The following is a 57,671-nucleotide window of genomic DNA, read 5'->3' on the forward strand; positions in this document are numbered from 1 at the left end:
GACCTTACTTCCCCTGCAACCAATGTGACCGTAACCACCGTGACGAACAAGGCGGGTGTATACCGCTTTGACGGTGTTCTGGTTGGCGATTACAACGTCTCTGTGGAAGCACAGGGATTTGCGAAGACCCTCGCGCCCTTAACGGTCAACGTTGGCGCCCTGGTCGGCCGTGACTTCCAACTGGCAGCAGGAAGCAGTACATCGGTGGAAGTCACAGTGAATCCGCCGGATATTCAGACGGAAGATTCAGTGCGCAGCCAGGTCATTCCTGCTGAGCAACTGGCTGAGTTGCCGATTGCCGGCCAGAATTCACTCAATCTGATCCTTACCGCACCGGGCGTTGTGCCGTCGAAGACGGGCAGCAATTCGGATGGCGGTATTGGCGCGGTGAACGGAGCCCGTTCGCGTTCCAATAACTTTCTTCTTGACGGCATCAACAACAATGACATTTCGGTTACGGGACCGCAGTTCATCTTCTATAACAATGACGCCCTGGCGCAGGTTTCTTACCAGACGTCGAACTTCACGCCCGAATTTGGCCGCGCTGGTGGCGCTGTCGTCAGCCAGATCACGAAGTCGGGTACCAACCAGATTCACGGAACCGTGGCGTGGGTGTATCGCACCTCGCTGTTCAACGCTTCGACACAGACGCAGCGAAATAACTGGCGCAGCGGCGGTATGACATCCAACCTAGTACCGAAATATGTGGAGCACATTCCGGCGTTTACTGTGGGGGGACCTGTTCGTCTGCCGTTCTATGATGGCCGCGATAAGACCTTCTTCTTCGGTGCCGGTCAGTGGGACCGCTACTCTTCGGGTGGTACACAGTCGACTTTCACCATTCCTACGGCGTCTGGCTATTCCGTACTCAACTCGCTGGCGAGTGCCTGCCCCAATGTGGCTCGTTACCTGGGCCTGCTGGGTAGTCTCCGCGGCGCCAGCGGTGCCGTTGGATCATCCAACATTCCGATTAACGTTCAGGCCAATCTGGCCAATACCACTTGCAACGGCACAGCCCGTACCGGCCAACAGGTTGAGGTTGGACCGTATGTCCGCACCGTTCCGGAACTGAGCAAGGACAACAACCACCTGGTGCGTATTGACCATGTGGTTTCTCCAAAGCAGCAGTTGATGTTCCGCTGGCTCTATGACAAAAACTCGGACAACGTTGGTGGCGTGATCGGTATGACGCCAGACTACGATGTTCCGTTCAAGGCGCAGTATATGGCCGGTAACTTCAACGATACGTATACCTTCTCGCCGCGTGTGGTCAACGAGTTCCGTTTTGGCTTCTCGCGCAACAACTATGGCTGGTTCCTGTCCGGGGGGGGAATTGGTACAACCCTGGAAGCAATCACAATTGCAGGTGGTCCCTCGGTACCGAATATCAGCAGCACCTTCCCACAGGGGCGTGTTTCTAACACCTGGCAGTACAACGACACGGTGACTCTGCTGAAGGGACGCCATGCCTTCAAGTTCGGCGCTGAAATTCTGCGTCAGCTTGCTGTGCAGGATGCACCTTACAACTACCGTGGAACGGTCGGCTATGCAGCCAGCACGCAGAATACATTCGTCACCACTGCCATCTCTGGTCTGGCGAATTACATTGACAACTACGCAGGTCCAAGTGGAACGGTTGGGAAATCGTTTGGCACCGGACACTACCGCCCGAATCTGTTCTCGATGGCCTTCTTCTTCCAGGACATCTTCAAAGTGAACTCTGACCTGACGCTCACCTATGGCGTGCGTTATGAGAACTTTGGGCAGCCGGGAAATATCTTCCGCTACCCCGTTGTCACGACCGGACTCGACCTGGATAACACGCAACGCGTCAACCAGGACAACAACAACTTCGGACCTGCCTTCGGATTTTCGTACAGCCCGTCCTTTGTCAGCAGCCGCCACTCGTTTGTACTTCGCGGCGGCTATAACATCACGTACGACACGTGGTTCAATAACATGCTGTCGAATATGACGGCGGGTGTGCCGAATACCCAGTCCAGCCAGCCCATCGTTACAACCTCCAACGCAACAACGCCGCGTGGATTGAATGGTGTGTCGGGTATTTTGCCGACGCTCGCTGCGGTGCCGTTGAATCCCTATCTCAATTTCACCAGCCAATACAAGAAGAACATGGCGAACCCTTACTATCATCACTTCGCGTTCGGTATCCAGCAGGATATTGCGAGCAAGTTTGTGGTGGATCTGGCGTATGTTGGATCGTTGGGACGTCAGCTCTTCTTTACTAACAATGTCAACCCGACTCAGCCCAATGCAACCTTCAGTGGTGCTGACCAGATCAGCACGGCCTATGGCACGCAAAGCCGCCGTCTGTACTCCACTCGCGGCCTGATTCAGCCTCGCGAGAGTGGTATGACGTCGAGCTATCACTCCCTGCAGTTGCAACTTCGCCGCCGCCAGATGAACACCTTTGCGGGTAAGGTGAGCTTCAACTCGTCCTACACCTGGTCCAAAGCCATGGATAACGGTTCGGATGTCTTCGCGACCTATGCCACCGGCTCGCTGGGCAGCAAATCGATCTCGCAGTGGGGACCTGCCGCGAACTTCGACCACGGTCCGATGGACACGGATCGCCGTCATACTTCGTCGACGGTTATTGCCATGGACTTCAGAGGTGTAAGCAACCACCTGCTAAACGAGTTTGTGGGTGGATGGAGTGTGGCTCCGATCCTGAATGTGTTGAGCGGTGCACCGTTCACCATCTTCAACGGAACGGACCGCGACCTGGATGGTACGGCGAGTAATGATCGCCCGAATATCGGCAATCCGAATGCGCCCGTGAATACCCGTGCGGTCATCGTTGGAACCGCAACCTGTGCCTCTGGCTACTATGATCCGAATCGTCGCACCACCAGTGCGATTCCGATTTCGGCGGCCTGCGTCAACCCGACGGATGTTCGCTGGGTACAGGCACCCACCTATCAACCCACCAGCCCGGTAATGGCGAGTCGCAATTCGATGTACACCACGCGTTACCTGGGCCTGGATATGAATGTGCTGAAGAAGTTCACCATCTCGGACCATCTGAAGGCGGAACTGCGCGGCGAGTTCTTCAACATCACCAATAACCAGAACTTCGATACGCCCAACCAGCCGGCGACGGTATCTTCGACGGCAAATACCTTTATGGACTTCACCACGATCAGTGGCGGAGCTCGCAACTTCCGCATCGGTGCCAAGATTCTGTTCTAAGCAGAGACTGGCGCTTCAACCAGAAACCCCGCCTTAGGGCGGGGTTTCTGTATTTTGGGCGGGCTAAAACGGCTCGTGGATCAGGCGTTGTGATGTGAGTTTGCCGTTGGGGGCGTAGTGCAGTTCGATGACCCAGTCGAAGACCTCATCAGGCCAGTGGTCGCCGTTGAGGAGTTGTTTAGGGTTGGCTCCGAGTTTGGTGAGCAGTTCGGGAATGCCGCCGTGGCGCCAGGAGATGAGGACGACGTGGCCGTGCGGCTTTGCCGTCAGTTCCGAGACGAAGTCGTCGTTCTTTTTCTCGATGTAGTGGGTATCGATGGGTTTGCCGAGGGCTTTGCTCAGGGGCTCGACGGTCAGGCGGGGCCGCAGGCTGTTTTTGCTGTCTGTGGCGGCGAAGATGGTGTCGATGGAAAGCTTCTGGCCGTCCGGATCGGTGAAGGGAGCAAAGTACGTGGCGTAATGCTGCGCACGAGCCTCGCCGGCCGGGGTCAGGTGGTCGCCCACCAGCGGCTTTTCAGCATGGCGGATGATCAGCAGAGTGGTGTCGCGCAGACCCTCCTGCGCGAGGCAGGCAGAGGCGGGTACGAAGCAGAGGACAGCAGGCAGAAGCCAGCGGCGCAGGAGCATGGCCTGATGGTGCCGTACGAAGCTTAAGGCAGGATGAAATTAGTCGGAGAGCGATGTCTTATGGGGCTCGCCGGGGAGGGCGAAATCCAGTTCCGAGGGGTGCGAGTCGCGGTTGACCAGCGGAAGCTGCGGCAGGTTGGCGGTGTGGCCAGCCTCGCGGACGACCGTATCGACATGCTCCAGAACTTCGGCTGTCGACATGGTGTACATCTCGCGGCCGTTGTCGTAGCCGGTCTCAATGATGGACTTCAGGTAATGTCCCGCGGCCTGGGCGGCCAGGTAGTCGGTAATGACGTGGCCGTTCTTGGCCTTCTGCTGTACCCATGCTTCATTCGGCATGGCGATCCACACGGGGCGGCCATTGACGGCAAAGCGGATGTCCGTGGCGTCAGCGTGACGGGTTGCGATGGCAACCACGGTGCCCTTCCAGGTGCAGTGCAGCTCTTCGCCAGTAAAACGGTCTTGTGCGCGGAAATCCTCGTACATACCTATGAGCGTAAATGACGTCCGTGGCCGGGGCAAGATATCCCTACCAGCCGGCGATGGAGAGATTGGAAAGAGAGTTGGGGTCGCTGTAGGCGCCGGGGCCCATGTAGGAGTTCCATCCGGAGAGGAAACCGGCGGTGGAGACCTGGCTGATATCTGGCCGGTAGACGCTGGTGATGAAGGAGAAATCGGTGACATTCCCCCCGACCATGCACGGCGAATAGGCGCGGTGCTTCAGGTCTTCGGCAACGTAACCCTGTGTCAGGGTATCGGCGCGGGAGAGCACCTGGACGGTATCCGGCTTGCCGTTGCGATCCACATGGACGTAGACCTGCAGGCGAGGCGTCTGCGACTGTGGCAGGCCGACGGGCTGGTAGCCGCCCTGGTCACAACTGGCGAGTTCGGCGCTGTGGGCCGGGTGCAGGTGACTGGCGGGCAACGGATCGAGTGGATGCTCGAGCGGTTCCAGAGTGGTGATGGCCAGTTCGGCGATCTTGCCCTCCTCGCCCAGAATGGCAATGCGGCCGGGGACGCGGTAGCCGAACAGGGTGGTCCAGCCGAGGATGGCGGTGACGATGCCGTTGCGTTTGACGGCGCGGAGTTCGCCGGTTGTGGCCTGGAAGCAGGTGGTAGGGGCATCGACCAGCGAGACGGCGTACATGCCGGACTCGTCTGTACGCTGGGTGCCGAAGCAGGCAAGATTGCCGCGACCGGGAGCATGTTCGGCCAGAAAGCGGTCGTGCGGAAGCACCTCCGGTACGCCGGTGTCGCCAAAACCTTCCAGCGCCAGCAGGAGCGCTGGCGCAAGGGAAGCGTTGCGGGTGTCTGTGAAGGCGCTGCCGGAGGAGGTGTAGACGGTGAAGTGCTGCCGGGTGGAGTTCACGATTCGCCGCTGGCTGGCGGGGGATTCGTAGAGGTCTTCCACGGTGCCGGACTGCGAAGGGCGGCCCTGCCGGTCAAAAAGCTGAAAGCTGAGGATGCGGTGCCAGGGCTGCTGGTAAGCCTGATGCACGCTTTCGCGCTGGGAGCGGAGCATCTCCGCAGGCTTCCAGGCTTGTCCTGTGAGCAGGGCCGGGGTGGTGAACACGCAAAGCGCTATCAGCAGCTTCCGCATCATGCGGACGATGATAGCCCCGGCCTGCGGGGTGTGTGCGGTTTATTTCACCACGAGCAGAGCAATCATCAGGGCGATGGAGACAAGCGCCAGGGCCAGCAGCATCCAGAACCAGTTCTGGTAGCTGTGGAGCTGCCGTTCCAGCAGGTCGATCTGACGGCTGGCGGCGTCCTGGTGAGAGCGAAGCTCTTCAGACAGGTGGTCCATGCGCTGGGTGAGTTCGTGATGGCTCTCAAAGATCTGCTTGCTGAGAGAGGCGTGCGAACGTGCAACCTGACTCAGCTCAGTCTTCAGGGCCTCGGTTGCATCGTGCAGCGGCGCCAGGTCGAGCTCCAACGGAGCAGCGGGCGCGGCGACGAACCGGCTGGCCACCAGGTTTTCCAGAAGGGGGATGAGGCGGACGAGCTTCGGAAGGTGTTCGGTGAGTTGGAGAAGAAGCTTTGGCCACATAGGTTTAGGGTGCAGCTTTACGTCCGGAATCGCAACCCCCGGGCTTTGTTTCTATCAAAAGCCGGTCGCACTTTCGAGCGATACCCCACCCTTCGCGAAACGCTGTGAAGAATATGCAACGAGGGCCCGTCGCTAGCGGCGGTTCAGGCTGGCGACGAGTTTGGGCAGGATCAAATCCAGTTTCTTTTGCCGGGAGCGGAAGCTGGAGGCAAGCTGTTTGCGGACCAGGGCATGGGCGAAGGCCGGACGTGGGGTGAATTCGATCGCGTCGGTGACCAGGGTGCCGTGAATAAGAACTCCGGCCTGGTTGGTGCGGGTCTGCTCTTCCACGCTATGGGTGTGCTTCCAGAACTGGAAAGGGCCGCGCAGTTGGATGTCCGTAAAGTGATGATTCCACTGAAATTCTGTGATCTCCGCTTCCCATGGAACGCGGAAGTTGATCAATGGCAGCGGAAGGATGCAGGCGGAGACTATGAACCGGCTGCCGGCACCCGCTGCGATGCTTTTGAGGCGAAGCGCCGGGTCCGCAGCAACGGGACGCGGTGGAGGAGGAGCCAGCGCGGCCTCTTCAATGCGCACCTTCAGAAATTTGGGCATGAGAAGAGGCAGGTTGTAGGGATTCGCGAAGAAAGCGAAGACCAGTTCGACGGGATAGGGGACCCATTGCTCGGTATGAAAGATAGCCGGCATCGCTTCTTCAGGGTACTCCGGCCGATAAGCGACCGAAACAGTCGGAAATTTTTCCGGATATGCGACTCGAACGGTCGTCTTTGCGGTATGCTGCGTATATCGGACTGAAGAAGTCTTGTATCTGGGCGCACGGTGTAACCCATCCTGCGTCCTTTGGAAATGTTGTTGCGCCAGGCGAGGTTGAGGGACCGAGCAAGGAAAAAGAGCGAACTCCACGGTATTGGGGGTATCGCACTAAATCTCGGAGAGACACCAATGAAATTGCAGGGACTTTTGATCAACTGGAAGACGCGCCTTGTGGCCGCCGGAACGCTGGCTTCGTTTGCGGTATCGACCGATGCCTTTGCTGAGGTAAAACCGGCTGCCGAGGATACAAACGGCAAAGTAGAGCGGGTAGGCGAAAGCCCGGCCGACGAGCAGGCCAAGTCGGCACAGGTTGTCCATGACTATCGCATCCCGGAGGGCACCATCCGCGAGGTACTGGATGCGATCGCGACGGTGAACGGTTTTACGGTCCATATCCCGTCTGACCGCGTGGGCGATGTGCAATCGCCGGGTGTGAAGGGTGTGCTGAATCTGCAGGAAGCTCTGGAAGCCGCTCTGAAGGGCACCGGTATTGCCGCGACGATTGATTCTTCTGACTCGGTGACGCTGAAGCTGAAGTCGGCCGACCAGACGGTGACGGTTGTGGCGGACGGTCCGCAGTCGATCAAGTACACGGCTCCTCTGCGGGATCTGCCGCAGACGATTACCGTGATTCCACAGGAGGTGCTGCAAACGACGGCTTCGACGAGCCTGGTCGAGGCACTGCGCACGGTTCCAGGCATCACGTTTGGCGCGGGTGAGGGTGGTAATCCGATTGGCGACCGCCCGTACATTCGCGGCGTGGACTCGCAGTCCAGCACCTTTGTCGACGGTATGCGCGATATCGGTTCGCAGTCGCGCGAGGTGTTCAACCTGGAGTCAATCGAAGTTTCGAAGGGACCGAGCGGCACCTTTGCTGGCCGCGGAGCTTCAGGCGGCAGCCTGAACCTGAATAACAAGATGGCCCGCAAGGAGAAGTTTGTAGGCGGCAGCTTCAGCCCCGGTAATGGCAGCTTCTACCGTGGGACGGTCGACGGCAACATGAAGTTCAACGACTACGTTTCAGGCCGTCTGAATGGCCTGTGGCACTCGGCCGGCGTGGCTGGACGCGATGTGACGAAGAGTGACCGCTGGGGCGTAGCGCCGGCGACGACCTTCAACATCAACAAGCGGACGACGCTGAACCTGAACTACTACCACCTGATGTCGAACGACATTCCTGATCCGGGTATGCCGTACAACAACCCGACCTTCTTCCAGCGCACGGCTGACAATCGCCCGCGCGTTTTGCAGGCCGGTGACGGTTCTCCGCTGGTGGTAAACCGGAAGGCGTTTTACGGCAATACCAACCGCGACTTCCGCGTGGAGAAGGTGAAGACCGGGCTTGCCCGTATTCAGGTGAGCTTGTGGGAAGGCGCTGTCCTGCGGAATACCTACCGCTATGGCAAGTCCAACCAGGACTACATCTACTCGCAGGCGGATGACAGCCAGGGCAACATCTATTACGGCCTGGTTTTTCTGCGGAACCTGAACCGCAACACCCGTGTGGATACGTCGATTGACCAGACTGACCTGGCCGGAAGCGGCAAGACCGGTTCTGTTCGCCACACCTACGCTACGGGTATGGAGTTCTCGCGTGAGCGTGGCTGGAACTCGAGCTATGGCATTACGCTGCCCGCTACGACAGTCAATGGGGTGAGCATTGCGGCCAGCCGCTGCCCGGGCGGCGCTGGAGCGGCGGGTAATTACAACTGCGTGGACCTGTTCAATCCCGCACCGGAGTATAACGATCCGTGGCGTTCGGTGAACACGATCAACAGGGCTAACCTGGCGTTCCCGACGAATGCACGCACCACGACCCGCTCGCTGTACGGATTCGATACGATGCAGCTTCATCCGAAGCTGATGGCGACGGTTGGCATTCGTTATGACCACTACAACTCGCGGTACCGCTCGGCGTTGAATGCGACTCCGTCGGTCTCGACAAGTCAGCGGACGGACGATCTGGTGAACTACCAGGCTGCGTTGAACTTCAAGCCGCAGACGAAGATCAGCATTTATGGTTCGGTGAGCTCTTCGTCCGTGCCGGTCGGCAATGCGCTGCTGCAGGGCAGCGACCCGAATGCTCTATCCACCACCAGCAATCAGAACCTGGCACCGGAGAAGACGCGGTCGGTCGAAGCCGGTGTGAAATATGAGTTGTTTGGCGGACGTGCGCTGGCAACGGCAGCCTTTTTCCAGCAGAACGTCGACAATGCCCGCGTAACGGCCGATGCTTCGGGATCGATCCAGATGGCTGGCAAGAAGCGCAATCGCGGTATCGATGTGGGTATCTCCGGCAACGTGACGCGGAAGCTGCAGGTCTTCGGTGGCTACACGTTCATGAACGCCATCCTGGTCGATAACGGTGTTGTGGTGACGAATGGTGTGGCGAGTCCCAGCCCGCTGAACGGACGCCGCTTCCCGAATACTCCGGAGCACAGCTTCAGCGTGACCAGCTATTACCAGGCGACGCGTGCGCTGAAGGTGGGTGGCGGTATCTACGGTGCGGGCAAGGTGTTTGGAGCCGATAACCCGACGAGCGCGTACACGATGAAGTGGGTTCCGTCGTACACCCGTGTCGACCTGTTCGGATCGTACCGCTTCACCAAACACTATGATCTGCAGGCCAACCTGCTGAATGTTGGTGACAAGGTTTACTTCCTGCAGGCCTACACCACGCACTATGCACAGATGGCTCCCGGACGTACCTTCCGCGCCACCTTCAACGTATCGTTCTAAATGCAGGAACAGGATCCCAACTCGCTGGAACTCGTCCGCGCCGCGGCTCTTCGCGGCGTGGCCGAGGCCCAGGTCATCTATGGCCAGATGCTGCTCGACGGCAAAGTCGTCGAGCGCAATGCCCTTTCTGCCTTCTCGTTCTTTGAGAGGGCGGCGAAGGGTGGCAACGTGATGGCCATCAACATGGTGGGCCGCTGCCTTGACCAGGGATGGGGTGTGGCCGCAAGTCCTCACCTGGCCGCTCCATGGTTTTTGAAGGCTGCGGAACGCGGGCTGGACTGGGGGATGTACAACTACGCGACCCTGTTGATTCTTGGCCGCGGAGTTCCTGAAGACAGATCGGTTGGCCTGTACTGGTTGCGCAAAGCGGCTGAGCTGGGCCACGCCAAGTCGATCAACCTGATCGGCGGATTTTACGAAGATGGCTGGGAGGTGGAGCAGAATCGCGCCGAGGCGCGCGAGTGCTATCGCCTGGCTGCTGTTGGCGGAGACTTCCGCGGGCAGTTCAACTTCGCACGTTTTCTAGCGCAAGAGGGCGAGACCCAGCGCGCTTTTTACTGGCTTCGGCAGGTCCCGAAGACAGCTACGCCGGCCTTCCTGGAGAAGATGAGGAAGTTCCTGGCCGAGTCACCGATTGATGCTCTGCGACACTTTGCCGCATCGCTTGACCAGGACGCCGACGATGCGGTGCCTGCTATTTCTCCTGAGTTTGAGGTAGTGCAATGTTAGTTCCGATTCCCGATATCCTGACCGTTGACGAGGTCAAAGAGTTCCGCCAAAAGCTGGACGCCACCGAGTGGGTGGATGGCCGTGTGACCGCTGGCTACCAGTCCGCGCGTGTGAAGGACAACTCGCAGCTGCCGGAGAACAACCCTGTTGCGATTGAGTTGGGTGATCGCATTCTGAGTGCGATTCAGAAGTCTCCGCTTTTTGTGGCGGCTGCTTTGCCGCTGCGTATCTTTCCGCCACTGTTCAACCGCTATGCGGGCGGGCAGAGCTTTGGCAACCACGTGGATAATTCCGTGCGCCGCATGCAGAGCGGGCAATATGTCCGTACCGATCTTTCCGTCACGCTTTTTCTGAGTGAGCCGGAGGAGTACGAGGGCGGCGAGCTGATGATTGAGGACGTCTACGGAACACAGAGTGTGAAGCTGCCGGCCGGGCACCTGGTTCTGTATCCCTCGACCAGTCTGCATCATGTACGTCCGGTGACTTCCGGAGCGCGTGTGTGCAGCTTCTTCTGGCTTCAGAGCATGATCCGCTCCGATGAGCAGCGCTCGCTGCTGCTGAACCTGGATATGAGCATTCAACGGCTGTCGCAGGATGTGCCCGATCACCCTTCTTCCGTGGAGCTGACGGGGGTGTATCACAACCTGCTGCGGCAGTGGGCTGAGCTATAGCGCGTTGCAAAAGATGGGTGTGCCGCTTTGCCTCGGAACAAGGCTGGCGCGCCCGCAGGGGTCCGAAGCAAACACACACGGTGCTTCGGGCAAACACAACAGGTGGAACAGGCTGCCCTCACAGTCCTGTTCCACCTGTTTGTGCGTTCAGGCTAGTTGGGCATTACGACGGTGTCGATGACGTGAATGACTCCGTTCTTCTGGAAGACATCGGCGGTGGTGACGGTGGCCATGCCGCCCTTTTCATCGGTCAGAACGACCTTGCCACCCTCCAGCGAGGCGGTCAGAGTTCCGCCCTGCACGGTCTTCATGGCGTATTTGCCACCGCTCTTCTTGATCATGGCGACGAGTTGTTTTGAGCTGATTCTGCCAGGAACGACGTGGTAGGTCAGGATCTTGACCAGGGTGGCCTTGTTCTCCGGCTTGACCAGGGTGTCGACCGTACCCGCGGGCAGCTTGCCGAAGGCGTCATCGGTAGGAGCGAAGACGGTGAAGGGGCCGGTGCTGTTGAGCGTATCGACAAGACCGGCGGCCTTGACGGCTGCCACGAGGGTCTTATGAATGGGTGAGTTGACCGCGTTCTCAACGATGGTTTTGGTGGGATACATCGGCGCTCCGCCAACATCGGGGTCCTTCATCTGCGCCTGAGCGGTGAGCGTAAGTGCTGCGAGCGTGGTTGCGAAACAAACAGCCAGAAACTTCTTCATGCGGGTCTATCCTTCCGGGGAAGCGGCCTTTATGGCGCGTCCATGCGAAGGACGAGATGAGGTGGGGATGCGGATTGCTGCTGTGCCCTTTCCGGTTGCACCACGTGAACAGAATCGGCCTATCTTTGCGTGATAGTTCCATGTACAGCGTTCTGAATTGGGCCCTCTGGTTTCCCGTGTCGTAAGTGCGCGGCTCAACTCCGTTACCTTCGTGCCGATAGAAGGAGTGACCTGCGGATTTCTCCACACGGCGGAGCCATGAAACTACAGACGAAGATCATATCCATCTCACTTGGCGGCGTCCTCTTGACGACCGTCGGCGGTATTTTTGTCCAGATGTCGATCATCCGGCAGCAGGGAATTACCATGCTGCGCGACTCGATGCGGGCCACGATTCTTGGCGCTGAGAACACGCGCCAGTCGGTTTCGAACATGCGGCGGGAGCATATGTTCGATGACAAGTCGCTGAAGGAAGAGGCACTTACCGCGACGGATTACCGGCAGACGCGACTTTACCAAACGGTGCCGGTGGTGGCGGCATGGACTGCTCTGCGGGAGGTCGCCACCAAGGAGGGGCTGAAGTTCCGTGTGCCGGCCAGCCATCCGCGCAACCCGAAGAATGCCGCGGATGAGACCGAGCAGCGCATTCTGGCAGCGGTGGAGTCTGGCGAGCAGCCCGAATTTTTCGAGGTGGATGAAAAGAACAACGAAGCCATTTATGCGCGGCCGATCACGCTGACGCAGGATTGCCTGTTCTGCCACGGCAGCCCGGCTACAAGCCCTTCCGGCAATGGCAAGGACATGCTGGGCTTCCCGATGGAGGGATGGAAGGCAGGAGACCGTCACGGCGCGTTTGTGCTGCGGTCAAACCTTGCCGGCGTGGATACGCTGGCGCACGACAGCATTCTGAAGACGCTGATGTGGATCGTTCCGCTGGCCAGCCTGGTGGGTGTTGCGATCTATCTGATTCTTGCGCGGGTGAGCTATCGGCTGCGGGAGATGGTGCAGGAACTGACGACAGGCTCGGAACAGGTAAGTACGGCGGTACAGCAGATTGCGCAATCCAACCAGTCGCTGGCGCAGGGAACCACGATGCAGGCTTCGTCGCTGGAAGACACTTCGCGGGCGGCTTCGTCGGTGAGCGCGGCTGCGGATGGAGCGTGCCGGAACTCGGAGCAGGCGGCCGAGGAGATGCAGGGCGTCGATGAGAAGGTCCGTCAGGGAAGCAACGCGCTCAAGGAGATGGAAGCCTCCATGACCGACATCCAGAGCTCGAGCGAGAAGATCCAGACGACGATCCGGGTGATTGATGAGATCGCCTTCCAGACACACATTCTGGCCCTGAATGCTGCCGTAGAGGCCGCGCGTGCAGGAGAGACGGGTGTGGGCTTCGCCGTGGTGGCCGAGGAGGTGCGGAACCTGGCTGAGCGCTCGGCGCAGGCGGCGCGCGATACGGCTCCCCTGATCCGGGAGTCGATTGCACGCAGCAACGATGGCAGCGCCCGGATGCAGCAGATGATCTCAGTCATCGGGGGCATTACCGAGAGCTCAGCCCGGGCCCGTACCCTGGTGGAGGAGGTAAGCTCCGGCAGTCGCCAGCAGGCGGGAGAGATGGTGCAGATCACCCGGGCGATCCAGGGAATGCAGGATGTGACCCAGGGCAATGCCGCCTTCTCCGAGCAGACGGCAGCTGCAAGTGAAGAGCTTTCGGCACAGGCGGAGGCGATGAACGCCGTCGCTCACCGGTTGGCAAAGATCGTGGAAGGTTGAACCAGAGGGCCAAACAGGCACGCGCTCACCAGACGGGGTGAACGCGTGTCTGTTAAGCAATACAGTTTGACAGTTCGGCGGCCTTGCCTCGAAGCTGTGAAGACAGGCCATCCCATACGAATGAACGCCGCGCAGTCCAATCCTTCCAAAAAACACCACGACTCGGGTCTGCTGCTGATTGGCATTATCCGGGTGCTGGAGGCGGCGCTTTCGGTGGCCGTTGGCCTCGGGGTCCTGCATTTCCTGAATAAAGACCTGAACGACGAGCTGACCAGCCTGGTCCATTACCTTCATTTGAATGAAGACGGCCACCTGGTTTCCGTTCTGTTCGACAAGATCGACCTGATTGACAATCACCGGCTGAAGCAGATCGGCGCCTCGGCGTTTGCCTATGGCGCGCTGAAGCTGATTGAGGGCGTCGGCCTGGTGAAGGAACAGGTTTGGGCTGAGTATCTTACCGTCATTGCCAGCCTGATCTTCCTGCCCTGGGAGATCTATGAGCTGCTGCGCCACCCCAACATCTGGAGGCTGGGTATCCTGCTGGGGAACCTGCTGATTGTGGCGTACCTGCTATGGACGCTGGCGCGGATGCGGCGGCGGAAGCAGCAGGATTAGGTGAAAAACAGCGACTTTCGCCTAATTTTCGCCTACTACAGAATTCCTCTGATGCGCCACCCCCTGAACCGGTTTTCTAAACACTACATATAGGGGGATACCTTTTGATTACCCCCACAGCGTGAGTTTTCCACAGGCCGTGGCAGAAGACCCTCTGTTTTCCGCAATTTAGGGACTTGTATTCAGGCAACTTCTAAGCGATTCTGTGGCTCGAAGTGGTAAGAAGTGGAGCAAAAGGGATTCAGGTTGTAAGGATGGCTTGATTCTATCTCCCAAGTGGAAGCGAACGGCAAGATTCGCACCGTAACCAACTTGGGGCCCACCGGTTTTGCTGGGGTACAGGTCGCATGTTTCGTGGAAATCATCCAGCTCGCGTGGACGAGAAGGGGAGGCTGAAGCTTCCCGCTGAGTTCATGCGCCGCGCGAAGGATGTGTACGGCGACCAGTTCTACATCACCAGCAAAGATGGCAAGCGGGCGGAGATTTACCCGCTGAAGGAGTGGGAAAAGATTGAGGAGAAGCTTGCGGGCATCCCCTCCATGAATCCCGCGAAGAAGAAGTTTCTGGACGTGACGAACTATTACGGCCAGATGGCGCAGATGGACGAGCAGGGACGTGTGTTGATCCCCGCCATTCTGCGGACGGCAGCGAATGTGAAGGGTGAGGTTGTGGTTCTTGGATCGCAGACCTACCTGGAGCTGGTGAACCACGACGCCTTCAAGGCGGAACTGGAAGCCCAGCCGCTCACGATGGAAGACCAGGCTGCCCTGGCGGATCTCGGGCTCTAGATGGACGCTCCTAAGGGAGCCGCATGGAGGGTGGAATGATCGCATCGCTTCATGTGCCCGTTCTTTTTGAAGAGGTTTTGAACTACCTGAATGTGCGGCGCGGCGGAACGTACGCTGACGCAACGCTGGGGCTGGCAGGGCATACGAGCGGCATCGCTCGCAGGCTGGGGCCGAATGGGACGCTGCATTGCTTTGACCGCGACCCGGACGCCATGAAGCTGGCCAAGGAGCGGCTGGAGCATGTAGCCGCCGAGTTGAAGGCAACGATGCCGAAGGTCGTGTTTCATGCACGGGCCTTCAGCGAGGCAGCCCAGGCGATTGAGCCGGGAACGCTCGATGGCATCCTGGCTGACTTTGGCGTCAGCAGCCTGCAGCTGGATACAGCGCACAGAGGATTCAGTTTCCGGCACGATGGTCCGCTCGACATGCGGATGAACCCCACGGTTGGGGTGAGTGCCGAACAAGTGGTAAATCAGATCGACGAAAACGAGCTTGCCGATCTGATTTACGAATTCGGAGAGGAAAGGAGTTCGCGGAGAATCGCCAGAGCCATTGTGCGGGCCCGGCCGATTACAACCACGGGGGAATTAGCCCGGGTGATATCGGCCGCGGCCCGATCAATGAAAGGCGAAAAGATTCATCCCGCGACGAAGACCTTTCAAGCGCTTCGAATTTACGTGAATGACGAGCTGGGAGAGATCAGGACGCTGCTTGAGAGCGCGCCATCTCTTCTGAAGCCCGGAGGCCGGCTGGCGGTGATCAGTTTTCACTCGCTGGAGGACCGGCTGGTGAAGGATGACTTCCGCGAGCGGTCGCGGAAGGGGCAGTACGAGGTGCTCACCAAAAAGCCGGTAACGGCAGGTGAGGAAGAAATGGAACGCAATCCGCGGGCACGCAGTGCGAAGCTGCGGGTGGCGGAAAAGAAGTAGGAGGAACACGACGATGGCGGCAATGGCGCAGACAATCGAAGCAGTGGGACGGCGGAAGTGCCGTACCGAGTCGCCGGCAGAGCGCAACCGTCGCGTGTATGAGGCGCAGCGGGCATCGCGTCGCGGACCGACGCCAGAGGTCCTGTTCCACAAGTATCTTGATAATTCCCGCATTGTGAAGGCCGATGACCCGGTCCGCAAGCGCGAGATGCGTACCTTCGGCGCCGCCTGCGCCGTGTTGTTTGCACTGATGATGGTTTACGTATGGCAGCACTTCGGCGCCATTGAGACCGGCTACAAGCTGGAAGCGACCAAGCAGCAGGTGGAGCAGTTGCGCGAGCAGAACCGCCAGCTTCGTCTGCAGGAGGCGCAGTTGACCGATCCTGAGCGCATCCACACGATGGCTGCGCAGCTTGGCCTGTCGGCTCCGCTGCCGGGGCAGGTGGTGCGTCCTGACGGCCTGACGGATACGAATGCGCCGGTAGTGGCGCAGGTGACCGCTCACTAAAAGATTCTGAAGTTATTTTGTTGTTCTGGATGCTGAGGTTGAAGTAGATGCACAGTGATTCGCCGCCACGGCAGACGTTAACGGCACCGATCAAGCGTGTCCGTTTCGTCTATGTGGCGGCGTTTTTCCTTTTCTGGACGGTGGTGATTGCCGGCCGGCTGGTGTGGCTGCAACTGATCCGGCATGAGCATTATGTGGAGAAGGCTGCGAGCCAGCAGGAGCGCAGCGTCACGGTGGCCCCGAGGCGCGGGTTGCTGTATGACCGCAACCTGAAGGAACTGGCGATGACAGTCTCTGTGGATTCAGTCTTTGCCGTGCCGAAGGAACTGAGCAATCCTGCCGATGTTGCGTCGCTGCTGGCACACGTGGTGCATGACGATCCTGAGGATCGCTTTACCTCCGAGCACAGCATCCTGGCGCGTCTGAGCGCCTCCCGCAACTTTGCCTGGGTGGCGCACCGTGTAACGCCGGAGATTGCCCAGCGCGTGAAGGACCTGAACCTGAAGGGCGTCTACTTTCAGAAGGAGTTCAAGCGCTTTTATCCGAACAATGACCTGGCCTCGCAGGTGCTGGGGTATGTGGGCGCGGATGATATTGGTCTGGGCGGGCTGGAGCGCGCGTTCGAAGAAGACATGCACGGCACGCCGGGAAAGGTTCGTACTGCTCTGGATGCCCGCCGCAAGGCGCTGGGCAGCAATGAGCAGGAGCCGCTGCCGGGCGAGAACCTGGTGCTGAGCATTGACGCCAATATCCAGCACATTGCCGAGCGTGCGCTGGATGAGCAGGTGGAGAAGACCAAGGCGCTGCATGGCGTGGCGGTGGTGCAGGATCCGCACACGGGGCAGATCCTGGCGCTGGCGGTGTCGCCGCGCTTCAATCCGAATGAGACGCGTCACCTGGACCCGAAGGCGCTGTCGAATCTTGCTGTCAGCGATGTGTATGAGCCGGGCTCGACCTTCAAGCTGGTGTCCTATGCAGCGGCGCTGGATGGCGCGGGCGTGCAGCCGGAGGACCTGGTGGACTGCCAGGGCGGAGCGATTACTCTGTTTGGCCGCGTGATCCACGACGATATCTCGGACCGTGGCATGCATGTGGTGACGGTGCAGAAGGCGCTGGAGAAGTCGTCGGATGTGGGCGCGATCAAGATGGCGCTGAAACTGGGCAACGAGCGCTTCTACAAGTACATTCGCGACTTCGGTTTTGGCGACCGTTCGGGCATTGAGCTGCCGAGCGAGACGCGCGGCCTGCTGCGCCCGGTGCGCAAGTGGGATCCGGCTTCGATTGGGTCGCTGGCCATTGGGCAGGAGGTCGGCGTGACGCCGATCCAGCTGGTGACCATGGTGTCGACCATTGCCAATGGCGGCATGTATCTGCCGCCGCACATTATTCTGAGCGAAACCGAGAAGATGAAGGGCGATGTGGAGCTGAAGCCCATGCCTTTCCGCGTGATGAATGAGCTTCCGAAGAAGCTTCCGGATGGATCGCACCGCGTGATCAGCGAGATGACTTCGGCCAAGATGCGCCGCATGATGGCCGGCATTGTGACCGAGGGAACCGGATCTCTGGCCGCGTTGAATGGTTATTCGAGTGGCGGCAAGACCGGGACGGCGCAGAAGATTGATACGGCGACGCACACGTATTCGAAGACCAAGCACGTAGCCAGCTTCGCGGGGATTGCTCCTGTGAGCTCGCCGGCGATTGCTGTCGCCGTGGTGATCGATACGCCGACGGCGGGGCCTTCGTACTACGGCGGAGCGGTTTCGGCGCCGGTGTTTGCCGATATTGCGCAGCAAGTGCTGGAGTACATGGGGGTTCCGCATGACCAGCCGTTGACGCCGAAGAAGAATGTAGCTCAGTTGCAGCGTGTCGCTATGGAGCATGATGACCATCCGGAGGACAGCAGCGCGGATTTGAATGCGATGTTTGCCGAGGCGAATGCGCTGCCGGACGACGATCCGCTCAAGGCCACGGCCAGCGCCGGACCGGCGAAGCTTGATCCGGAGCCAGTGCCGCCGCCTTCGAAGCGTGCCTCGGTGCTGAACCTGCTGCCGGAGAAGGTGCTGGCGGCGTTCCGTGCTAATGGCGGGGCGAATACCTTTGCCGAGACGGCGGAGAATAAGCCGCTGGCCGCGCCGAAGATTGCTCCACTGGCGCAGCGCAAGGAAGATGGCGGAATCGTTGTTGACGCCACCCGGCGCGTGGCGGTGCCGTCGTTTACGGGGTCTGCCCTGCGCCAGGTGGTTCAGCAGGCAAATGCCGTGGGACTGCGGGTGCAGCCGGTTGGAAGCGGCCTGGCGCGGGAGCAGGTGCCTGCGGCAGGTACCATGGTTCCAGTGGGAACGCAGGTTGTGGTGCGGTTCCTGCGCTAACTCTTATGCTTTTTTCTGAAATTGTTGAAGGTATTGAACTCGAAGAGCAGACCCATGGCTCATGCGAGATTACGAGCGTCGAGTATGACTCGCGGCGCGTGCACGAAGGATCGTTGTTTGTTGCCATGCGTGGCAGCACGACGGACGGCAACACGTACATCAAGCAGGCGATGGGGAAAGGTGCTGCCGGAGTTCTGACGGACTCGCGCGAGGTGTTTTCGAATGCGCTGTCGCGCTGGCCGCATCTTTGCATTGGCCTGGCGCAGCATGGGCGCAGGTCACTGGCTATTGCCAGCGCCAACTTCTATCAGCATCCCGAACGCACGCTGAAGATGACCGGCGTGACCGGCACCAACGGCAAGACGACGACCGCCTACCTGGTGGAAGCGATGCTGAACAGCGCGCAGCGGACAAGCGTGCTGGTGGGCACGATTGAATATCACGTGGCCGGAGAGGTGCGTGTGTCACCGCATACGACACCGGAGTCGCGTGACCTGCTGGAGCTGTTTCACGATGCCGTGGGCCGCGGCGCGACCGAGGCCGTGATGGAGGTAAGCTCGCACGCGCTGCACCAGGGCCGTGTGTACGGCATGCCGTTTGATGTGGCTATCTTCACGAACCTGACGCAGGACCATCTGGATTTTCATAGGACGATGGAGCGCTATTTCGCGGCAAAGCAGAAGCTGTTTGCGGGCGATGGTTCGCCGGCGCCGCGCGTGGCGGTGATCAATGTCGACGACGAGTATGGCAGGCGGCTGGCGAAGTTCAGCCTGACACAGGGCTCCGTGGTTGCAGAGTATGGCGTGGAGAAAGGCGACTGGCGCGCGGAGGATGTGGTGCTGGAAGCGGGATCAACGCGATTCACGCTGAAGACGCCCCATGGAAGCGTTGCGATGCACTCCAACCTGACCGGCCATGTGAATGTGCTGAACCTGCTGGCGGCTTCGGCGGCGGCGCATGCACGGGGCTTGTCGCTGGAGCAGATTGCCGAAGGATCGGAGCAACTGGCGTATGTGCCGGGCCGTTTCCAGACGGTACCGAACGAGGCCAGCATTACTGTGGCGGTGGACTACGCGCATACCGATGATGCGCTGCTGAACCTGATCAAGCTGTCGCGTCAGCTTGTGGGGAACAACCAGCGGGTGATCACGCTATTCGGCTGCGGTGGAGACCGGGATATTACCAAGCGTCCGAAGATGGGGCGCGCGGCGGCGCGGGGCAGCAACCTGGTGGTGTTGACCAGCGACAACCCGCGCACGGAAGATCCGGCGATCATCATGGAGCAGGCGCTGCGCGGTGTGGAGGAGATTGGTACCGACTGCATTGTCGAGGCCGACCGCGAAGCTGCGATTCGCAAGGCGATTGCCGCGGCGAAGCCGGGAGATATTGTGCTGCTGGCAGGCAAGGGCCATGAGAAGACGCAGGTGCTGGCGACGGGCACGGTTCCGTTTGACGATGTTGAGGTGGCTGCACGCGTGCTGCAGGAGCGTGCATGAAGCTGACGCTTGGTCAGATTGCCGACTGGATTCACGCCGAGGGCGACTTTGATGATGAAGCCGTGGCGTATGGCTACTCCATTGACTCGCGCACGATTGGAGCAGGAGACCTGTTCTTTGCCGTGAAGGGCGAGCGCATGGACGGCCACGACTTTGTGGAGACCGCGCTGAAGGACGGTGCGGTGGCTGCCGTGGTGAGCATGCACTGGGTGGTTCCGGCAGAGGTGGACGAGGCGAAGCTGCTGCGCGTTCCGGAGGGCGAGGACTGTGTGCTGGCGGCAATGCAGAAGCTGGCGACGGCGGTGCGCAGGCACTGGGGCAAGCGCGTGATCGGCATTACAGGCTCGGCGGGCAAGACGACGACCAAGGAAGCCGTGGCCGCTGTGCTGGGCGCGAAGTTCAAGGTGTTGAAGTCGGCGGGGAACCTGAATAACAACTTCGGGGTTCCACTGCAGGTGCTGCGGCTGGAGCCGGAGCACGAGATTGCCGTTCTCGAAATGGGCATGAACCACGCGGGCGAGATTACGCTGCTGGCGAAGATCGCCGAACCGAACTGGGCGGTGGTGTCGAATGTGGCCCCGGTGCATCTGGAGCACTTTCCCGAGGGGATTGCAGGCATTGCGAAGGCGAAGTATGAGCTGGTGGAGTCGCTGCCGGAGGATGGCGTCGCCATTCTGAACGCGGATGACGCGTATGTCAGCACCTTTGGTAGGGGTATGGGTGATCGCGCGGTCTTCTATGGGCTGGGTGAGGCGGCCCAGGTGCGTGCGGAGCATGTGCAGGAGGCAGGCGAAGAGGGCATGACCTTTACGGTCATTGCCGGGAAAGAACGCGCCGAGGCAAAGCTGGCCCTGCTGGGCAGACACAATGTCTACAACGCGCTGGCGGGGATTGCGACCGGGCTGCAATGCGGGATGACGTTGCAGGAATGTGTGGCGGCGCTGGCGGAGCTGCAGCCTTCGGACAAGCGCGGACAGGTGCTACACCATAAGGGTGCGACGCTGATCAACGACTGCTACAACTCGAACCCTCGTGCACTGGATGCGATGGTGGAGGCACTGCTGGCTGTGAAGGCAGACCGGCACATTGTGATTGCGGGCGAGATGCTGGAGCTTGGGCCGGAAGGGCCTGCCCTGCATGAGGCCTGCGGCCGCACGATGGCGAAGCTGGGCGTCCGGCAAGTGGTGGGGGTACGCGGGCTGGCCGAGCACCTGGTGGCCGGTGCGAAGGCGGAAGGCGCCGAGGCGGTGTTTGTGGCGACTCCGGAAGAGGCTGGCGAGTGGCTGGATGCGAATCTGCGCGAGGGGGATGCTGTGTTGTTGAAGGCATCACGCGGGGTACGTCTCGAACGTGCGTTGGCGGCGATACACTAGGCGGACACATGCTTTACTGGCTGCTCTATCAGAAGTTATTTCCGTACTTTCGACTGTTCCGGATCTTCCGTTACCTGACCTTCCGGACGGTCTTTGCGTCGCTGACGGCGCTACTGATCGGCCTGATTATCGGGCCGTATGTGATTGAGCGTCTGCGCGAGTTTCAGATTGGCCAGTACATCCGCGAGGAAGGTCCGCAGAGCCACCAGAAGAAGAAGGGCACGCCGACGATGGGCGGTGTGCTGATCTGTATCTCCATCCTGGTGCCGACGCTGTTATGGAGTGATCTGTCCAACCCGCTGGTGTGGATTACGGTGCTTTCGACCTTCTTCTTTGCGGCGATTGGGTTTGCGGACGACTACATCAAGGTGGTCCATAAGCGGAACCTTGGCCTGACCAGCAAGCAGAAGTTCGCTCTGCAGCTGATGGTGAGCCTGGGTGTCGCGCTGGCACTGTGCGTGATGCAGCACAAGGGGCTGTATTCCACGCGCCTGGTGGTGCCGTTCGTCAAGAAGTTCCGGCCGGACCTGATTATCGGAGCGCTGATGCATAGCCATACCTTCTGGTGGCTGGGCTTTGCGCCGTTTGTGATTTTTACCATGCTGGTGCTCACCTTCAGTTCCAACGCCGTCAATCTTACGGACGGGCTGGACGGCCTGGCGATCGGCTGCACGATTATTGCCGCCGGAGCGCTGACGGTGCTGACCTATGTGAGTGGCCACGCGGTGTTTTCCGACTACCTGGAGTTGTCGCGTATGCCGATGGCGGGCGAGCTGAGCATCTTCTGCGGCTCGATGGTGGGGGCTTCGATCGGCTTCCTTTGGTACAACGCGCATCCGGCCGAGGTGTTTATGGGCGACGTAGGGTCGCTGGCGCTGGGTGGGGCGATTGGCACGGTGGCTGTGCTGATCAAGCAGGAGCTGTTACTTCCGTTCATTGGCGGCGTCTTTATCCTTGAAGCGCTGAGCGTAATGCTGCAGGTGGGCAGCTACAAGTTAAGGAATGGGAAGAGGATCTTCAAGATGGCTCCGCTGCACCATCATTTTGAGCTGATGGGGTGGAGCGAGAGTAAGGTGATTGCTCGTTTTTGGATCGCGGCGCTCGTCTTTGCATTATTCGCGTTGACGACGTTGAAGCTGCGGTAGGTGGTAGCCTTACTTTCTCGGATAAACCAAGCAAAAGCAGATTCCTCCGCTTCGCTGCGGAATGACAACCAAGAAGAGCAAAGAATCGAATGATTGATCTGAAGAATAAGCGTGTTCTCGTTGTTGGGCTTGGGAAGTCGGGTCTTGCTGCTGCTCAGTTTTTGAAGGAGCAGGGAGCGCAGGTGACGGTGTCGGACTCGCGCGCGGCGACGGCGCTGCAGGCGGAGCTGCCGGGGCTTCTGGAGGCCGGGATTGCGGTCGAGACCGGAGGGCATGGGGTGCTGACCTTCCGCCGGCAGGATTTGCTGGTGGTCTCGCCCGGTGTGCCGCTGTCAGTGCCGGAGATTGCCACGGCGAAGGCCGCGGGGGTTCCGGTGATGGGTGAGGTCGAACTGGCCTCGTACTTCCTGAAGGGTCAGATCATCGCCATTACGGGGTCGAATGGGAAGACGACGACGACCTCGCTGATTGGCCATATTCTGAAGTCTGCAGGTCTGCCGACGCTGGTGGGCGGCAATATTGGCACGCCGGTGCTGAACCTGCGACGGGTTTCGACGCATAAGCACTGGTTGGTGTTGGAGGTTTCGAGCTTCCAACTGGAGACGGTGGAGCACTTCCATCCGAAGATTGCCGTGGTGCTGAACATTACGCCGGATCATCTGGACCGTCATGGAACCTTTGAGGCGTATGCGGCGGCGAAGTACCGTATTACCGTGGCGCAGGACGCTTCGGACTTCCTGGTGTTGAATGCCGAGGATGTGCCGACGCAGTTGACGGCCTCGCATACCAAGGCGGGCATCTACTGGTTTTCGCCCTCGCGGCAGATCAAGCAGGGTGCTTTTGTACATGGCGACGGCATCTACTTCAAGGCCAAGGAAGGCGCGCGACCGGAGCCGATTATGCCGGTCAGCGAGATTCCGCTGAAGGGGGCGCACAATATTGCCAACGTACTGGCGGCGATTACGGCGGCCCGGCTGGCGGGTGTTTCGAAAGAGCAGGTACGCACCGGTGTGGCCAGCTTCAAGGCCGTGGAGCACCGGCTGGAGTTTGTCCGCAAGCTGAACGGCGTGGACTACTACAACGACTCGAAGGCCACGAATGTGGACGCGACGGTGAAGGCGCTGGAGTCGTTTCCCAAGGGGATTCACCTGATTCTGGGGGGCAAGGACAAGGATTCGGACTACACCACGCTGGTTCCTTTGCTGAAGGACCGGGCAGTGGCTGTTTATACGATTGGTTCTGCCGCGGAAAAGATCGAGTCGCACCTTAACAAAGTAGTCAACATAGTTGCAGCGGGAACTTTGGAAAACGCTCTGGCGAAGGCGAAGGAAGCTGCGCAGCCGGGCGAGGTGGTCTTGCTGGCGCCGGCGTGTGCCAGCTTTGACCAGTTCAAGAGTTACGAGCATCGCGGCTGCGTCTTCAAGGAGACGGTGAACGGCTGGGTGGAGTAGGCGGGGCGAACGCGGACCTCTCCTGCTGCGGTGAAGAAGGCAGGAGATGGCAAAGCGGGTCGGCGTCGATAAGTGGTTGTTCTTCGTGGTGGTGCTGCTGGTCCTTGTGGGACTGGTGATGGTGTTTTCCGCCTCGGCCGTGATGGCGAAGGAGCGCTACGGATCTCCGTATACGTTTGTGACCAAGCAGGCCGGGTGGGCCCTGCTGGGCCTTACCGCCATGACGCTGCTCATGCGCGTGGACTACCGCAAGTACAACAACCCCAAGCTAGTGCTGCCGTCGATTGCAGTGACGATGATCCTGCTGATCGGCGTCTTCGCCATGCGGGACTCGCACAATACGCACCGCTGGTTCAAGATGGGGCCGTTCCTGAGTTTTCAGCCGTCCGAGATTGCCAAACCCGTGCTGGTGCTATTCCTGGCGTGGTTTCTGCAGAACCGCATGCATCGCATGGATGATCTGAAGGGGACGATTCTGCGGGCGGTGGGGCCACCGCTGCTGATGATTGCACTGATCCTGAAAGAACCCGACCTGGGCACGGCGATGGTGTGTGCCGCGGTGCTGGCGCTGATGCTGTACCTGGCGGGGGCGCAGATGCGCTATTTCGCCATTGGAGCGGCGCTGGCCGCTCCGGTAATGTACTTCCTGCTCTTCCACGTGGCGTGGAGGCGGGCCCGCATGCTGGCGTATATGGACCCGGAGAAGGACCCGCGCGGAACCGGTTTCCACATTCTGCAGTCGCTGATTGCTGTGGGGACAGGCGGCTTCCGTGGGCTGGGACTGATGGAAGGCCGGCAGAAGCTGTTCTACCTGCCGGAGCCTCATACGGACTTTATCTATGCGAATGTGTGTGAAGAACTAGGAATTCTGGGTGCCTTGTTTGTGGTGGCGCTGTTCGTAGTGCTGGGCTATCGTGGGTTGCGGACGGCGTTTCTTTCGACCGACCCATTTGCGCGCTTCCTGGCGTTCGGGATGACCTGCGCTATCCTGATTCAGGCGTTCTTCAACATCAGCGTGGTGCTGGCTCTGCTGCCGACCAAGGGCATTCCGTTGCCGTTTATCTCAAACGGCGGCACCAGCGTTTTTACTACGCTGGCCTGCATGGGCGTTCTGCTGAATATTTCCCGCGAGACAGATTGATGAAGGTTTTGATTGCCGGTGGCGGCACAGGCGGCCACGTGGTTCCGGCGCTGGCCATTGGGCGCAGACTGCGCGATGCGTTTGGCGCCGAGGTGCGCTTCGTGGGGACGGAGCGCGGGCTTGAGACGAAGATGGTGCCCGAGGCCGGGTTTCCGCTGGAACTGGTGAAATCCGGCCAGTTGAAGAACGTAAGCCTGATGACGCGGCTGAAGACCTTTGCCGACCTGCCGCTGGGCGTGCTGTATTGCATCCGGCTGATGCGGCGCTTCAAACCGGACGTGGTGGTAGGCGTTGGCGGCTATGCCAGCGGACCGGCGATGGCGGCGGCGGTGCTGTTGCGGATTCCGACGATGGCGTACGAGCCGAACGCGGTGCCGGGCATGACCAACCGGCTGGTGGGGAAGTATGTGGGCGCCGCGGCGGTGGCGTATGAGCAGACGACCCGGTACTTCCGCCATGCTCAGGTGACAGGTGTTCCTGTGAGGCCGGAGATCTTTGATCTGCCGCAGAAGCCGGAGGGAGCCGCACCGCGCCTGCTGGTGACGGCAGGCAGCAACGGAGCGGCGGTGTTCAACGAGTTTGTCCCGAAGATTGCCGTGCGGCTGCTGGAAGCGGTTCCGGGGCTGACGATTGTGCACCAGGCCGGGGCCCGGCAACTGGACAAGGCGCGTGAGGCCTTTATTGCCAGTGGAGCGGACCTGTCGCGGGTGGAGGTTGAGGCGTTTCTGAAGGACATGCCGCAACAGTACGTGCAGGCGGATCTGATTCTGGCGCGGTCCGGCAGTACGGTGGCGGAACTATGTGCGGCGGGCAAGCCGTCGGTGCTGGTGCCGTTTCCGCAGGCTGCGGATGACCACCAGAGGAAGAACGCCGAGGTGCTGGCCAACGCCGGTGCGGCGGTTCTGCTGCTGCAGAAGGATGTGACGGAGCAGAGCCTGCTGGAGGCGCTTACGGGACTACTGGGAGATGCCGGGCGGCGGGCGAAGATGGGTGCCGCGGCGCGATCGCTGGCGAAGCCGGGAGCTCTGGACCGGATTGCCGGGATGGTGAAGGAATTAGCGGAAACGAAGAAGGGCTGAGGATTCTCTCCTCAGCCCTTCGGGTTTGTTGGGGGATTAGCGACGTCCGCCGCCACCACCGCGTCCACCGCCGCCACCGAATCCGCCGCGGCTACCGCCACCGCCGAATCCACCACGGCTGCCACCGCTAAAGCCCCCACCGCCGAAGCCGCCGCGGGGGGCGCTCATGCTGCCGCCACCGAAGCTGCCACCACGGTTGCCGCCGAAGCTGGGCTGACCGCCGCCGAATCCACCGCGGCTGGGCTGGCTAAAGCTCTGGCCACCGTTGTAAGCCTGGCGGTTTCCGCCGAAGTTCTGGCCTCCCCCGTTGAAGCTGCCACGGTTCTGGTTGCCCTGGAACGACTGGCGGTTGCCACCGTTGTTGAATCCGCCACGGTTGCCGTCAAAGTTGCCACGGTTTCCGTTGTTGAATCCGCCGCGGTTGACGTTCACATTGGTGCGGTTGAAGTTGTTAACTGTCGTGCCACCGCGATAGTTGGCGAACCGGGCGGGCGGGTTGCGCTGGAAGCTGGCTCCGCCGGGGTGTACGGGGACACCGCGGAAGGGCTGGTTATAGAACGATCCGCGGAAGCCGGGCCCGAAGTTGCAGTAGGCGCGGTTGTACCAGAAGCGTCCCGAGTTCCAGTAGCCGCCGTAGAAGCCGGTTCCGAAATAGCCGAAGCCGTAGTTGATACCACCGTAGTAGCCAATGGAGGTACCCCAGTAGCCAGGGTGCCACAGATAGGCGCTGCTGCCCCAGCCCCACCAGCCAGGTGTCCACAGGGCGCCGCTGTAAGGAGGAAGTACCCAGGTGCCATCGACCCAGTAGTAGCCGCCGTCACCGTAAGCCCAGTAGCCGGGTGTCCAGATATAGCCGTCGCCCGGGGCGACAGGCTGCGCGTACACAGGGATCGGGGGAGGGGCAATGCCTACGGAGACGAATACGGCAGCGTGCGCCGCCACGGGAGCAACTGCCGCTCCGAGAACAAGGGCCGAGCCCAGGAGCATTTTTCCAAACGATTTACGAATTGTTCTGGCTACATCCATCAGGGTCACCTTGCCGTTGGTTCATCCTTCGTAGCCAATGGCTTGCGAGGATGCCCGGCGGGCTTCCGGCCCAAGAGCAAGAGGGTCCGGCGCTCGTTAAATTGGAACACCGGACCGGATGGAAAGTTGCTGGGTTGGGGAAATGACTAGTGGGTCAGTGCCTGCCAGGCACTATAGATATAGGTGCCCATGATGGCGGCTGTAGCCAGGCCGGCGGCTCCGCCAGCGAGGCGAACGACGGGGCCTAACTTGTTGACTTTCCGCAGAATCTCCTTCTGCTCGGATTGCTCGACGGTATTGGAATCGCTCAGGAAGAGTTGGTCCTCTTCATAGCGGGTAAGAGTTCCGCGATACGCCAGAAGTGCAAGGAAGCAGGCGGTCAATGCCGCCCAAACGATCAGCATGACTTGCATAGACATGTTGAAAACCCTCCGAAAGACTGCAATCGCCGGCTCGGGATACCGGGTGGGTCCGCTTATTGGGTTCGCGGGCTCTCGGGGTAGGCAGGGCCGTCCGCGCGGAATGATACTCCCGGCCATAACGAAAGAACCATAGATTTCAGAAAAATAGTTTCAGAGGCGAATCAGGGAGAAAAGCAGGGCAAAAACGCCCACCAGGGCTGCAATGGTGCCGAGCAGCAGGCCGACAATAAACAGTCCGGCCAGGCGACGCTGTTTTTCGGACGGGTGGGTGATGCCAAAGAAGTCGATAAACCAGTTGGCGATGCGGCTGACCATACGTGTGCCTTTCACTTTATAGGAAAGATATTGGCTGTGTCGTAAAGGATTCATTTGCGATGTACTTAAGCAGAACGGGCTGCCCAGTATGGGCAGCCCGTTCTGAACCAAGGCGTATGCGGGAACCGGCTTATCCGTTCTGCAGAACATGGATAGCATTCATGACGTAGATTCCCAGCAGCGTGGCGGAGAGAGCGAGAATGCTTCCGCCAGCGAAGGCAACAAGTGGTTTGAGGAGACGAATCCTCCGCAGGATGGTGCCCTGCCGGCGTTTTTCCTCGCCGAGGATATTTTCATCCAGGAAGATCTGGTCTTCTTCCGCACGGGTAAGAAGACCGCGATAGACCATCAGGACCGTGGTGGAGAGAAAAAGCAGGGTCCAGATTGTCCAGAGAAGAGTCATCGTGTGCATGATGCACCTCCCAAGGGTCGAACCGGGTGTGCTTTCTGCAGCCGTCTGTGGGGAAACTGTGGGCCCGTCCACGACGGCGGTCAGGCCTACCGGGCGGGTCTGCAAAAGAGGCGAGCATGCAGGCTCGGAGGGTAGATAAGGCCACCCAATCGGAACTATACGCCTGTTTCGAATCTGCGGCGCAAGTTGCATCCATTTTGCTACGGAGGCATCCATTACTAAGAGTGCCGGGGAGAAAACGCCCCTTGCCCGCCTTTACCCGGGCGCATACACTTAGATGAAGACTGAAACATAGGAGTTCTGACCATGGCCACTACTGCCGTTACCCCTGAGGTCGTTACCTCGCCGATGCCGCCGTCGCAGCCCGTCAATCTGACGCCCTCCGCGATTGTCAAGGTGAAGGAGATCATGGCGACGCAGGATCCCGTTCCCGCCGGACTGCGCATTGGCGTTGTCGGTGGTGGATGCTCGGGCTTCCAGTACTCCATGAGCTTTGAGAACCAGCAGGGCATGATGGACAAGGTTGTCCGCTTTGACGACCTGAAGGTCTTTGTGGACGCTACCAGCGCCATGTATCTGAATGGCTGCACGGTGGATTACGTTGAGACGCTTGAGGCCGCCGGCTTCAAGTTCGAGAACCCCCAGGTGAAGAGCACCTGCGGTTGCGGATCGAGCTTCAGCGTATAAGCATTTCAGAATCGGTAATTGAGAGAAGGCCCCGCGAATCTGCGGGGTCTTTTCTTTTTGACTTCCGGAATGAGGTGCGCGGTCGCTCTGCGGTGGTTATGCTCCGATTGGCTGGAGGGGGAGTTTAACTTTCATCCGGGTAGGCCCAAAATGAGGGCCTGGCCCGTCTAAACTCATACAGAATGACCGAGTTTGTCATCAAGTTAGCCGACGAGCGCGGCCGTGTGCAGGAGCAGGTTCATGCCGCCGCCACGGCGGAGGAACTGCGTCTGCGGTTTGCCCAGGCCGGATATCTGGTGTATTCGGTCAAACCGCGGTCGGTGCTGGCCTCTGGCCGCAAGAAAAAGATCAAGCTGGATATCTTTTTGATCTTCAACCAGCAGTTTTTGACGCTGATCCGTGCCGGTTTGCCGATTCTTGGCTCGCTGGACCTGTTGACCGCTGGGCAGAAGGACCTGAATCTGAAGGCGCAACTTGAGGATGTAGCTGCGCGGGTCAGGACGGGAGAGTCGCTGTCCACGGCGTTTGAGGCGCAGACCGGGGTTCCGATTATCTATACGACGACGCTGCTGGCGGGCGAACGCTCCGGCAACCTGGAAGAGGTGCTGCAGCGATTTGTGGACTTCCAGCGGATGTCGCTGAGCTTTACCAAGAAGCTGCGTTCGGCGCTGGTGTATCCCATTGTGCTGGTGCTGATGGTTGTCGCCATCATGATCTTCCTGCTGACCTTTGTGATTCCGCGCTTTTCAGAGCTGTATGAGCAGCTAAATACGCCGCTGCCGGGAATCACGGTCTTTCTGCTGGACCTGGGAAAGAAGGCGCAGACCTATGGAATTTATGTCGCGCTAGCCTTTGCGGCTGGGGCATATGTGTTCTTCCGCTGGTTGAAGACCGATACCGGCAATGCCCTGGTGGACAAGGTGCGTATCCGGCTGCCGCTGGCCGGCCCGGTGTGGCTGAAGTACCAGGTGGCTCTGTTCTCCCGGACTCTGTCGACGCTGTTGACCGGCGGTTTGCCGCTGGTTCCGGCGCTGGAGACAGCGGCCAAGTCGATCAACAGCCGCCAGACGGCGATGGCGGTCTATGCCTCGGTTGGTTCGGTTCGAGAGGGTAAGGGGCTGGCGGTTTCCCTGCGTGGGACGAAGATTTTTCCTGACCTGGCGACGGAGATGATTGAGGTGGGCGAGTCGACGGGCGCGCTGCCGGCGATGTTGAACTCGGTGGCGGAGTTTTTTGAGGAAGATGTGCAGCTTTCCCTGTCGGCCGCGATGAGCCTGATTGAGCCGATTCTTCTGGTCTTTATGGGTATCGTGATTGCCGTTATTCTTATCTCGCTCTACCTGCCGATCTTCTCGCTGGGTGCGGGCGGAATGGGGCAGTAAACACTTGGCAGGAAACGGAGTCCAATAGACCATGGCACAAGCCCCCATCGCGATCCCGCTGCCTGCGGCGAATGGCCTGGAATTGAATGAGGTGGAGCGCGCGCAGATGCTGGCGCGGCGCTATCACGCCGAGTTTGTGGATCTGAAAAACTTCAAGATTCAGCATGAGCTGTTTCGCACGGTGCCGGTGGAACTGATGTTCCGCTACAACTTCGTTCCGCTGGAGCAGAAGACGGATGGCCGGCTGGTGATTGCGGTAAGCGATCCGTCGAAGCTGATGGTGCTGGACGAGGTTGCCTCCCTGCTTTCGGCAAGGCTGATTGCGCGTGTCGCGACACTGTCGCAGATTACCGACCTGCTGAAGAAGAATGAGCAGTCGCAGCGCGTGCTGGAAGAGGCCAGCGAGGGGCTGACCTTCGACGTGATCTCGCTGGAAGACAACCCGGACGAGAACATCTCCATTGAGAAGCTGACCAGCGAGGAAGATATCTCGCCGATTATCCGCCTGGTGGATACGACGATCTTCACCGCGCTGGAGCGGCGTGCTTCGGATATTCACCTGGAGACGTACGACGACTCGCTTCTGGTGAAGTACCGTATCGATGGTGTGTTGACACAGGCCATGGCTCCGATTGCACGCGAGCATCACCAGACGATCCTGTCGCGTATCAAGGTCATGAGCGAACTGGATATTGCCGAGCGGCGCGTGCCGCAGGATGGCCGCTTCCGGGTGCGTTACAAGGGGCGCCTGATCGATTTCCGCGTGTCCATTATGCCGACGGTGCATGGCGAGAATGCCGTGCTTCGCGTGCTGGACAAGGAGTCGATGAGCGAAAAGTTCACCAAGCTGAGCCTGGATGTCGTGGGCTTTGGTGAAGAGGATCTCCGCCGTTTCCGCCGCTACATCAAGGAGCCGTACGGCATGGTGCTGGTGACCGGTCCGACGGGTTCCGGCAAGACGACGACGCTTTACGCCGCATTGAACGAGATCAAGAGCGAAGAAGACAAGATCATCACGATCGAGGACCCGGTCGAGTACCAGATCCGTGGCATCACGCAGATCCCGGTCAATGAGAAGAAGGGGTTGACCTTTGCCCGCGGTCTGCGTTCGATTCTGCGTCATGACCCGGACAAGATCCTGGTGGGCGAAATCCGCGATGCGGAGACGGCGCAGATTGCCATCAACTCGGCGCTGACGGGTCACCTGGTGTTTACGACGGTCCACGCGAACAATGTGGTGGACGTGCTGGGCCGCTTCCTGAATATGGGCGTGGAGCCGTATAACTTCGTCTCGGCGTTGAACTGTATCCTGGCGCAGCGCCTGGTTCGCCAGATCTGCGACTTCTGCGCACACTTTGTCACCTATGACGATGAAACTCTGATCCAGAGCGGCCTGGAGCCGGAGGAGTGGCGCGGGTTCCGTTTCCGCGAGGGAGCGGGATGCATGGAGTGCGGTGGCACCGGCTTCCGCGGGCGTTCCGCGATTCATGAGCTGCTGGAGCTGGATGACGAGATCCGTGAGATGCTGCTGGCCAAGAAACCGGGTTCGGAGATTCGCAAGGTGGCCGGGAATAAAGGTATGGCGTTTCTGCGTGACTCAGCCCTGCAACGCGTGCGTGCCGGTATTACTACCTTGAAGGAGATCAACAAGGTAACCTTTATCGAGGCGACCCGGTAAATCATCGACGCATGTCATTTCTTTCCAAGTTGAGTGGTACCTATCAGCGACCTCGCCTGGCAGCGGAGTTGCGGACGCGGTCTGTGGTTGCGGCTGCGGCCGACGCTACGACGGAGCCGTTGCGCGCTGTGGCTCAGGCGGCGCTGGCCGAGGGTGCTTTGACGCCTTCGCTCAGGATTCCGAATCTTGCTGACCGTGTGGCGGTCGCATCGGCGCTGCGTTCCGCGCTGGAGCGTGTGGCCACGCAGTCGCGCGATGTGACCCTTGTAATTCCTGATGCGACGGCACGCGTGGTGTTGCTGGACTTTGACGTGATGCCTTCGAAGTCAGAGGATGCCGACAGCGTGGTGCGCTTCCGGTTGAAGCGCATGTTGCCGTTTGACGCGGACACGGCCGCGGTGAGCTACCAGGTGATGAACGAGACGAGGGGCAGCGTGAGTGTACTGGCGGTTGCCATGCCTGCGGATCTTCGTAATGAGTACGAGCAGGCTGTACGTGAGGCCGGTTATGAGCCGGGAGCCATGCTGCCCTCGTCGCTGGCTGCCGTGGCGTCGCTTGATCCGGCTGACCCGAAGCCGCAGCTTCTGCTGAATATTGATGAGTCCAGCATGACCACGGCCATTGTGAAGGGTGGTGTGCTGGTGCTGTACCGTACGGTTGAGTTTGCCCACATGGAGGCACTTGCGGCAGAGCCTGCTCCGGTGGCTGAAGACCCGACCTCGGCGCTGGCCGCGATGCAGGCGGATGTGCTGCTGGCGGAGGTGGAGCACCTGAGCCAGACGGATGAGATTGCTCGCGCGATCTCTGTCTCGACCGCATATTTTGAGGACACGCAGGGAGCTCTGCCGGACGAGATTCTGGTTGCCGGCAGCTGGCCTTCGAGCGAGCTGGAAAGAATCGCCGTAGCCACGGTTGGCGACGGCATGAAGCTGCGCGAGATTGTTCGGGTGGAAGATCTGCTGACGACACCTTCGGTGGCCCGCAATCTTCTGGCCGGTGTGAGAGGAGCTCTGAAGGGCTGATGCGTATTCAGATCAATCTCGCGTCGCGGCCGTTTGTGGAGCTTGGGCCGGTCTTCAAGCGGCTGCGCATAGCCATGGCCGCGCTGGGTGTACTGGCGGTGGTGCTGGGCGGTTTGCTGTATCTGGAGTCCGCAAAGGCGGACAAAGCCGAAACGGAACTGGCGAAGCTGCGTAATCACACGTCTGACCTGCAGCGTGAGCGCAGCCGCAATGAGTCCCGGATGCATCAGCCTGTGAATGCGGCGGCGCTGGAGCGGTCGCGCTTCCTGAACGACCTGTTCCTGCGCAAGGGGTTCAGCTGGACGGCCGTGATGATGGACCTGGAGAATGTGCTTCCGGCCGGTGTGCAGGTGTCGTCGATTGAGCCGCAGATTGGCAGCGACGGCGAGGTGCATATTCGCCTGCGTGTGCTGGGCGATCGCGATAAGGCGGTGGACCTGGTGCGCAACCTGGAGCATTCGCGTCGCTTTGCGGGACCGAGGCTGGCGAGTGAGTCCCTGCAGACCAGCGGCAACCAGCCGGCATTTCAGATGGCGGCGATGGGCAACGTGGAGTTCGATATTCTTTCCGGCTATAACCCGCTGGCTCCTCGCACGGAGGCGAAAAAGGACGAGCAGGGCAATGCTCCAAAGCTGGAGAAGCCAGGTTCGCATGCGCCTGTGAAGCCACGCGTGACCTCGCCGTCGAAACCGGCAGCGAAGAACGCAGTGGCTCCGGCGAAGAAGGGAGCGGCGAAACGATGAGCACTCCTGCCGTAACTCCGAATGTCATGACGCGCCGTGTCGCGGCTGCATTGACTCCGCTGAACCTGCATGTCGCGGGTGTGATGGTGCTGGTCGCCGTGAATCTTTACCTGGCGGTACACCTGTTTTTCTCGTGGAACACACTTCGCCAGAGCAGCGGTGAGGCGGTATCGCAACAGCAGGTAGCGTTGAAGACCGCCGACATTGCCGCGCAGCCCTTGCGTGGATTGGACGACAAACTGGCGAAATCGCGCGAGGAAGCGGACAAGTTTGCCGTGGAGCGTTTGCCGTATGCGTATTCGGCTGTTGCCGCCGAGCTTGGCTTGCTGGCCAAAAAGCAGAATGTGCGCCTGACGCGTGTGCAGTACTCGCCAACCGATGCCGCGGATGCGCCTGATCCTGACCTGACCGAGGTCCGCCTGGATGCTACGCTTTCCGGCGACTACCGTCCGCTGGTGCAGTTTGTGAACTCGTTGGAGCGCGATAAAACCTTCTTCCTGATTGGCGCTGTGACCTTTACCGGGCAGACAGGTGGCGGGCAGAACAATTCGCCTGTCGGGTCTGTGGTGAACCTACGGTTGCGCCTGACGACGTATCTGCGGAAGCCTTTGCCGTCTGACACCAGGCAGGAGGCGAAGCGATGAAGGGAAACAAAGAAGAGAAACAGAAGCTCATCGCGGGCGTTATTTTCGGCGTTCTTATCGTGGGCTATCTTGGCTACTTCGTGTGGGACAACTTCCTTAGTTCGCCTCCAGCTACGGCGCAACCCAAGGCTCCGGTGATTCGTGACCTGACGCCCAGCGGGGCATCGCAGGGTCCGTCGCGGCCGGGAAAAACAGCCGCGCCTGCAGCGAAAAAGGTAGGAACGACGGCGGCGCAGCTTGACCCCACGCTGCATATGGAAGCGATGAAGGCTGCCGAGTCGCTGGAGTACTCCGGCTCAGGCAGAAACATCTTCTCCATGAGTTCTGCTCCGCCAGTGGTCAATATTCCAAAGCCCGTTGCCTCGGCTCGTCCGCAGGCCCAGCAGCCTGCATTTACGGCTCCGGTTGGACCGCCGCCGCCCCCGCCGATCAACCTGCGTTTCTTTGGTGTGGCGACGCGTAAGGATGGCCAGCGGCAGGCGTTCCTGCTGCAGGGCGAAGATGTGTTTCTGGCCAAGGCTGGTGATATTGTGGCGCGGCGCTACAAGGTGATGAGCGTGAATGCGACGTCGGCCATCATCGTGGACATGACCAACAACAACCAGCAGACCATTCCCCTGGTGACGCAATGACAAGGCGTTGCGGCAATGAAGAGGGATACCTGCTGGTTGGACTTCTGGTCATCATCTTCATTGTGCTGTTGATGCTTGGCGTGGCTGCACCTGCCACCCTGAAGGCACTGCGTCATGACCAGGAGGTTGAGTCCATGCATCGCGCGCAGCAGTATGAGCGTGCCATCCAGGTCTACTACCGCAAGCTTGGCCACTATCCTGCTTCGATTGACCAGTTGGAGAACTCCAACAACATGCGCTTTCTGCGCCGCCGCTACACGGACCCGCTGACAGGGAAGGATGACTGGCGGCTGATTCATTTTGGCGAGACGAAATCGAAGATCAAGGGGTTCTTTGGCCAGCCGCTGGCGCCCACCGGCGGCGGCTTGGGAGCGGCTTCGGGTATGGGATCGGGGCTTGGTGCCTCGACGACATCGACCGGGGCGACAGGGAGTACGGGATCGACCGGCAGCACCAGCCCGTTTGGCGGGATCGGCAGCCAGAGCGCGTCCAGCCTGAAAGGGACCGGTGGTGTGATCGTCGGTGTGGGTACGTCGAAGACCGGAGCGTCGCAACTGGCGATCAACGGCGACGAGACGCACTATGAAGACTGGGAGTTTGTGTACGATCCGCGGATTGAGCAGTTGCGTGCGCAGGCAAGTCTGCTGGGCGGCTCAGCGGGCAGTGGCTCTTTGGGAAGTCTCGGAGCGACGGGATCGACCGGTGCGACGGGTTCTACAGGTTCAACCGGAAGTACGGGAACCACGACACTACCCTGAGAATCAGGCTGGAGCGGGAGACCGGGATCGAACCGGCGACATTCAGCTTGGGAAGCTGACGTTCTGCCACTGAACTACTCCCGCTCGCTGGAGATGATTATAGAGCAGCCGTTTACAGGATAGAACAGGAACGCTTTCTTCCGTCTGGGTTGGCGTGGCTGCGAGGGCGTAATCTTTAAGAGATAGGAGAGTTATGTCTCACGAACTGGGAGCGATCCGCGGGGCAATTCTGGCGGGAGAGCGCATGGATGTTTCTGCTGCCCGCTGGCTGTGGGAGCACGCCACCGATGCGGAACTGCAGGAGCTCAGCACGGTTGTTCGCGACCGCTTTCATCCGCAGCATCGTTGCACGTACATGATCATGCGGATCATCAACTATACGAACGTTTGCGTGGCGCAGTGTGATTACTGTGCGTTTTATAAGCTGCCCGGGCAGGAGGGCGGTTATGTGATGGCGCAGGACGAGGTCTTTGCCAAGCTGGACCAGTTGCTGACGCTGGGTGGCGACCTGGCGGCGTTCAACGGCGGCTTCAATCCGCATCTGCCGCTGAATTATTACTGCGATCTGTTCCGCACAATCCGCGAGCGTTATGGTGATGAACTGGAGTTTTATGCGATGACCATCGCGGAGTTCATGTACCTGGCCGATCATGCGAAGTTGAGCTTTGATGAGGCCGCGGCACGCTTCAAAACTGCCGGTGTGCGGTGGATTACCGGCGGCGGCGCGGAGATTCTTACCGAGGAGTTCCGCAGGCGGCACAGCAAGTTCAAGTACACGGTCAGTGAATACTTTGAGGCACAGCGCGCGATTCTGCGGGCCGGGTTGAAAACAACCGCGACGATGGTCATCGGTTTTGACGAGACGATTGAAGAACGGTTGGAGCACCTGGAGCGTGTACGCGCGTTTCAGGACGAGACCGGCGGTATTGCCAGCTTCCTGTGCTGGACCTTCAAGCCATACTTCACGCAGATTGGCGGTATCGAGATCTCGACGCAGGAGTATCTGCGTCACCTGGCCCTGAGCCGCATCTTCCTCGACAATGTGCCTCGCATCCGCACCTCGGTATTGACGCAGAACGATCGCGCGCTGGAGGGGCTGACGTATGGAGCCGATGACTTCGATCTTCCGATTGAAGATGAGGTAACGCAGAAGGCCGGTGCAACCATAAGCCTGGACTTTGACCGCATCCTCAATGTTGCCCGGCAGCTTGGCTATCAGCCGGAGTACCGGCATGTGGCGACCGGGGCACGCGTCGCAGGTTGAAGAAATCTCCTCTGCCGGGGCAGATGCAATATCCGCCCGGCAGAGACCCGTTCATGGACGGGGTACGTCACTTACTCTACCGTGACGCTCTTGGCCAGGTTGCGTGGCTGGTCCACATCGCAACCGCGTTCGACTGCGATGGAATACGCCAGCAGTTGCAGCGGGATGACCTCGAGGATAGGCAGCAGCAGTTCCGGCGCCGATGGAATGTAGATGGTATGTTCCACGAGCCTGGAGATCTCGGTATCGCCTTCGCAGGCAATGGCGATGACACGGCCGTTGCGCGCGGTGACCTCCTGGAGATTGCTGAGTGTCTTCTCGTACTTGAGTACGCTGTCCGGATTGTTCTCGTCCCTGGTGGCAATGCAGACGACGGGAAGGTTTTCGTCGATCAGCGCATTGGGGCCGTGCTTCATCTCGCCGGCGGGGTAGCCTTCGGCGTGAATGTAACTGATCTCTTTGAGTTTGAGTGCGCCTTCCAGAGCGATAGGGTAGTGAATGCCGCGGCCCAGGAAAAGAAAGTCGCGGGCGTTGGAGAAAATCTTCGCAAGCTCCTGGCAGACAGGGGCGGTGGAGCGAAGGACTTCCCTGGCCTTTGCGGGAAGCTTATCAAGTTCGGTAACGAGCTTTAGACTCTCCTCCTGTGTAATCGTGTCGCGGCATTGCGCCAGGTAAAGCGCAAGGATGAAGAGTGCGGTAAGCTGTGCGGTGAATGCCTTGGTGCTGGCGACGCCGATCTCCGGGCCGGCGTTGGTAGTAATGGTGCCGAAAGCCTTGCGCGTGATGGCCGCGCCGACCACGTTGCAGATGGCAAGCGTTGGCGTGCTTTTGGAGATCATCTCCAGCTGCGCTGCGATGGTGTCAGCCGTTTCGCCGGACTGGCTGATAAGCAGACCCATATCGGTGGCGCCGAGGATGGGATCGCGGTAGCGGAACTCGCTGGCGTAATCCACTTCCACGGGCAGGCGAGCCAGGCGCTCGATCATGAACTTTGCTGCGAGGCCCGCATGCCAGCTGGTGCCGCAGGAGGCAATGGCGACACGCTGTGCACGGCGAAGCTCGTCGACGGTGAGCTTCAGGTCCGGGAGTTCAACCTTGCCGGTGGTGAGGGAGACGCGGCCGAGCATGGTGTCGCGAATGGCGCGCGGCTGCTCGTGAATCTCCTTCAACATGAAGTGACGATAGCCTTCCTTCTCGGCCTGTATGGGATCCCACTGAATATGCTGCGGCAAACGCGAAATCGTGTTGCCGTCAAAGTCAGTGAATACAACGCCGCTGGTGGTGAGGACCGCGATATCGCCGTCCTGCAGATAGACAATGTCGCGTGTGTGATGAAGGATGCCTGGAATGTCGGAGGCGAGGAAGTACTCGTCTTTGCCAAAGCCGATGACGGCGGGTGGCCCGCTGCGCGCGGCGACCAGTTTGCTGGGGTCATCCGCAGAGAGAACACCGATGGCAAAGGCGCCCTTCAGCTTACGAACGGAGCGGCGAACAGCTTCTTCCAGCGAGAGCTGCTCAACGCTCTTGGCATCGAGGAACTCCTGCTCGATGAGATGAGCGATGATCTCTGTGTCCGTCTCGGTGACGAAGATATGTCCGACGGCGACAAGCTCTTTCTTGAGAGCGAGGTAGTTCTCCACGATGCCGTTGTGAACGACGACGAGTGATCCGGTGCAGTCGCGGTGCGGATGCGCGTTCTCTTCCGTGGGGCGTCCGTGCGTTGCCCAGCGGGTGTGACCGATGCCGTAGTTGCCGGCCATCGGTTTGTCTGCAACCAGAGCTTCCAGGTTGCGGAGCTTGCCGGAAGCGCGGTGGACTGTCAGGCCGCTGGCACTGCCGGCAAGCGCGATGCCTGCGGAGTCATAACCGCGATACTCAAGACGGCGAAGACCCTCAAGGATGACAGGGACAACAGGTTTGGGTCCGATGTAACCAACGATTCCGCACATAGGTTGTTTCACTCCAGGTAACGTGGTCGCGGCCGGTCAGGCGCAGCGATGCAGCAATAGCAAAGGTCAGGCGGTATGCCGTGTCATGGAAAGTGCTTCCTGTTCCAGGAACCACTGCACAGTTTTAGCGAGGCCATCTTTGAAGCTGCAGATGGGGTTGTACTTCAGAGCCTGCTTCGAAAGGGTCAGGTCGGCTTCAGAGTGCTGTACATCTCCCAGCCGTGGAGCGGTGTAGAGCGCTTTCTTCTTGAAACAGAGAAAGTGCGCCAGCAGGTCATAGGTTTGGTTCAGACTCTGGCTTTGACCGGTGCCGACATTGAATACCCTGCCGGAGACATCTGCCGCGGGCGCTTTGCAGGCGAGCAAATTGGCGGAGACGACGTTATCAATGAAGGTAAAGTCGCGGCTCTGGTTGCCGTCGCCAAAGATGAGCGGCGTTTCGCCTTTCAGCATATCGGCGGCGAACTTGGCGATGACGCCTGAGTAGGGCGAGTCGGAGCCTTGCCGGGGACCGAAGACGTTGAAGTAGCGCAGGCATACACCTTCGAGGCCATATACATGCCAGAAGCTGCGAACGTAGAACTCGCCCGCGAGCTTTTGTGCTGCGTAAGGAGAAAGAGGATCCGGCAACATCTCTTCATGCTTGGGCTGTGCGGACTTATTGCCATAAGCAGAAGAGGAGGCGGCATAGACAACGCGGGAGACACCGGCGTCGCGTGCGGCCAGAAGCACACTGAGTGTGCCGTCCACGTTGGCGATATGCGTAGTGAGCGGGTCGCGCACCGAACGCGGGACGGAGGCGAGTGCCGCCTGGTGAAGCACAAAGTCGACGCCACGGCAGCACTCGCGAAGCCGGCTGGTCTCATTGATATCCATCACGCGGAAGTCGAGGTCCCGGATGATGCCATCGAGATTATGGACATCTCCTCCAACAAGATTGTCCACGCCAATGACTTCGTGGCCCTGTTGCAGAAGTTCATGAGCGAGAGAGGAACCGATAAAACCGGCCACTCCAGTGATGAGATAGCGTGCCATCCTGGCGACTCCTAAGGCGTGATTCTGGTGATTCGAAACCTGTAGGGTGCATTTCGAATGCCATCCGCAGTGCCGGGGAGCGGAAGCTGTGGGAGCCGCAATCTGTGCGATGAACTTACAGATACTGAGGATTTAGCACAGGTTCCTTGTATATGGCGGTAGCCGGCAACAAGGCACTGTTCTGTAAAAGTGTGCAAACCGTTGCACTGCAGATACGGTTGCGATTGCGTGAATCGCTGCATATTTGCTCGTGTTCTTTGCAAACTCCGGCGTTCCTGTAAAAGGGGAATTCTGGCCCTCGATGTGCATTGAATCCGGAACGTGTGGCCATACAAGGAAGTGCTGGTGAGGTTCTGCTGGTTACAGAACCACGAATGAGCCGCCGGGAGGAGATGTCAATGCAGAAGGTTCGGATGCTCAATTTAGAACGTCAGTATGTCTCGCTTCGTGACGAGATCAATGCGGCGATTGAAAAGGTACTGGCGAATCAACACTTCATCCTTGGTCCTGAAGTGGCTGCCCTGGAAACTGAGGTTGCGAATTATTGTCAGGTGGGACACGCGGTGGGCGTTGCGTCCGGTACGGATGCGTTGCTGCTGGCATTGAAGGCGGCCGGAGTTGGCCCCGGGGATGAAGTGATTGTGCCTGCCTTCACCTTTGTTGCAACGGCGGATACGGTCAGCCTTCTGGGGGCAACGCCTGTTTTTGCGGACATCGATCCGGTGACCTACACCATGGATGTGAATGGCCTGGAGAAGTTGGTGACGCCGGCGACAAAGGCAATCATCGCGGTCCATCTGTATGGGCAGGCTGCGGATATCTTCGCGATTGCGAAGTTTGCGCGGGCGCATAATCTTGTCTTCCTGGGAGATACGGCGCAGGCGCTGGGAGCGACGTACGCGGGCGATCCGGTCTGCTCTTTTGGTGACTTCGGATGCCTTTCCTTCTTCCCCAGCAAGAACCTGGGAGCGTATGGCGACGGCGGCATGATCGTTACCAAGGATGCGGAACAGGCAGCCTTCCTGCGCATGGCGCGCGCCCACGGCAGCGCAAAGAAGTATCGCAGCGAGTTCCTGGGATGGAACAGCCGTCTGGATGAAATTCAGGCGGCGATTCTGCGGGTGAAGCTGCCGCACCTGGATCGTTGGAACCAGCAGCGGCGTGAATGTGCTGCCCTGTACCGCGAGGCGCTGCAGGAGATTGATGAGATTGTTCTGCCGGTGACGGCAGAAGGACGGTCGCATGTCTTCCACCAGTTCACTATCCGTGTTCCCAATCGCGATGCCGTGCAGGCCGCACTGAAGGATATGGGCGTAGAGACGGCGGTGCATTATCCGGTTCCCCTGCATCTGCAGCCGATGTACCAGTACCTTGGCTATGAGAAGGGAAGTCTGCCGGAGGCGGAGAAGGCTGTGGCTGAGGTGGTCTCGCTGCCGATCTATCCGGACCTGCTGCCGGAAGAGATTGCGTATGTGGGCGAGGCTTTGAAACAGGTGATGGCAAAGCCGGAGATGCGTTCGAGGTCTCTGGCAACACAGGCTGGGTGATATGAAGATTTGCGGAAAAGCATTACCGCCGCGAGCGGCGCTACTGCTCTCACTGGACTTTGTTGTGCTGGTGATTGTAGCGCCGCTTCTTTTTATCCTTCCTCTGCTGGCGGAAGGAAGCGGCAGACCACTTGGCAGTATTATGCTGGGCCTGCTGCGCCTGATGCTGGCCGGCATTGCCTGCCAGGCTATCTTTTATTATCACGACCTGTACAACCTGCAAATTGTTCGTGTGCCGCGGGCAACGGTGATACAGGTGCTGCGCGCGTTCGCGGTGTTGTTCGTCCTGCTTGCCACGGGACTGCTTCTGCTGCCGGGCCTTACACCTGTGCTCTCGCGAGTGTTGCTGTTCTCGACCTTTCTGGCCATGGTTACCGTGGTATCGCGCAGACTTGCCCTGCCGCGAGCGCGTGAGCGCGTGCTGGTGATTGGTTCAGGCAGTGAAGCGGCGGAGTTGCAGCAGATCGTTCTCTCGAGCCCAGAATGGAATATGGAGGTGGCGCAGATTGCTCCTCCTTCCGGGCTTACGAGTCTGTTGCAGCGGGAGAAGGTTTTTGGAGATGCCTTCGACCGGATCATTGTTACGAATGTGAAGGCGCAGTCGGACGAAAACCTGGAGACACTGTTGAACTGCAAGATGACCGGCTTGCAGATTGAGGATGCGCAGGCTTTTTTTGAGAAGGCGACCGGGCGCGTGCGCGTCGACCACCTGAGCGCGGAGCAGTGCATCTTCTCAGACCGCTACAGCAACAGGCTGGGGAAAAGGTTTGCCAAACGGGTCTTTGACCTTGTGGTGGCTGGCTTGCTGCTGGTTGCCGTCAGCCCGGTGATCCTGCTGGTGGCAGTGGTGATTCGTTTGCGGAACGATGGCCCCGTGTTCTTCCGGCAGCAGCGGATTGGCTTGTTTGGGCGTCAGTTCAGCATTCTGAAGTTCAGAACCATGTCTCCCGTTGCCGCAGGGGAGAAGACCGGCTGGGCGGGCAAAGAGACGCACCGGATTACTCCGCTGGGGAAACATCTGCGCAAGTACCGTATTGATGAGCTGCCGCAGTTGCTGAATGTGCTGCGCGGCGAGATGAGCCTGATTGGCCCAAGGCCAGAGCAGCCGCACCTGTGCGATGTGCTGGAGGAGCAGGTTCCGTTTTATAAACATCGCCACTCGGTGCCGCCCGGTCTGACGGGATGGGCCCAGGTAAGGTACCACTATGGCTCAAGCATTGAAGAGTCAAAGCGCAAGCTGGAGTATGACCTTTTCTATGTGAAGCATCTGTCGTTGTGGCTGGACTGCGCGATTGCGCTGGAGACGGTGAAGGTGGTTCTGGTGGGCCGGGGAGCGGTGTAGCAAAAAAGAAAGGGGACGCAACGTGCGCGCCCCCTTGTTCGCAGAGAGTTCTTATTTACTGGTAAGCTCCCATCGACGGCTTGGAGCCTCGCGAGGTTCCTACGATATCGATGGTCGAGGTGTTGGAGGTTGTTCCCGCAGACTTTGCCGGTGAGCCTGACTGCAGGGAGAAGTTCGTGGTTGAAGTAAACAACGGATCGGCATTGATCGGGTTCGCGTCCCATGAAGGCGGCGCGCCTGCTCCATACCAGAGGTTGTACGATCCGCTAACATTGGTGGATCCCTTTTCAACGTAAGGCTGTGCGCTGGAAGGCTGCGAGCAGATGTTGTTGGTCAGATGCATGCCCGCGCCGCTGTAGACCACACCGAAACATCCGTTCTGATTGCCTTTGGTGTAAGCACCTGCGTCCACAACGGTGTTGTTGTAGACCTCGACGTTGCCGGTGGAAGTACCGGCAGCAGGATCGGAGTTGATGGCGATGCCTGCTTCGTTGGCAACTCCGTAGGGATTGTTGGCCAGGGCGGTATGCAGGACCAGGTTGTTGTAGATCTCTACCGTTCCCTGCGAAGGATTGACCGAGGCAAGCCCGATGCCGTCGCAGTAGCTGTTGGTCACGATGTTGTCGTGAATATGGAGATCGTACTGGTTGCTGCCCAGCGTGGCGTGGAACATGATGCCACGGCAGTAGCCCTTGAAATTCTGGCCGACGTTGTTCCAGCCGATGTCAGCGTGGTTGACGTTGCTGGAGAAGTAGACCGCGTGATAGGTCTTGTCGACGTTGCCACCGGTGTCGTGCACGTTGTTGCCGTGGAAGGCCCATGTCTCCGTGGGGTCCGTGGTTTCGCCGAGCACGCATGCGGTTCCACCCACGCCGGAAGGAGGCGCCGGGCAGGAGAGGCTGTTATTGATGATGCGGACGTTGCCTGCCTCGGCATCGATGGCAGAGACCTGTCCAACGATGTTGAGATTGGCGACGGTGATGTACTTCCCCCACCCCTTGACGCCGTTCGTCACGGAAGTGCTGCCGACGTTGACCGTGCCCCCGGGATAGCCCACGATGTTGAGCTGGCTGGTGGCGGAGGTTCCTCCGATGTCTGTGGAGATAGCTGCTTTATAGCTGCGTCCATCGTCGAAGGAGACGTCAGTCCCAGGCATCAGGTAGATGACGGTGTTTCGCACCGGCGAGGACGAGTCGCTGGAGGTGACGGAGTTGAAGGCGGCGCGCCATGTCTTGTAAGGCGAGGTGAAACTGCCCGTGTTGGTGTCCGCCCCGTTGGGCGATACGAAGACAATGTCCGTTGCCGTGACGGTGAAGGGCATGCCATTGGAAGAGAGACCGTTGACTGTAACGATGATGTTGCCGGTCTTCGCCGCGCTGCCAAGCTGCGCGATGATGACGGTATCGCTCCAGGAGCAGAGGCTGCAGTTGGTGACCAGCGATCCACCAAGGCTGACGGTGCTGCTGCCCTGGGTCGCGCCGAAGTTGCTGCCGAAGATGCGAACGTAGACTCCGTTGCCGGTGTCACCGCCCGTACCGCTGCCGACGTTGATGTCGGTGTAGTTGATGTGCGGTCCGCCGGATGAGCCGGAGATCGGTGCAGCATTGATGGTCAGAGTCACTGTGCCGGTTTTGGATGCCGCAGGACTGCTGGAGTCAGTCGCCTGGATAGACAGTGTGGTTATTCCAGCAGCCGTTGGCGTACCGCTGAGCGAGCAGTTGCTCAGCGTAAGTCCAGCTGGAACCGTACCGCTGCTCAGGGAGCAGGTGTAAGGAGCCGTACCGCCGCTGACGCCAATGGTTCCGGTGTAAGCCGTGCCGACGGTTCCAGCCGACGGTGAGGAAAGTGTGAGCGTAACAGTCGGGGCGGCGTTGACGGTGACTGCAATCATGCCCGTGGTGGAGTTCACCGGGGTTGCTGCATCGGTCGCTTTCACTGAAAGTGAGTAGGTGCCTGCCGTGGTGGGTGTTCCGGTGAGTGTGCAATTGCTGAGGGTGAGCCCCGGTACCGATCCGCTTGTGAGGGCGCAGGTGTAGGGTGCTGTTCCACCAGCGACGCCAATGGTTCCAGTGTAGGCGGAGCCGACAGTGGCCGTCGCGGTTGGAGCAGTAAGCGTGAGGTTGACGGCTGCAGCTCTGACGGTGACTGCAATGGTTCCTGTGGCGGAGTTCGCTGGGGTTGCGGCATCGGTCGCTCTGACGGAAAGTGAGTAGGTGCCTGCCGTGGTGGGTGTTCCGGTGAGTGTGCAATTGCTGAGGGCGAGCCCCGGTACCGATCCGCTCGCAAGGGCGCAGGCGTAGGGTGCTGTTCCACCAGCGACGCCAATGGTTCCGGTGTAAGCCGTACCGACAGTGGCTGTCGCGGTTGGAGCAGTAAGCGTGAGGTTGACGGCTGCAGCTCTGACGGTGACTGCAATGGTTCCTGTGGTGGAGTTTGCCGGAGTGGCCGCATCGGTCGCTCGCACGGAAAGCGAGTAGGTGCCAGCAGTCGTTGGTCTTCCGGTGAGTGTGCAATTGCTGAGCGAGAGCCCTGGTACCGATCCGCTTGCAAGCGAGCAGGTGTAAGGAGCTGTTCCGCCGCTGACGCCGATGATGCCAGCGTAGGCGGAGCCGACGGTTCCGGCCGACGGCGAAGAGAGTGTGAGCGTGACAGCCGGGGCGGCGTTGACAGTGACTGCAACCGTGCTCGTGATCGAGTTCGCTGGGGTTGCCGCATCTGTCGCTCTGACTGAGAGCGAGTAGGTACCTGCCGTGGTGGGTGTTCCGGTCAGGGTGCAATTGCTGAGGGTGAGCCCTGGTACCGATCCGCTTGCAAGCGAGCAGGTGTATGGAGCTGTTCCGCCGCTGACGCCGATGATGCCAGCGTAGGCGGAGCCGACGGTGGCTGTTGTGGTTGGGGCGGTCAGCGTGAGAGTGACGGGGATAACCGGCGTGGCGGCGATGGTGAACGGCACCGTTGCGATAGTTGTGTTTGCCGGGTTGGATGCGTCAGTCGCCTTGATGCTGAGATCGAAGGTTCCAGCGGCGACCGGTGTGCCGGTGATGACGCAGCCATTGAGCGTGAGGCCCGATGGCATGGCGCCGCTTGCGAGCGAGCAACTGTAGGGAGCGGTTCCTCCGCTGACCGCGATGGTTCCGGAGTAGATGGCGCCGGCTGTACCTGCTGGAGGGGCGGTCAGCGTCAAGGTGACGGGAGCCGCTGCAATGCTGAGCGTGACCGGGGCTGTGGTGGAGTTCGCCGGGCTGCTGGCGTCCGACGCACGGATGGCGAAGGTTGTATTGCCTGCGGCTGTTGGGGTTCCGCGCAGTGAGCAACCGGCGAGCGTCAGTCCGGCGGGTACGCTTCCGTTTGCCAGGGCGCAGGTGTAGGGAGAGGTGCCTCCGCTTACGCTGATGGTGCCGTTATAGGCAGCGCCTACGGTTCCTGAGGGGGGTGAGCTGATGGTCAGTGTGGCAGGTGGAGAGACTACGGTGAGTGTGACGGCCGAGGTGGCCGAGCCCGCTGGGCTGCTGGCATCCGTTGCCTTGATGACCAGGCTGCTGCTGCCGGTTACAGCAGTGACACCGGTGATGCCGCAGTTGTTCAGTGAGAGACCGGAGGGCAATGAGCCGCTGACGAGAGAGCAGGTATACGGAGCGCTGCCACCAGTGACTCCGATGGAGCCGTTGTATGCCTGGCCGGCGGTGACCGTTGCAGGCGAGGTGATGGAGAGCGTGGGTGCGACGTTTTCGACAACTACCGAGATTTTTCCGGAGCCCTTGCCTGCCGGTGTGGAGGAATCCGTTGCGCTTACGTCGAGAGCGAAGACGCCTGCAGTGGTGGGAGTTCCGCGAAGGGAGCAATTGCTAAGGCTGATGCCCTCGGGCAAGGAACCGCTGGTCAGGCTGCAGCTATAGGGAGCCGTGCCGCCGGTAACACCGATGGAGGCGGAGTAGCTGACACCTACGGTTGCAGAGGTGGGAGAGCTTACGGTGAGCGTGGGAGCCGCGTCCGCGATGGTGAGGCCAAGGCCGGCGCTGGAGACGGAGATACCGGCTGCGTCTGTTACACCCAGGACGAGTGTGGAGCTTCCGGCAGCGGTTGGTGTTCCAGCGATGTTGCAGCCGGAGAGAGCAAGACCGTTGGGGAGGGTGCCGGAACGGATGGAGCAGGTGTAAGGCGATGTGCCGCCAGCGGCGGTGATGGCCTGCGTGTAGGCTTTGCCGACGGTTCCGGAAGAGAGAGAGGTTGTGGTGACGCGCAGGGAAGACGGAGCGATGGTAAGCGTGATGGAGCCCGAGGTTGAGGCTCCCGTGGCGTCAGTCACCGTGACGGTAAAGCTGAAGCTTCCGGATGCGGTGGGTGTGCCGTTGATGGTGCAGCCGTTCAGGGCGAGCCCCGCTGGCAATGAGCCTGAAGCAACCGCGCAACGATACGGAGCCGTTCCGCCAGAGGTATTGATCGCGGAGGTGTATGCGACACCGACGGTGCCCGAGGCCAATGTGGTGGTGGTGATCTGCAGCGTGGGCTGGGCATTGGCGACTGTCATGGTGAGAGACGCCGTGGCCTGTGCGTTATTGCTGTCCGTGGCCTGTACCGAAACAGGGAAGGTTCCGGAGGCAGTGGGCATGCCGTGCAGAATGCCGGAGGAAGATACAACCGTGACGCCCGCAGGCAGCGAGCCGGAGACGATGCTCCAGGTGTAGGGAGCCGTTCCGCCCGTTGCCGTAAGCTGCGCAGCATAGGCGGATCCAACGGTCCCCTTGGGAAGTGAGGCTGTGACGACGCTCAGTTGCGTCGATGTGCCAGAGACGCGGATGCTCTTTTGCGTAAGAATGTTGGTCTTCGCATTGCTTGCGTCTGTGGTCTTGATCGTGAAGGTGAACATGCCGGCCGAGGAGGGGGTGCCGACTACCTTGCCGGCGGTGGAGTCAAAGGTAAGGCCAGTGGGAAGGCTGCCGGAAGCGACGGTCGACTGAACAGGATCAGAGCCGCCTGAAGTCGTGACAGCTCCTGTATACGGAACACCCACGGAGGCGGAATCGAGATTGGCCGCGACGGTCAACGCTGGATTTACAGTGACCGCGATCGACCCTGCATCGCCCGCGGTCACCATGCTGGCGTTGATGGTGGCGTGGAGCTGTGTGGCAACCGTTTGCGGCGCCGTGTACAGGATGGCGCCCGAACCTGGCGCAACGGAGCCGCAACTGCCGCTGGAGCAGCCTGTGCCGTTCACGCTCCAGGAGACATTCGCGACCGAGCTCGTCGGGATCTGGATGGATTGACCGGCGTTCAACGTGATGGCGGAGGTAGACGATGCCGCGCTGACCCTGGAACCCCAGCCACAACCGTTGAGGGGGAGAAGCAGGAGACTGATCGCTAAAAGTAAAAGCGGAAGTTCTACACGCTGTGAGCGGACGGAAATTGCGCCTGAGCGATCAGAGCAAATGAAGCAAATAGGGAATGCAAAACGCACGTGGGTGCTGTCTCCTGAACAAGAAGGTGCGGTCGATGACACAAGCGGTACTCGACTGGGTGAACTGTGTGCAAAGGATTGCAATCTTCGAGCCGCGGAGGGGGTAGCCGTAAATGCTTGATTCTTGGTTGAAGGTTTTGATGGAGGAGGAAGTTTTGTGGCCATAACAGGAAAAAATTTCCGACTTGCATGACCCTTTAGTGGAACCTGAAATGCTTCCTGACGAGGTGGAGGCCAGTTCACAGGCTGGGTTAGAACGTGTTCGCAGAGTTCAAAGAAGACCTGAAGCGCTACCGTGAGTTTGGTGAGTCATACCGCCGTATTGCATTGAATCCGGCGGTATGGTGCATCTTCTGGTATCGTCTTGGGCGCTGGATTTATCGGCCTGGCAGGAACCTGCTGGTGAGGGGTTTAGGCAAGCCGCTTCACCTTGCCGTGGCGACGGTGATGGAAGCGCTGATGCAGATGCGGCTGAATGTGCGCGCGGAGATTGGTCCGGGCCTTCTGATTGCGCATTGCGGCGGAATTACGTTGCACCCGGAAGTGGTGATCGGCAAACACTGCGACCTGGCGCACCATGTCACGTTGGGCACGCGGGGCGTTGGTTCAGTGGGTGCGCCAAGACTTGGTGACAACGTGTACATTGGCACGAATGCCGTGCTGATTGGACCCATCCTGGTTGGCGACGGCGCGCGCGTTGCAGCGAACTCGCTCGTGAACCGCGATGTGCCGGCCGGCGCGACGGTGATGGGGGTGCCTGCAGCGATTGTGAAGCGCCGCATGCAGCCGGAGGAGATGGCTGGCGCTGAGGTGAGCGTATGACGAGTGATGATCGACCTCTGATTCTGTTCGTTGCACCTTACTTCGCTCCGGCATGTCATGGCGGCGTAGTGCAGATTTACATGGGCCTGCTGACACGCCTGAAGCGTTACCGGGTTATCGTGGTGGCGGACATGGTGAATACCACCGAAGAAGCCGCGAAGGCGTGGGATGCGGCAGCCTGGCAACAACATGGCTTCACGGTCGAGCGTATAGGAGCTTTCGAATTTCACATGCGTGCGAAGGGCTGGCTCCACAGACTGGGCCCGATCGGCAACGCTCTTGGTCTGTTGCAGTTCCTGATGAAGGGGAGACGGCAGTGGGCAGAATTGCTGCGACGCTACAAGCCGGATGGTGTGATCTGCGGGGGAACATACTCGGCGGGTTGGCTCATGGACTCACTTCCAAGGCATACAGCTCTTATCAACTACATCCATGGGGAGGAGCTGACCATGCAGGTGAAACCCCGCATGTTGATGCCATGGATGCGGCGTTGGCAATTCCGGTGCCTTGAGCGCGCGGATATGAATCTGTCGGTCAGTAGCTATTCCGATCATCTGATACGGCAGTTGACACACGCTCCTGTAGAAACCTTGCGGATACTGCCAAACTTTATCGACCTGGAACGGTTTCATATTTCTGGCAGGCGGGAAGAGTTGCAGGCAAAGTATGGATGGACTGGAAGAACGGTTCTGCTCACCGTGGCCCGGCTTGAGAAGCGCAAGGGGATTGACCAGGTTTTACGGGCGCTTGCTTTGTTGAAGCAACAGGAGAAGCTGCCGGAGTCCTGGAGATATGCTATTGGAGGCCGCGGCGCAGAACAAAAGAGGCTTGCTCAACTGGTGAGCGATCTAGATATTGCATCGAGCGTAGAGTTTCTCGGGTTTGTTCCAGAGGAAGACCTTGCCGGTTTGTATGAAGCTGCGGATGTATTCGTGCAGCCGAACCGCGAGATTGATGGAGATACCGAGGGATTTGGCGTGGTCTTCCTGGAAGCGAATGCCTGCGGCTTACCGGTCATTGGTGGTGAAGCCGGCGGCACGGCAGACGCCATTGACAATGGCCGTACAGGATTTCGCGTCAATGGCGACTCGGTCCGCGAGATCGCCGATGCCATTGCAATTCTGATGGAGAATTGCGAACTGCGTCTGCGTCTGAGTCAGCAGGGAATGGAATGGGCTTCGAACTTCGATGTAAACCAGGCTGTGCTGCGGTTTGAGGATCTTCTGGATGAAGCCATGCATCATCATCGTTTGGCGGAAGCTCTTACCTCAGTAAGCGCCGATATCTGACCGGCGTCGTTCGTGCCCGGCAAGATTCCACTTCAGGTTCAACGCCGCGCCATTTCCAAGGGCAGGACTTCCGGGCATCGGATGAAAGTCTTCGTGTGCGGGATCGCGGAGCATTGGGTCAGCCACGGTAAAGCCATTCGGAGTGTGTTGCGCTGCCTTGCCACTCAGCCACCAGACCAGATTCGACTCCGCCAGCAGAGGAGCCGAGGTGCTGTTGGGAGAGAGGAGCGTTGCTCCCTGATCCTGAACCAGTAGATTGTTTCGTAAGCGGACCTGCTGATTAGGCGAGCCTTTCGAGAAGGCGAATGCTCCAGAATCTGTGTTGCGACGGTCGCCACAGCGATACAGGGTATTGTTATAGATCTCCACCGTGCCACTGCCGGGATCGCCGAAGTTGGAGCCACCCTGTACATAGATACACGTATAGTTGGAGCTCCCATCGGGAGGGTCTGGACCGCGCCCTACGTTGTAGAACAGATTGTTGTAGGCTTCGACGGGACCTTTGGATGGATCGACCGTGGCAAAGTTGATGCCGTCGCAGACAACGTCATGAATGACGTTGTCGTGAACATGCAGGTCGTACTGGTTACGGCCCGTGCCACGATCTGTGGGCGTGGAATGGAACTGGATTGCACGACATCCCAACACGTTGGAGATGGTGTTCCATCCAACCTCAATGTGATTGCTGTCAGTCGTGAAGTAAAGCGCGTGGTAGACCTTGGTCGTGCGCTGCGGCCCTACGTCATGAATAACATTGCCGAGGAAGGCGACCTGGGAGGTTTGCGAAAACTCGATGCACCCAGTGGGGCCGAAGCCATTCGGGCAGGTAAAGTCGTTGCCGACGATGCGCCAGTCGGTGGATGCGGTGACGTCAAGAGCCTCCTGGAAGCCAACGAAATGGATACCGCCGATGACCCAGTGATCGGAGGTTCGCTCGACGTTCGGTGTTCTGGCGGCAATACGAGGCGATCCGCTGGAGCCAATGCTTACATCAGCCCCGGGATAGGCCAGAAGTGCGATGGGACTGCCTGCCCGTCCACTGTTCATAAAATTGACGACAGCTTCGTATCGATCCAGCTCCATTGCATGGGTGCCGTCACGAAGATAAAGAATGTCGCCTGCCTTCAGATGTGAAAGTGTCTCGCTGAGCCTGTCGTGGGGCTTTGAGGGGAAGAAGAGGATTCGTCCGGGCCGAACGGTGAAGGGAATGGCATTGGAAGCCTGGCCGCCGGAACGATGCAGCACGATCTCACCCGAGCGGGTGCCCTGTCCAAGTTGAAACGTGACCTTGTGATCAGACCATAGGGGATACGCGGCCGCCTGCGCGTTACCGATAGTGATGTAGCCTGTGCTGTGGCTATCACCAAAGCTGCTGCCATAGAGGGTGACGAAGGCGCCCTGGTGATTCTCGCCTCCATCCGCAGGGCCGCTCTCCAGGTCGCTGAAAAAAATGCGCGGAGCAAGGGGCTGCGCGGAACCGTTGCCATGTTGCACCAGGGTAAAAAGAAGCAGGAGCGCAAGTGAAGGCTTAGTGCATGCCCGCGCGATAAGAGCGCCAATAGAGCGTATGTTCAAGGCTAATTTCATCGAAATTCCCATCCGGTGAGAGCAGCGAGCCATCCCAAAGATTCATGCGAGGGATGGCAAGCGAAGAACCTTTGTTGCGCCAGACTCCAGGTGCTGTCGTGAATCCAAAGCGATAGCCAGCGTTGTAGGCAGCTGCCTGCACCGTCGTGTTCACATCGCCGTTTGGATACGAGATCCAGGAGGTGTTTGCTGACTGGAATCCGAGTTCGCTGGCCAAGTCAGTGCGCGAGTTTGCAAGTTCGGTTGCGGCACTGCGGCCGCTGATGCGCGTCAATAAGGCATGCGTGCAGGTATGCGATGCGATCATGTGGCCCTGCCGCACCAGGGAACGCATCTGTTCCCAGGTCATAAGGCGTTCCCTGGGATCTTCACTGACCGCGCGAAGGCCGGGCTCGAGCCTGGACATGGACGTTTCGACAGAGGCGGCGATTTGAGCCGGGCTGAACTGTTTGAGCCAGCACAGCAGAGACTCTTCGTTGGGTAAAGAGAGCAGAGGATCCCTGCTACTGCTGCCTGACATTTGCAGGGAGCGGAGGAACGCTTGAAATAAGTCCATGCGTCCAGATTCGCGGGATCGATGCATAAGGCCCAGCACACGTTCCGGCCAGAAGGGCTCAACGCAGCCGCTGTATGCGGTTACGACAAAAAAGCATGCTTTCATTTCGAAAGCGGCCAGGTGGGGAGAGGCGACTTCGTAGTTGTCGGCCCAGCCATCATCGAAGGTAAGCAATACCTGGGGCAACCCGTTTCGCTTCGTACGTGTTTGCAGATCGGCGGGAGAAAGTACCTGCGTGTGTTCGCTGAGATATTTCAACAACGCGAGGAAGGCGCTTTCCCGCAGGACCATGCCGCGAGGCGACCGGCAAAGCTGCAGGTCACTATCCGGAACGACACGGTGCAGCGTAAGGACGATAACACCCTGTTGCTCCGCAATCTGACGTTGCGCCGTGCTGATCCGTCCAGTGGCTTTCAGAGTGCTGAGTCTTGCGCGACGCAGCCTTGAACGGAAGCCATTGCCGTGGTCGTGGAGAGCGCGATTTCCTGCATCAGGATGAGTGAGCATGTGATGCCTCGCGTTCCGGCTTCCAGGAGACGTAACGTTGTCCGCGAATGAACTGCAGCATGCCGGCCAATGCTGCGGCATTCAAAATGCAGAAGTAGAGAGGAAGCCGTAAAGTTTTGACGAGCCTGTTAGAGGGAAGTATCGCGGCAAGCAGGGCTGCTCCATAGAGCAGGCATTGGGCCACGAAGAGACCCCGGTAAAAAGGAAGTTGAACGAGCATCAGGGAGGACAGGAAGATGCCCGCGAGAAAGAACGGAACGCTGTAGCGCAGTAGCTTGTGCGAAAAAATCTGCAGAGCTATCCACGGATGTTTCCAGGGATTGAGCAAGGTACGAACGCTGCTGATGCCATGAAGAGCGCGTGCGATGACACGGACACGCATGGAGAACTCTTTGCGGGAGGTGGTGGTCGAGCTTTCCGAGGCAATCGCGCGTGGTTCCAGTTTGACCTTTGCGCCCTTCAGCAGGACGTGCAATGGCTCTACCAGATCACTGATGATGTTGCTTGCAAGAGGCGTGTACAAGGAGCGCCGTACTGCGTAGATGCAGCCGCAGCACCCGGTAATGCTGTCAATTTGCGACTGCATCTGGCGGATACGGTTGTCGTAGCCCGCATACGCCTGTGCGCCTGCTCCAGTGGGAGAGGTGGTTTCGGGATCGAAATAGCAGTAACGGCCTGAAACCGCGCCGACGAGAGGGGCTGCGAAGTTTCCGGCGAGATATTGCAATGCATCTGGATGATACTGCGTCGTCGCATCAGAAAAGACGATGATCTCTCCAGTTGCCTGCTGAACGGCAATGTTCTGCGCGTTTGTTTTGCCACCTTGGCGGGGAATGACCACCAGCTGAACGCCGCTATTTGAGAATGAGCGAACAATCTCAACAGTCTCGTCGCTTGAACCGTCAGATGCGACAAGGATCTGCAGTTTGCGCGGGGGATAGTTGAGGGCGAGACTTTCCGAGAGTTTCCGACGAATGTTTTTTGCTTCGTTATGCGCGCAGATCAGCAGCGTAATCGTAGGAGCAGTTGAAGGAGAGGGGAGAGAGTGCCTGCGAACTTTCGCGATGATCCATAGCAGCAAAGGATAGCCTGCATAGGTGTAAGCAATGAAGGCTACGCATAGCCAGAACGATACAGTGAGCACACTAAGCGGAGAGAAGTGCATCGTAAACCTCCGTGTGTTTCTTGGTCATCTGATCGATGGAAAATTCTTTCTCCACGCGCTGTCTTGCGGAGGTCGCGATGCGGTTTCGTTGCTCGGGATCGGAGAGCAACGTTGATATTCTGGCGGCCGCCTGGCTGTAGTCCTCGTTGGGCACAAGGTATCCGGTCGCGCCGTCGATTACAGCTTCAGAAGTACCGCCGACATCGGTTGCGACGACGGGGATCCGCGCGGCCATTGCTTCAATGACGACATTGGGGAACCCTTCCGTACGTGACAACAGGGCAAACACGTCGGACGCCAGCAAAAGAGAAGGAATTTCTTTTACACGTCCGAGGAAGAAGACGCAGGCTGACAAACCAAGAGCGTCCATACGCCGGCACAGATGGTTGTAATGCTCCAGGTCTGTCCAGTCGCCTGCAATCGCGAAGACAGTGTCTGGATATTCCCCGTGGACCAACGCTGCTGCCTCAAGGAAGATATCCAGGCCTTTCCATGGATTGATGTTCGAGATGGTTGTAACTAGAGGACCGTTTTCGGGGATGCCCAACATGCGGCGAACCTGCTGCCTGTTGATGGGTCGATCGTACGCTTCAAGCCGTACACCGTTATAGATGACCTGCATTCGTTCAGGTCGAACGGAGTCCTGCTGCTGATGCCAGTGGGCTACCCGCTGTGACACCGCAAGCACGCGGCTGTAGAGCGGCGTGCACAGTCTGTACAGAAGGGCGTGCTTGGTGGTGCGTAGCAGGCCCATATCGCGCCGGCTGGAACAAATGTGCCGGATGCCGGAAAGCTTGCAGATCAGGGCACCGAAAAGATCAGCACTTTCAAAATAGGTTTGTGCGAGAGTGATCTTTCTTTCGCGGATGATAGACCGCATCTTCCAGGCCACGGAGATGGCGCGCAGGGAAAAGCAGGAGCGAAGAGGCAGGATGATCAATTCGTCCGCGAGGGTATACGCCTCAGGACTGGGACTGTCACGAAAAGTGATCATAGTGATTCTGTAACCCTGCCGGGAGAGCTGACGTGCGAGTTCGAACATCATGCGCTCGGCCCCGCCCAACTCCGTGAGCTGGTCAATCACGAACAGAATGGAACGCGAGGAGCGTGCCACGGCAGATTCGTGTGGCGCCTCCAGGATGTCTTCCGGATACATGGTTGTCATTGAGGACATTGCGTCGTCTCTCCGCATGCAATGGCAGGTGTAACTCTGGCCCATGGAGCCACGCGTGGAGTCACGGCGGCCCGGGCATGCTGCGGCTGACGGCGGCTCTCCATCGCGAGAGAGGAGGCGCAAAACACGCAGCCAAGAAGTATCCAGAGGTTGGAGTCCACCTGGATAAACATCCATCGGTCTCCAAAGAAGTTGACGATAGCCGCAGTGAGAATCAGGCCAGCGTATCCAAGCCCCAGAAGTGAGAGGAAAGATTCCCGTCCGCGGGTGAAGAGTTGTAACCCTTCTTTGAAGAGGAGGAAGAGTTGCACGACGAAAAGAACGAGTCCGACCAGACCGGTCTCGACAAGCATCTTCAAATAGAAGTTGTGTGTGTCTTTGTAGGACCCGACGCGGCTGAGTTCGGCATAGGTAAGGAAACCGGTGCCGATGACGGGGTTCTGTCTGAACAGGCCCATGGCATCGGTCCATAGCATCACGCGCTCCTGCGCGGATGCGTCCAGTTCTGCCGCCATGCCGTCATTTGGCTTTGAATAGGTCATGGCAATACGTTCCTGGACTGCTGCCGGGAGAATGGCCTGCCAACATACCACTAGTAGAAGGATTGGAATGAAGAGCCATCGAACCTTCACTACAGCAAGAAAACATAGAGCCACGGCAAGGGCGAGGTAGGCTTCCCGCGAGTAAGAGAAGAGGATACAGATCGTGTTCGCAGCCGCAACAAGAAGTGCGAAGAGACGAAGCCACTGGTGCTTTCTGAGAGCGAGCATGGGCAGCACGAATGCGGTTGTCTCTACAAGGTACGAGGCAAGTCCGTTTTCGCCGGCGTAACCCAATGGACCTGCGTCGCGGGTTTCTTCAGAGTAGTGACCGAAGTCGCGGCCCAGAGAGCTCTTCAGATAGCTATAGTCGACAGCGAGCGCGGTAATGCCGCATAGAACCAGGATTGTCGCAATCTGCTTCCTGGTGCGAATGACACGGACCACCGCAAACGCAAGCAGCGGCATGACGACGAAGTTTTTGTAGTCGACCAGCCGGGGATCGGAGATCCAGACTGGCAGGCTTCCGCCAAGGTAGAAGGCTCCACGCCAAAGTGAGGCAAGGTAGAAAATCGATAGCAGTACGAGGAACCCTGCTGTCGCAGAACGATACGCGAGCTTACCGTTGGAGCGTATGACGCTGCCGGTCAGAACGCATAGGATGAGGATATCCACGATATTGGCGCCGAGCGGGAACGCATGCAGATGGTAGCGCGTGGTTTGCAGGGGCAGGAGAACCGCAAGCAGGTAGATGCCGATCTCTGAACGCCACGCGAGCGTAAGCATTGCTCCAACCGCGACAACGGCGTACAGGCCAATGGCACGGATACTGGTGGTGGCAACTGGTTCCAGTTGAGCGAGCATCATTGGGAGACTCCTTTGCTGACCGTGGATTCGTACTCATCGAGGGAGGCGATGCCTGGAACGGCGCTGTGCACCGGCCTCGTTTTTCCGATCCGCCGCCATGCAAGGTGAACGGCGGCGCGGAAATCTGAAGAGATGGCCGCCATGCCGAGGAAAAAGATGGTGGTGTATCCGGCGCTGCGTACCAGAAGAGAAGTAATCGGCAGCGCGGTGTGCAGCAGAGAGGGCAGAGGGTATGCGAGCAGCGTAGCAACCACTGCGCTGAGCACAAGAGAAAAACGTGGCGTGAGCGGAAGAATACGATGGTTGACTACGACGAGAGCGGCAACCATGACCGCATAGCTCAGAAGCGTGGCGAATGCGGCGCCAGTGAGCTGAAAGCGCGGAACCCAGTAAAGATTGGCGACAATGTTGATAGCCGCGGAAGCCACGGCAATGACGGCCAGCATGGCGGTCCGTTTTTCAAGAATGAGACCGACATTGAAGAAGATATGGAGCGCGTAGACCATCAGCGCCGGAATCAGGATGGAGAGCAGTCGCTCCGCTCCCGCGAATCGCATAGATGCCAGAACGATGAGTGCTTCGCGTGAGCAGAGTGCGGCTGCGCCTGAGAGGAACAAAGCTGCAACGATGAACCAG

At 59.3% G+C, this 57,671-nt stretch carries 48 protein-coding genes and 1 tRNA gene (2 of these 49 cut by a window edge); 29 read left to right on the top strand and 20 right to left on the bottom strand.

Annotated features, from left to right (window positions below):
- Window positions 1-3,213, top strand: partial view of a TonB-dependent receptor gene (locus tag OHL13_RS01985; RefSeq protein ID WP_263408435.1) — the 3' portion only. 153 nt of this gene lie to the left of the window's left edge; 3,213 of the gene's 3,366 nt are visible here — the last part of the coding sequence; its start codon lies off the left edge, out of view; the stop codon is at window positions 3,211-3,213.
- Between the two features lie 63 nt (window positions 3,214-3,276).
- Here the strand turns inward: OHL13_RS01985 and OHL13_RS01990 are convergent, their stop codons facing one another.
- From OHL13_RS01990 to OHL13_RS02010, 5 genes are all read right to left on the bottom strand, one after another.
- Entirely contained in the window at window positions 3,277-3,840 is a 564-nt protein-coding gene (locus OHL13_RS01990) for a hypothetical protein (protein WP_263408436.1), read from the bottom strand.
- A 39-nt stretch (window positions 3,841-3,879) separates the two neighbouring features.
- Window positions 3,880-4,326, bottom strand: coding sequence for a hypothetical protein (locus tag OHL13_RS01995; RefSeq protein ID WP_263408437.1), 447 nt, complete (start codon window positions 4,324-4,326; stop codon window positions 3,880-3,882).
- 43 nt (window positions 4,327-4,369) lie between these two features.
- Window positions 4,370-5,443 (bottom strand): hypothetical protein, encoded by a 1,074-nt coding sequence (locus OHL13_RS02000; protein ID WP_263408438.1) that lies wholly within the window; start codon window positions 5,441-5,443, stop codon window positions 4,370-4,372.
- A gap of 39 nt (window positions 5,444-5,482) precedes the next feature.
- Window positions 5,483-5,890: a hypothetical protein gene (locus tag OHL13_RS02005; RefSeq protein WP_263408439.1), complete on the bottom strand. Its 408-nt coding sequence runs from the start codon at window positions 5,888-5,890 to the stop codon at window positions 5,483-5,485.
- 132 nt (window positions 5,891-6,022) lie between these two features.
- Window positions 6,023-6,580 carry an SRPBCC family protein gene (locus OHL13_RS02010; protein WP_263408440.1) on the bottom strand — a complete coding sequence of 186 codons (558 nt, stop codon included), beginning with the start codon at window positions 6,578-6,580 and terminating at the stop codon, window positions 6,023-6,025.
- A gap of 255 nt (window positions 6,581-6,835) precedes the next feature.
- On the opposite strand from OHL13_RS02010, the gene OHL13_RS02015 reads away from it, so the two are divergent.
- From OHL13_RS02015 to OHL13_RS02025, 3 genes are read left to right on the top strand one after another with little or no spacing between them, the layout of a single operon-like run.
- Complete coding sequence (locus OHL13_RS02015; RefSeq protein WP_263408441.1) at window positions 6,836-9,445, top strand: TonB-dependent siderophore receptor; 2,610 nt, start codon at window positions 6,836-6,838, stop codon at window positions 9,443-9,445.
- Window positions 9,446-10,174 (top strand): tetratricopeptide repeat protein, encoded by a 729-nt coding sequence (locus OHL13_RS02020; RefSeq protein ID WP_263408442.1) that lies wholly within the window; start codon window positions 9,446-9,448, stop codon window positions 10,172-10,174. It abuts the gene before it with no gap.
- Complete coding sequence (locus OHL13_RS02025; protein WP_263408443.1) at window positions 10,168-10,845, top strand: Fe2+-dependent dioxygenase; 678 nt, start codon at window positions 10,168-10,170, stop codon at window positions 10,843-10,845. Before OHL13_RS02020 ends, OHL13_RS02025 begins: the two co-directional genes overlap by 7 nt.
- A 152-nt stretch (window positions 10,846-10,997) precedes the next feature.
- Here the strand turns inward: OHL13_RS02025 and OHL13_RS02030 are convergent, their stop codons facing one another.
- Window positions 10,998-11,552, bottom strand: a complete 555-nt coding sequence (locus tag OHL13_RS02030; protein WP_263408444.1) for a fasciclin domain-containing protein — start codon at window positions 11,550-11,552, stop codon at window positions 10,998-11,000.
- A 258-nt stretch (window positions 11,553-11,810) separates the two neighbouring features.
- Here OHL13_RS02030 and OHL13_RS02035 point away from each other — a divergent pair, with 258 nt between their 5' ends.
- From OHL13_RS02035 to murG, 12 genes are all read left to right on the top strand, one after another.
- On the top strand, window positions 11,811-13,322 hold the full coding sequence (locus OHL13_RS02035; protein WP_263408445.1) for a methyl-accepting chemotaxis protein: 1,512 nt from the start codon (window positions 11,811-11,813) through the stop codon (window positions 13,320-13,322).
- Window positions 13,323-13,418: 96 nt separating this feature from the next.
- A complete protein-coding gene (locus OHL13_RS02040) occupies window positions 13,419-13,937 on the top strand; it encodes a DUF2127 domain-containing protein (RefSeq protein ID WP_263408446.1) in 519 nt (172 codons plus the stop codon).
- A gap of 347 nt (window positions 13,938-14,284) precedes the next feature.
- The gene (locus OHL13_RS02045) at window positions 14,285-14,725 is read left to right on the top strand and encodes a division/cell wall cluster transcriptional repressor MraZ (protein WP_263408447.1); all 441 of its coding nucleotides are present in this window, start codon (window positions 14,285-14,287) and stop codon (window positions 14,723-14,725) included.
- A gap of 35 nt (window positions 14,726-14,760) precedes the next feature.
- On the top strand, window positions 14,761-15,654 hold the full coding sequence (gene rsmH, locus OHL13_RS02050; RefSeq protein ID WP_263408448.1) for a 16S rRNA (cytosine(1402)-N(4))-methyltransferase RsmH: 894 nt from the start codon (window positions 14,761-14,763) through the stop codon (window positions 15,652-15,654).
- Window positions 15,655-15,667: 13 nt separating this feature from the next.
- A complete protein-coding gene (locus tag OHL13_RS02055) occupies window positions 15,668-16,162 on the top strand; it encodes an FtsB/FtsL family cell division protein (RefSeq protein WP_263408449.1) in 495 nt (164 codons plus the stop codon).
- A 47-nt stretch (window positions 16,163-16,209) separates the two neighbouring features.
- On the top strand, window positions 16,210-18,531 hold the full coding sequence (locus OHL13_RS02060) for a penicillin-binding protein (RefSeq protein WP_263408450.1): 2,322 nt from the start codon (window positions 16,210-16,212) through the stop codon (window positions 18,529-18,531).
- 5 nt (window positions 18,532-18,536) lie between these two features.
- Window positions 18,537-20,027, top strand: coding sequence for a UDP-N-acetylmuramoyl-L-alanyl-D-glutamate--2,6-diaminopimelate ligase (locus OHL13_RS02065; RefSeq protein WP_263408451.1), 1,491 nt, complete (start codon window positions 18,537-18,539; stop codon window positions 20,025-20,027).
- Window positions 20,024-21,400 carry a UDP-N-acetylmuramoyl-tripeptide--D-alanyl-D-alanine ligase gene (locus tag OHL13_RS02070; protein WP_263408452.1) on the top strand — a complete coding sequence of 459 codons (1,377 nt, stop codon included), beginning with the start codon at window positions 20,024-20,026 and terminating at the stop codon, window positions 21,398-21,400. The genes OHL13_RS02065 and OHL13_RS02070 overlap by 4 nt, the downstream gene beginning before the upstream one ends.
- Before the next feature lie 8 nt (window positions 21,401-21,408).
- The gene (gene mraY / locus OHL13_RS02075; RefSeq protein WP_263408453.1) at window positions 21,409-22,545 is read left to right on the top strand and encodes a phospho-N-acetylmuramoyl-pentapeptide-transferase; all 1,137 of its coding nucleotides are present in this window, start codon (window positions 21,409-21,411) and stop codon (window positions 22,543-22,545) included.
- Window positions 22,546-22,637: 92 nt separating this feature from the next.
- The gene (gene murD / locus OHL13_RS02080) at window positions 22,638-23,996 is read left to right on the top strand and encodes a UDP-N-acetylmuramoyl-L-alanine--D-glutamate ligase (RefSeq protein WP_263409109.1); all 1,359 of its coding nucleotides are present in this window, start codon (window positions 22,638-22,640) and stop codon (window positions 23,994-23,996) included.
- A gap of 46 nt (window positions 23,997-24,042) precedes the next feature.
- A complete protein-coding gene (ftsW, locus tag OHL13_RS02085; RefSeq protein ID WP_263408454.1) occupies window positions 24,043-25,137 on the top strand; it encodes a putative lipid II flippase FtsW in 1,095 nt (364 codons plus the stop codon).
- The gene (murG, locus tag OHL13_RS02090) at window positions 25,137-26,216 is read left to right on the top strand and encodes an undecaprenyldiphospho-muramoylpentapeptide beta-N-acetylglucosaminyltransferase (RefSeq protein ID WP_263408455.1); all 1,080 of its coding nucleotides are present in this window, start codon (window positions 25,137-25,139) and stop codon (window positions 26,214-26,216) included. Before ftsW ends, murG begins: the two co-directional genes overlap by 1 nt.
- Window positions 26,217-26,252: 36 nt before the next feature.
- On the opposite strand, the gene OHL13_RS02095 is transcribed toward murG, so the two are convergent.
- The 4 genes from OHL13_RS02095 to OHL13_RS02110 all read right to left on the bottom strand — a co-directional run bounded on the left by OHL13_RS02095 (window position 26,253) and on the right by OHL13_RS02110 (window position 28,391).
- Window positions 26,253-27,203, bottom strand: coding sequence for a YXWGXW repeat-containing protein (locus OHL13_RS02095; protein WP_263408456.1), 951 nt, complete (start codon window positions 27,201-27,203; stop codon window positions 26,253-26,255).
- Between the two features lie 185 nt (window positions 27,204-27,388).
- Window positions 27,389-27,661, bottom strand: a complete 273-nt coding sequence (locus OHL13_RS02100; RefSeq protein WP_263408457.1) for a hypothetical protein — start codon at window positions 27,659-27,661, stop codon at window positions 27,389-27,391.
- A gap of 153 nt (window positions 27,662-27,814) precedes the next feature.
- Window positions 27,815-28,129: a hypothetical protein gene (locus OHL13_RS02105; protein ID WP_263408458.1), complete on the bottom strand. Its 315-nt coding sequence runs from the start codon at window positions 28,127-28,129 to the stop codon at window positions 27,815-27,817.
- Complete coding sequence (locus tag OHL13_RS02110) at window positions 28,110-28,391, bottom strand: hypothetical protein (RefSeq protein WP_263408459.1); 282 nt, start codon at window positions 28,389-28,391, stop codon at window positions 28,110-28,112. The genes OHL13_RS02105 and OHL13_RS02110 overlap by 20 nt, the downstream gene beginning before the upstream one ends.
- 306 nt (window positions 28,392-28,697) lie before the next feature.
- Between OHL13_RS02110 and OHL13_RS02115 the strand changes: the two genes are divergently transcribed.
- The 8 genes from OHL13_RS02115 (at window position 28,698) to OHL13_RS02150 (ending at window position 35,937) form a co-directional block, all read left to right on the top strand.
- Window positions 28,698-29,078 (top strand): HesB/IscA family protein, encoded by a 381-nt coding sequence (locus tag OHL13_RS02115; protein ID WP_263408460.1) that lies wholly within the window; start codon window positions 28,698-28,700, stop codon window positions 29,076-29,078.
- Window positions 29,079-29,260: 182 nt separating this feature from the next.
- Window positions 29,261-30,460: a type II secretion system F family protein gene (locus tag OHL13_RS02120; protein WP_263408461.1), complete on the top strand. Its 1,200-nt coding sequence runs from the start codon at window positions 29,261-29,263 to the stop codon at window positions 30,458-30,460.
- A gap of 31 nt (window positions 30,461-30,491) precedes the next feature.
- Entirely contained in the window at window positions 30,492-32,138 is a 1,647-nt protein-coding gene (locus tag OHL13_RS02125; protein ID WP_263408462.1) for a GspE/PulE family protein, read from the top strand.
- A gap of 11 nt (window positions 32,139-32,149) precedes the next feature.
- Window positions 32,150-33,160 (top strand): type IV pilus biogenesis protein PilM, encoded by a 1,011-nt coding sequence (locus OHL13_RS02130; RefSeq protein ID WP_263408463.1) that lies wholly within the window; start codon window positions 32,150-32,152, stop codon window positions 33,158-33,160.
- Window positions 33,160-33,903 carry a PilN domain-containing protein gene (locus OHL13_RS02135; RefSeq protein WP_263408464.1) on the top strand — a complete coding sequence of 248 codons (744 nt, stop codon included), beginning with the start codon at window positions 33,160-33,162 and terminating at the stop codon, window positions 33,901-33,903. Before OHL13_RS02130 ends, OHL13_RS02135 begins: the two co-directional genes overlap by 1 nt.
- On the top strand, window positions 33,900-34,547 hold the full coding sequence (locus tag OHL13_RS02140; RefSeq protein WP_263408465.1) for a hypothetical protein: 648 nt from the start codon (window positions 33,900-33,902) through the stop codon (window positions 34,545-34,547). Before OHL13_RS02135 ends, OHL13_RS02140 begins: the two co-directional genes overlap by 4 nt.
- Window positions 34,544-35,179, top strand: a complete 636-nt coding sequence (locus OHL13_RS02145) for a hypothetical protein (protein ID WP_263408466.1) — start codon at window positions 34,544-34,546, stop codon at window positions 35,177-35,179. The genes OHL13_RS02140 and OHL13_RS02145 overlap by 4 nt, the downstream gene beginning before the upstream one ends.
- The gene (locus OHL13_RS02150) at window positions 35,176-35,937 is read left to right on the top strand and encodes a type II secretion system protein (RefSeq protein WP_263408467.1); all 762 of its coding nucleotides are present in this window, start codon (window positions 35,176-35,178) and stop codon (window positions 35,935-35,937) included. Before OHL13_RS02145 ends, OHL13_RS02150 begins: the two co-directional genes overlap by 4 nt.
- Before the next feature lie 9 nt (window positions 35,938-35,946).
- Here the strand turns inward: OHL13_RS02150 and OHL13_RS02155 are convergent.
- Window positions 35,947-36,021: transfer RNA gene (locus tag OHL13_RS02155), tRNA-Gly, on the bottom strand.
- Window positions 36,022-36,130: 109 nt separating this feature from the next.
- On the opposite strand from OHL13_RS02155, the gene OHL13_RS02160 reads away from it, so the two are divergent.
- The gene (locus OHL13_RS02160; protein WP_263408468.1) at window positions 36,131-37,201 is read left to right on the top strand and encodes a radical SAM protein; all 1,071 of its coding nucleotides are present in this window, start codon (window positions 36,131-36,133) and stop codon (window positions 37,199-37,201) included.
- Between the two features lie 71 nt (window positions 37,202-37,272).
- Here the strand turns inward: OHL13_RS02160 and glmS are convergent, their stop codons facing one another.
- Both glmS and OHL13_RS02170 read right to left on the bottom strand, forming a co-directional pair.
- Window positions 37,273-39,150: a glutamine--fructose-6-phosphate transaminase (isomerizing) gene (gene glmS, locus OHL13_RS02165; protein ID WP_263408469.1), complete on the bottom strand. Its 1,878-nt coding sequence runs from the start codon at window positions 39,148-39,150 to the stop codon at window positions 37,273-37,275.
- A 66-nt stretch (window positions 39,151-39,216) separates the two neighbouring features.
- A complete protein-coding gene (locus OHL13_RS02170) occupies window positions 39,217-40,185 on the bottom strand; it encodes an NAD-dependent epimerase/dehydratase family protein (protein WP_263408470.1) in 969 nt (322 codons plus the stop codon).
- Between the two features lie 398 nt (window positions 40,186-40,583).
- On the opposite strand from OHL13_RS02170, the gene OHL13_RS02175 reads away from it, so the two are divergent.
- Both OHL13_RS02175 and OHL13_RS02180 read left to right on the top strand, forming a co-directional pair.
- Window positions 40,584-41,732, top strand: coding sequence for a DegT/DnrJ/EryC1/StrS family aminotransferase (locus OHL13_RS02175; RefSeq protein ID WP_263408471.1), 1,149 nt, complete (start codon window positions 40,584-40,586; stop codon window positions 41,730-41,732).
- A gap of 1 nt (window position 41,733) precedes the next feature.
- Window positions 41,734-43,074, top strand: coding sequence for a sugar transferase (locus tag OHL13_RS02180; protein ID WP_263408472.1), 1,341 nt, complete (start codon window positions 41,734-41,736; stop codon window positions 43,072-43,074).
- A 55-nt stretch (window positions 43,075-43,129) separates the two neighbouring features.
- Here OHL13_RS02180 and OHL13_RS02185 read toward each other — a convergent pair whose 3' ends face one another.
- Window positions 43,130-48,349: a beta strand repeat-containing protein gene (locus OHL13_RS02185; RefSeq protein ID WP_263408473.1), complete on the bottom strand. Its 5,220-nt coding sequence runs from the start codon at window positions 48,347-48,349 to the stop codon at window positions 43,130-43,132.
- Window positions 48,350-48,787: 438 nt separating this feature from the next.
- Here OHL13_RS02185 and OHL13_RS02190 point away from each other — a divergent pair, with 438 nt between their 5' ends.
- Both OHL13_RS02190 and OHL13_RS02195 read left to right on the top strand, forming a co-directional pair.
- Complete coding sequence (locus OHL13_RS02190) at window positions 48,788-49,351, top strand: serine O-acetyltransferase (protein WP_263408474.1); 564 nt, start codon at window positions 48,788-48,790, stop codon at window positions 49,349-49,351.
- Window positions 49,352-49,431: 80 nt separating this feature from the next.
- The gene (locus OHL13_RS02195) at window positions 49,432-50,640 is read left to right on the top strand and encodes a glycosyltransferase family 4 protein (protein ID WP_263408475.1); all 1,209 of its coding nucleotides are present in this window, start codon (window positions 49,432-49,434) and stop codon (window positions 50,638-50,640) included.
- On the opposite strand, the gene OHL13_RS02200 is transcribed toward OHL13_RS02195, so the two are convergent.
- From OHL13_RS02200 to OHL13_RS02225, 6 genes are all read right to left on the bottom strand, one after another.
- A complete protein-coding gene (locus OHL13_RS02200) occupies window positions 50,620-52,215 on the bottom strand; it encodes an IPT/TIG domain-containing protein (RefSeq protein WP_263408476.1) in 1,596 nt (531 codons plus the stop codon). The genes OHL13_RS02195 and OHL13_RS02200 overlap by 21 nt on opposite strands.
- Window positions 52,169-53,074, bottom strand: coding sequence for a polysaccharide deacetylase family protein (locus tag OHL13_RS02205; protein WP_263408477.1), 906 nt, complete (start codon window positions 53,072-53,074; stop codon window positions 52,169-52,171). Before OHL13_RS02205 ends, OHL13_RS02200 begins: the two co-directional genes overlap by 47 nt.
- A gap of 199 nt (window positions 53,075-53,273) precedes the next feature.
- The gene (locus OHL13_RS02210) at window positions 53,274-54,455 is read right to left on the bottom strand and encodes a glycosyltransferase family 2 protein (protein ID WP_263408478.1); all 1,182 of its coding nucleotides are present in this window, start codon (window positions 54,453-54,455) and stop codon (window positions 53,274-53,276) included.
- Entirely contained in the window at window positions 54,436-55,611 is a 1,176-nt protein-coding gene (locus OHL13_RS02215) for a glycosyltransferase family 4 protein (RefSeq protein ID WP_263408479.1), read from the bottom strand. The genes OHL13_RS02210 and OHL13_RS02215 overlap by 20 nt, the downstream gene beginning before the upstream one ends.
- A 5-nt stretch (window positions 55,612-55,616) precedes the next feature.
- Window positions 55,617-57,035: an O-antigen ligase family protein gene (locus OHL13_RS02220; RefSeq protein ID WP_263408480.1), complete on the bottom strand. Its 1,419-nt coding sequence runs from the start codon at window positions 57,033-57,035 to the stop codon at window positions 55,617-55,619.
- A protein-coding gene (locus OHL13_RS02225) for a lipopolysaccharide biosynthesis protein (protein ID WP_263408481.1) crosses the window boundary here: on the bottom strand, window positions 57,032-57,671 show its end. Its footprint extends 905 nt past the window's final position; only the last 640 of its 1,545 coding nucleotides appear in the window; its start codon lies off the right edge, out of view; it ends in the stop codon at window positions 57,032-57,034. The genes OHL13_RS02220 and OHL13_RS02225 overlap by 4 nt, the downstream gene beginning before the upstream one ends.

Source organism: Terriglobus tenax, assembly GCF_025685395.1.
GTDB classification, from domain to species: domain Bacteria; phylum Acidobacteriota; class Terriglobia; order Terriglobales; family Acidobacteriaceae; genus Terriglobus; species Terriglobus tenax.

Coding starts and splice junctions, on each gene's coding strand:
- OHL13_RS01990 (WP_263408436.1), bottom strand. CDS start 3,840: ATGCTCCTGCGCCGCTGGCTTCTGCCTGCTGTCCTCTGCTTCGTACCC.
- OHL13_RS01995 (WP_263408437.1), bottom strand. CDS start 4,326: ATGTACGAGGATTTCCGCGCACAAGACCGTTTTACTGGCGAAGAGCTG.
- OHL13_RS02000 (WP_263408438.1), bottom strand. CDS start 5,443: ATGATGCGGAAGCTGCTGATAGCGCTTTGCGTGTTCACCACCCCGGCC.
- OHL13_RS02005 (WP_263408439.1), bottom strand. CDS start 5,890: ATGTGGCCAAAGCTTCTTCTCCAACTCACCGAACACCTTCCGAAGCTC.
- OHL13_RS02010 (WP_263408440.1), bottom strand. CDS start 6,580: ATGCCGGCTATCTTTCATACCGAGCAATGGGTCCCCTATCCCGTCGAA.
- OHL13_RS02015 (WP_263408441.1), top strand. CDS start 6,836: ATGAAATTGCAGGGACTTTTGATCAACTGGAAGACGCGCCTTGTGGCC.
- OHL13_RS02020 (WP_263408442.1), top strand. CDS start 9,446: ATGCAGGAACAGGATCCCAACTCGCTGGAACTCGTCCGCGCCGCGGCT.
- OHL13_RS02025 (WP_263408443.1), top strand. CDS start 10,168: ATGTTAGTTCCGATTCCCGATATCCTGACCGTTGACGAGGTCAAAGAG.
- OHL13_RS02030 (WP_263408444.1), bottom strand. CDS start 11,552: ATGAAGAAGTTTCTGGCTGTTTGTTTCGCAACCACGCTCGCAGCACTT.
- OHL13_RS02035 (WP_263408445.1), top strand. CDS start 11,811: ATGAAACTACAGACGAAGATCATATCCATCTCACTTGGCGGCGTCCTC.
- OHL13_RS02045 (WP_263408447.1), top strand. CDS start 14,285: ATGTTTCGTGGAAATCATCCAGCTCGCGTGGACGAGAAGGGGAGGCTG.
- rsmH (WP_263408448.1), top strand. CDS start 14,761: ATGATCGCATCGCTTCATGTGCCCGTTCTTTTTGAAGAGGTTTTGAAC.
- OHL13_RS02055 (WP_263408449.1), top strand. CDS start 15,668: ATGGCGGCAATGGCGCAGACAATCGAAGCAGTGGGACGGCGGAAGTGC.
- OHL13_RS02060 (WP_263408450.1), top strand. CDS start 16,210: ATGCACAGTGATTCGCCGCCACGGCAGACGTTAACGGCACCGATCAAG.
- OHL13_RS02065 (WP_263408451.1), top strand. CDS start 18,537: ATGCTTTTTTCTGAAATTGTTGAAGGTATTGAACTCGAAGAGCAGACC.
- OHL13_RS02070 (WP_263408452.1), top strand. CDS start 20,024: ATGAAGCTGACGCTTGGTCAGATTGCCGACTGGATTCACGCCGAGGGC.
- mraY (WP_263408453.1), top strand. CDS start 21,409: ATGCTTTACTGGCTGCTCTATCAGAAGTTATTTCCGTACTTTCGACTG.
- ftsW (WP_263408454.1), top strand. CDS start 24,043: ATGGCAAAGCGGGTCGGCGTCGATAAGTGGTTGTTCTTCGTGGTGGTG.
- murG (WP_263408455.1), top strand. CDS start 25,137: ATGAAGGTTTTGATTGCCGGTGGCGGCACAGGCGGCCACGTGGTTCCG.
- OHL13_RS02095 (WP_263408456.1), bottom strand. CDS start 27,203: ATGCTCCTGGGCTCGGCCCTTGTTCTCGGAGCGGCAGTTGCTCCCGTG.
- OHL13_RS02100 (WP_263408457.1), bottom strand. CDS start 27,661: ATGTCTATGCAAGTCATGCTGATCGTTTGGGCGGCATTGACCGCCTGC.
- OHL13_RS02105 (WP_263408458.1), bottom strand. CDS start 28,129: ATGTTCTGCAGAACGGATAAGCCGGTTCCCGCATACGCCTTGGTTCAG.
- OHL13_RS02110 (WP_263408459.1), bottom strand. CDS start 28,391: ATGCACACGATGACTCTTCTCTGGACAATCTGGACCCTGCTTTTTCTC.
- OHL13_RS02115 (WP_263408460.1), top strand. CDS start 28,698: ATGGCCACTACTGCCGTTACCCCTGAGGTCGTTACCTCGCCGATGCCG.
- OHL13_RS02120 (WP_263408461.1), top strand. CDS start 29,261: ATGACCGAGTTTGTCATCAAGTTAGCCGACGAGCGCGGCCGTGTGCAG.
- OHL13_RS02125 (WP_263408462.1), top strand. CDS start 30,492: ATGGCACAAGCCCCCATCGCGATCCCGCTGCCTGCGGCGAATGGCCTG.
- OHL13_RS02130 (WP_263408463.1), top strand. CDS start 32,150: ATGTCATTTCTTTCCAAGTTGAGTGGTACCTATCAGCGACCTCGCCTG.
- OHL13_RS02135 (WP_263408464.1), top strand. CDS start 33,160: ATGCGTATTCAGATCAATCTCGCGTCGCGGCCGTTTGTGGAGCTTGGG.
- OHL13_RS02140 (WP_263408465.1), top strand. CDS start 33,900: ATGAGCACTCCTGCCGTAACTCCGAATGTCATGACGCGCCGTGTCGCG.
- OHL13_RS02145 (WP_263408466.1), top strand. CDS start 34,544: ATGAAGGGAAACAAAGAAGAGAAACAGAAGCTCATCGCGGGCGTTATT.
- OHL13_RS02150 (WP_263408467.1), top strand. CDS start 35,176: ATGACAAGGCGTTGCGGCAATGAAGAGGGATACCTGCTGGTTGGACTT.
- OHL13_RS02160 (WP_263408468.1), top strand. CDS start 36,131: ATGTCTCACGAACTGGGAGCGATCCGCGGGGCAATTCTGGCGGGAGAG.
- glmS (WP_263408469.1), bottom strand. CDS start 39,150: ATGTGCGGAATCGTTGGTTACATCGGACCCAAACCTGTTGTCCCTGTC.
- OHL13_RS02170 (WP_263408470.1), bottom strand. CDS start 40,185: ATGGCACGCTATCTCATCACTGGAGTGGCCGGTTTTATCGGTTCCTCT.
- OHL13_RS02175 (WP_263408471.1), top strand. CDS start 40,584: ATGCAGAAGGTTCGGATGCTCAATTTAGAACGTCAGTATGTCTCGCTT.
- OHL13_RS02180 (WP_263408472.1), top strand. CDS start 41,734: ATGAAGATTTGCGGAAAAGCATTACCGCCGCGAGCGGCGCTACTGCTC.
- OHL13_RS02195 (WP_263408475.1), top strand. CDS start 49,432: ATGGGCCTGCTGACACGCCTGAAGCGTTACCGGGTTATCGTGGTGGCG.
- OHL13_RS02205 (WP_263408477.1), bottom strand. CDS start 53,074: ATGGTCCTGCGGGAAAGCGCCTTCCTCGCGTTGTTGAAATATCTCAGC.
- OHL13_RS02210 (WP_263408478.1), bottom strand. CDS start 54,455: ATGCACTTCTCTCCGCTTAGTGTGCTCACTGTATCGTTCTGGCTATGC.
- OHL13_RS02215 (WP_263408479.1), bottom strand. CDS start 55,611: ATGTATCCGGAAGACATCCTGGAGGCGCCACACGAATCTGCCGTGGCA.
- OHL13_RS02220 (WP_263408480.1), bottom strand. CDS start 57,035: ATGATGCTCGCTCAACTGGAACCAGTTGCCACCACCAGTATCCGTGCC.